Source organism: Sutcliffiella rhizosphaerae, assembly GCF_917563925.1.
GTDB classification, from domain to species: domain Bacteria; phylum Bacillota; class Bacilli; order Bacillales; family Bacillaceae_I; genus Sutcliffiella_A; species Sutcliffiella_A rhizosphaerae.
The window spans coordinates 230,686-288,356 of sequence record NZ_CAKJTJ010000001.1 but is presented as its reverse complement, the minus strand read 5'-3'; the positions used below and the strand labels follow the sequence as shown (position 1 = coordinate 288,356).

Genomic DNA, 57,671 nt, shown 5'->3' with positions numbered 1-57,671 from the left:
AAATATTACTGCTAGCTTATCATGCTAATTTTTCAAGAAGGAGACTCTCCGCATCGTTTTTATATCATTAAACATGGAAGGAAAAGTATTCAGTGTAAGTGAAATATTCGGATATAGGCAATAAAAAAAGACCGGGCGGGTTTGCCCGGCTTTTCTTATATCCATTCCAAGTGAAAACAAATTGCAATGACAATACATATGGCTAAAATCAAAACATCAAACGTTGTTGGTAGAAAAATGGTGCGAATTCCTTGAAATACACAGATGGGAATTATAAACTGCGCACATACACCCCGAACTTGTCTAAGCCAAGGTGGCAAGGAATAGGGATTGTATTTCCGCATAGTTTGTACCTCCTTTAACGTACAAGTTTTGAAGCGTATATAACCAAGATATGAGCCTATTTAGAAATTAGTGCCCAAAATTGCACAAATAATAAATTTTATGCATAAGTTAATAAAAAGTTGGAGATGCTTATTGACTATTAGTACTTCTATTATGTAACATAGAAAGATAATAATATGATTTAAATACATGGACAGGGAAGAGTACAATGCCAGGCCCCTTAAGAGAGAGAAACCATATGCTGAAAGGTTTCTTAGGAAAGCTGGATTGGAAGGTCGCCCTTGAGTAGTTTCAATGAAAATGTTTAGTAGTTGAAACCGGTGAAAAGCCGTTATCCGATTAGAGTGTACAGGGGAAGTCTCATTATTTCCCTGTGAAAAAAGGTGGTACCGCGAAACTTAACTCCTTTCGTCCTTTTATTGGATGAAGGGAGTTTTTTGTTGGCTTGTTTCGGTTTATTCTCAACAACAAACCGAAACAATGCCATTTCTTAAAAGAACAGGAGGAAAGTATTATGGAAACGAATGAAGTAAATCTCCCTACAAAATATGACCCGCAAACGATAGAGAAAAACCGTTATCAATATTGGCAGGATGGTCGTTTTTTTGAAGCGACAAATGATCAGGAGAAATCACCTTACACGATTGTAATTCCACCACCAAATGTAACGGGTAAATTACACCTTGGTCATGCATGGGATACCACGTTACAAGATATCATCACACGTATGAAGCGTATGCAGGGATTTGATGTTTTATGGCTACCAGGAATGGATCATGCCGGAATTGCTACACAGGCTAAAGTAGACGAGAAGCTACGTAACCAAGGAATTTCACGTTATGATCTAGGTCGCGAAAAGTTTATGGAAGAAGCTTGGAAATGGAAAGATGAATATGCCAAGCATATCCGAACGCAGTGGTCTAAACTTGGTCTTGGCTTGGATTATAGCCGCGAACGATTCACATTAGATGAAGGACTTTCCAAGGCAGTTCGTGAAGTATTTGTAAAACTATATAAAAAAGGACTTATTTATCGCGGAGAGTATATTATTAACTGGGATCCAGCTACGAAAACAGCTCTTTCAGATATTGAGGTTATTTACCAGGATGTACAAGGGGCGTTCTATCATATGAGATATCCATTATCTGATGGATCTGGACATATTGAAATTGCCACAACACGTCCAGAAACGATGCTTGGTGATACCGCAGTCGCAGTTCATCCTGAAGATGAGCGCTATAAGCATTTAATTGGAAAAATGGTGACATTACCAATTACTGGCCGTGAGATTCCAATTGTGGCTGATGACTATGTGGATATGGAATTCGGTTCTGGTGCAGTTAAAATAACATCAGCACATGACCCGAATGATTTCGAAATTGGGAACCGACATAACTTGGGGCGAATACTCGTTATGAATGAAGATGGTAGCATGAACGAAAAGGCTGGTAAATACGAAGGGCTAGATCGTTTTGAATGCCGGAAACAACTTGTAAAAGATTTGCAGGAAGAAGGTGTTCTTTTCAAGATAGAAGACCACCTACATTCTGTTGGACACAGTGAGCGCAGTGGTGCAGTAGTTGAGCCTTACCTTTCTACACAATGGTTTGTAAAAATGCAACCACTTGCTGACAAAGCGATTGAGCTGCAATCAAACGAAGATAAAGTTAATTTCGTTCCAAACCGTTTTGAGAATACTTATTTGCGCTGGATGGAAAATATTCGAGATTGGTGTATTTCCCGTCAACTTTGGTGGGGACATCGTATTCCAGCTTGGTATCATAAAGAAACTGGGGAAATTCATGTAGATCATGAACCACCTACAGATATCGAAAACTGGGAGCAAGATACAGATGTATTGGATACTTGGTTTAGTTCAGCGTTATGGCCGTTCTCAACAATGGGCTGGCCTGAGACCGAATCATTGGATTATCAACGTTATTACCCAACCGCTTGTTTAGTTACTGGTTATGATATCATTTTCTTCTGGGTATCTCGTATGATTTTCCAAGGTCTTGAATTCACTGGGGAACGCCCGTTCAATGACGTATTGATCCACGGACTAGTTCGTGATGAGCAAGGTCGAAAAATGAGTAAATCCCTTGGTAATGGTGTTGATCCAATGGAGGTTATCGAGAAGTACGGCGCAGATTCCTTGCGTTATTTCTTATCTACTGGAAGTTCACCTGGTCAAGACCTTCGTTTCAGTTATGAAAAAGTCGAATCTACTTGGAATTTCGCCAATAAGATCTGGAATGCCTCCCGTTTTGCTTTAATGAATATGGGTGATATGAAATTTCAAGAAATCGATTTAAGTGGCAAAAAGTCTGTGGCTGACAAGTGGATCTTAACTCGTTTAAACGAAACAATCGAGACAGTAACAAAACTTGCTGAGAAATACGAGTTTGGGGAAGTAGGGCGTGCGCTATACAACTTCATCTGGGATGATTTCTGTGACTGGTATATTGAAATGGCTAAGCTACCACTTTATGGTGAAGATGAAGCAGCTAAAAAGACAACTCGTTCCATTTTAGCTTATGTGCTTGATAACACGATGCGATTATTGCATCCATTCATGCCATTTATTACAGAAGAAATATGGCAGCAGCTTCCTCATGAAGGAGAGTCTATTACAGTTGCGAAATGGCCAGAGGTGAAGAGCGAGCTTACAGATAAAGATGCAGCTGCTGATATGCGTTTATTAGTGGACATCATTCGCAGTGTCCGTAATGTACGTGCAGAAGTGAACACGCCAATGAGCAAGCAAGTTAAACTGCTTGTAAAAACGAAAACTACTGACATTGCTGAAAAACTAGAAGTAAACCGTTCTTATCTTGAACGCTTCTGTAACCCGAGTGACCTGCTAATAGGTATAGATGTATCATTGGGAGACGGAGAAAAAGCAATGACAGCTGTTGTAACTGGGGCGGAGTTAATCCTGCCATTACAGGGTCTTATTAACATTGATGAAGAGATTGCACGTTTGAATAAAGAGCTTGCCAAGCTTAATAAAGAAGTTGATCGTGTACAGAAAAAGCTATCTAATCAAGGTTTCATCATAAAAGCTCCTGAAAATGTAATAGAAGAAGAAAAAGCAAAAGAAAAAGATTATGTGGAAAAACGCAACGCTGTGAAGGCTCGTATCGAAGAATTAAAAGGGTAATAAGTCATAGCTTTGCTAATAAAAAATGGTAGCTGAGATTAGTCACGATCTCTGCTACCATTTTTAATTGTGTTATCCAAGAAATTTTCGGTAATGATGCAATTCTCACAAACAACTTATCAAAAAACCACATTGAATGATGAAACCCTACCCATTCTAACTTACCCAATATCCATTAACGAATCCTTCCAAATTTCCTTTGCGCTTCCTATCATAGATTGAGTGCCGACAATAAAGATTGTGGTTGCTTTTTCTTGCATCACCAAATCTATCGCTTTAGATAGCAGTTTTGTTTCTTGGGCAGCTGCATGATATTTTCTTGCTACTTCCAAAGCATCTTTTGGAAAGTTTTTGTGGGAATGTTCAGGTGTAGTTACCACCAATATGTGAGAAAACTTGCTGCAAACTTGAATGACACCTTCGTAATCTTTATTTTCAGGAACCGCAATAATGGTTGCTACTTTTTTAGAATCCACTAGCGGCAACATTTCTTTTATATATTCTGCAGAAACTCGATTAATTGTACCATCTAAAATAATGTATGGATCTTTTGAGATAACTTCTAATCTACCTGGCCACTTTAAACTTTCTAGGGACTCTTGAATTACGTTAACAGGAATAGCAGATTTAACAATTGTTTCACATGCTTGGATCGCTAGAGCAGCATTTTCTGTTTGAAAAGATCCTAACAGTGGGAGGAAAAGATTTTCATAGTTACTTTTACTCATCAGACAATCAAAGTAGCTTCCTGACAAATCCGATCTTAGTAGACTTGGGATAAAGTCTGCTCCATAATAGGAGGCCTCAATACTAAGCTTACTTTTTATGTAGGTCATGACATCATTCGTTTGCTTCCCGATTATCACATGATCTGTCATGCTTTTTACGATCCCAGTCTTATGGGAGACAATATCATAAATAGTATTTCCAAGATACCCGACATGTTCTTCCATCACTTTTGAAATAATTGCCCATTTGTTTTCTAGAACATTCGTATCGTCATAAGTTCCACCTCGACCAATTTCAATGACATTAATATCTGTTTGCTCTTCTTTAAAATGAGCAAGTGCAATGGATAAAAGGATACCGGTTGGTCCAAGATAATGTTTTGGGTTTTCGATTCTACCTGTAATGTCGTCAATTGCTGGAGCATGGCTATTCATAAAGTATAAAAATTTTTCATCGGATATTGCTTTTCCATTAATCCTAATTCTCTCATTGTAATGAATGAGATGGGGGGAAGTGAACAAGCCAACTTTGTATCCTAAACGACGTAATATTGCAGCAATCATCCTAGATGTGGAACCTTTGCCTTTACTACCAGTTACCAGAATGGTCTTTTCTTTAGGTGGAAGTAAATTCAAAGTTTCCAGCAACTTTCTTGTTAAATGGGGAGCACGAGTAATCGCATCATTTTCTGCTATGTGATGCGGTTGCGCTCTAAGTAAAGAAGAGTAGAGATAAGGGATTGCCTCGTTCATCGTTTGGATTGTCATCTGATTCGCTCCCTTTCCAACTTGTCTAAAATAAACGATAAATAAAGCTGTACAATATTCACTTCACTTGTTTGGCACAATGTCCTACAGCCTACCACATCTTCTATTTCATTAAAAAGTAGATTATTTTCCTTATCAAACAAGAAATCGATGCCCGCAAGACCAAAATCAAAGAGCTTTGTGATTTGTGATACTAGCGCCTTTTCTCTCTCATTTAGGAAGTATGCGTCTGCACTTCCACCAAGTGAATAATTTGCTTTAAAGCTTTTATCGTTTTTTCTTAATACTGCTCCTACAATTTTATCACCCAGCACATAGACTCTAAGGTCTTTTCCAGGGGTACCAGCAAGAGGCTGAAGGATAAGCTCGTGCTCGTTTAAAGCATCTAGTACTTCTACTAATTCTTCTTGTTCATTCACCATAAAGACTTGTTCTCCGCCTCTTCCTGTGCGAGATTTTAAGATAAAAGGAAAGGGGATTGGTAGCGTATTGGTTTGTAAGTCTTTCGAATGGACAAAATGCGTCTCAAGCATTGGAATACCGTGTGGTGCAAGATATTGGTGCGTTGCTGCTTTATCGTTACAGATAGAAGAAACATGAAAGGGATTGAAGCAAGCAATGTTCATTTTTTCTAGCTGCATATTAAATAATGGATAAATATTTCGCATTATTACAAAGTCTGGAGTATTGCTCTTTATTCCATTGACAGATAAAAAGAGTCCTTTTGGCCCTGCACCAAAAGAAATATTGGATTGCAAAATGAAATCCAATGTTATATTTAGATTTTCTGCTTCTTGAAGAAACCAATCGATGAATGCAGCATTCTTGCTAGCATGTTCCTCTTCGTAAACCAGCCAGCCCCGCTTTTTCATTTCAAATGCTCCTTGTACTTTTGTAAGATGTGCGGAACAATATAGCTGGCTACATTGATCCCTGTGCAATCAAAAATATTTTTGATATGTGCATTGGAGTTAATTTCACAAACAAGTGGTGACCCATCTTCTGAAAACAGGAGATCCACTCCTGCGAAATCAGCACCGACCAGTTGGCTACTTTTTATCGCAAGTTCTATTTCTTCTTCAGAAGGATCGTACGTCAACATCTCTCCTCCATTGCTCACGTTTGCCCTGAAATCTGTTGAAGAAATACGCATCATAGACGCAACTACTTCATTTCCGACTACATTCAACCGAATGTCTTTTCCTTTGCTAGACGCTATAAATTCCTGAAGAAGAAAAGGCCGGTTACCAAGCTCATTTATTTTTTGTAGAAGATCTCCCATACTGTGTATCAAATATACTTGCATTCCAAAAGACCCGTAAGCTTCTTTTAAGACAAGCGGGAAACCTAGAGCTTTTGCTGCTTGGTGAAAAGGTGTATAATCCTGATGTTGATGAAACACAAATGGGGCCAAAATCGTTTTAGGCATTGGAATCCCATGAGCAGCCAACACTTGGAAGGTAAGTGATTTATTGTCACAAGTTTCAATGCAATTTGCATTATTGTAGACAGGAATCCCCATTGATTCGAATTGTTTAGCAAGAAGCACATCTTTATCAAGGAAAATAACAAAATGGGGAAGCTCTGGTTCTGAGTATCCTACTAACGTCGGTCCTGTGTCGGAGCAAGTAGGAAGTAGATGATTATTTTTCACTAACTTGGTGGTAATTGAGTATGACTTGGCGACTGTATCAATCCAGCTTGCCAACTCGATGAATTTTTCTTCCGATAAATTTCCATTATATATAATCCAGGCTTGATAATCTGCCATCTTTTCCTCCATAATAAATATCAAAATTTGTCTATATGTATCGCTATGAATGTTACTATTCACTATATTAACCTAAAAGGCACAAATCGAATATACCTGAGTAAAGGAGAAAACATGTTTAAATCGTGGAAAGAAGTGCAAGCTGTTACGGATGTACCTATAAAAAATGAAATCAACTTAGGGCTGGACCGATTGGAGATGTTTTTAGCCAATTTAGGTAACCCACAAGATAAATTAAAGGCAATTCATATTGGTGGAACAAATGGAAAAGGATCCACCTTACGTTTATTAGAGAGTGTGTTGCGAGAAGAGGAAATGAACGTGGGAGTTTTCCATTCTCCTGCCTATCAATATATCAATGACCAGATTTCAGTGAATGGTGTAATGATCTCTGATGAAGAGATGATGGAAATGATAAAAGTATTTTATGCTCATGGCTTGGAAGAGGCTGAATTAACAGAATTTGAATTGCACACAGCAATGGCATTTTATTATTTTGCTGAAATAAAAAAGGTAGACTTTGCGCTTGTGGAGGTAGGACTAGGTGGGCGTGAAGACTCAACCAATATCCTCCTTCCGATACTTTCTATTATTACGAATATCGGCTATGATCATCTAGGTTTTTTAGGAGATACTTTGGAGAAAATCGCATACCATAAAGCTGGCATCATTAAAGTATCTATTCCTGTCATTTCTGGTGTGATTCAGGACGAAGCAAAAAAAGTAATTGAGCAGGAAGCACAAGAAAAATATGCAAAATGCATGTTTATAAATGATGATTTTACTTATTACTTAGATGATGTGCAACAGGAGGAATTCTCCTTTCGTTCACAGGATATAGATATTCCTCACATACGTATCCCATTTCAAGGCAGTCATCAAGTTGCTAATGCAAGTCTTGCAATAATGGCTTATCTTACACTCGCAGAAATGGGATATGTAAAAAGAAAAGACAAAAATTTATTAAGTGCTTTTAGGAAAGCTAGGCATCCAGGAAGATTAGAAATAGTTAATGAAAATCCATTAATTGTTCTGGATGGAGCACATAATGCAGAAGCTGTAGATGCGTTAGTAACTTTTATTAAACGTAAGTTCAGTGAAAAAAACGTGTACATAGTATTTAGTGCGCTAGTGGATAAACCAGTCGAATCGATGATTCATCAGTTGGAGGAGGTTGCAACAGAAATGATTTTCACTTCTTTCGATTTTAACAGGGCAGCAAAAGCAGAAGATCTTTTTCAAGTATGTAGCCATCCCAAGAAGGTAGTTGAAGAAGACTGGGAAATCGCCATAAAACAATTATTACCAAGGCTAAATGAGGATTCTGTGCTTCTCATCACAGGTTCTCTGTACTTTATTTCCGAAATTAGGACTTATCTCTTATAGGAATGCATATTAAAATTAGGGATAATTATCCTATTTTTCTTGTGACAAATGTTAGAAAATTTGATAATATTTAATTATTGTGAATGCACGTGATAATAAATGACGGCTGTTATCGAAAATTTTGTTTTTTTGCACCACTTTTAAAAATTGTTACCATCTTATTTTCCTTCATTTAGTATCAAGAAAAGGACAAGTCTTCAAGTGAAAAAGTTGAAGGTCCAGAAGCGGACTTTTTAAAAGAGCTTTATAGAATAAGGAAGGGAGAGGTTAATTTGGTCGTACAAGCAGTGAGTCGCCAAAAGGAATTGGTGATTTGGGCATGCTTTTTTACACTAGTTCCCATATTTTTGTGTCTGGGTTATCGGCTTTCTCCTGTTACATTAAATGAATTGCCTCTCTGGCATATATTTGGCTTTGCTGTTTTGGCTATCATTCTGGCATTTATCCCAATAGTGGTAGGGGATGTACATCTATTTTTAACGCAAGGTGTGTCTTTGGCAGTACTATTATCTTTTGGTCTTTTCATCGAAATGATCATTACCCTCATTTCTGTAATTGCACTTTTAATCTTCATACGTGTTAATAAGGAAACTAGGTTGAGAATTCCCATTAATATGTTAATGTTTTCAGGGATTTCTCTCATTGCAGGTTTTGTGTTTTTATCACTCGGTGGAGAGATTGGAAATATTAAGCTATGGAATATTGGGGTCATTACTCCGATCCTTGCGCATGAGCTGGTGTATTTTACATTAAACCAAGTTAGTCTATATTTTATTCAAGTATCCATTTACAAAAGGAAAAGTAAATTCATCACATCTGATACGAAATGGGATGGTGTAACAAGCCTTGTCGTATTACCTGTGGGTCTTATCTTATACACCCTGTATGAACAGGTGGGGCCAATAGCGCTTCTTTATGTAGGACTGCCTTTTATTATCCTAACTTTAATTCTTAAACTATATCACTCTAGTCAAAAGGTAAATGGTCACCTTCAACAGGCAGCAGATGTCGGTCATCAGCTAACCGAACGACTTTATACAAAAGGAGTATTAGATATTTTTATTGAAAAGGTATCAACTCTATTTAAAGTGGATTATGCTGCCATCATTGATGTTAATGCCGAAAATACCATGAAAATTCTGCGAGTAATTGATAAAAATCAAATAATAAAGGTCAATACCCTGCTAAAGCTTGAACAGGAGGAATTGCTTGCATACGTATTGAATCGTGGAAAGAGTGTATGTTATCGCAATAAAAAAGAATGGTTATATGTGGAGAAAACCCATTTACCCTCAACGATCCAAAGCCTAATGTGTGTCCCTGTTATCCGAAACCATAAAATTGAGGGTCTAGTATTATTAGCAAGCTCATCAAAACGTACCTATGATAAATCGCAATTAATGATTTTGGATATTCTTTGTTCTTATTTTGGAGTTGCAATGGAAAAAGCCCGCCACTATCAAGAAACAAAAAACAAAAGTGAGCGCTGTGCCTTGACGAAACTTTATAATTACCGCTTCTTTGAAGGTCTTCTTGAAGAGGAATACAATAAGCTTAATAGTGGTCATTCTACTTCGCTTTCCTTGATAATGCTGGATTTGGATCATTTTAAAAAGATCAATGATCTCTATGGACATCAAAGTGGAAATGAGATCCTCACCCAAGTGGCGGAGAGGTTGACAACCCTTGTAGGAAATAAAGGGACAGTAGCAAGATATGGTGGGGAAGAGTTTGTTATTTTACTACCAAATATAGAACGGAATCAATGCTTCGAGCTTGCAGAAAGAATTCGCGTACATATTGCTACAAGGTCCTTCCCTCTTAAACAACATATCCGGGATACACCAGGAGCGCAACTTGTAAAAGTAACCGCAAGTATCGGATTTGCCACTGCGCCAGATGACGCAGAAGATACGTTAGATCTTATTCGACACGCTGACCGTGCTATGTATGTTGGGGCAAAACAAGCTGGGCGTAACAAAGTGGCAGAATACCGAAAGACTTCCTAATTAGAAAATGGAAAGGCGATAGGAACCGGACACTGCTATTCCATTTTAAGTTATCTATAAAGACAGTTTTTTAAGATGAAAAGGCTCCCGTCAGAGTGACGGGAGCTTTCAGTGGTTGATGTAAGTGGAATAATTTCCAATAATTTGTTAGCTTCTTGCAATCTACTATTTCCAATTAACTAGGTTTATTATACAATAAATATAGTTTCTTACATTCTACAAAATCAGAGAAACAGAGAGAAAGTGGTGAGAAATTGGGGAATTATGTATTTGCCGGACTGGCATTTCTTTTACTATTATTACTATGTTTTTTAGTACCGATAAAATTTTCGAAAGTGGGGAAATGGTTCATACCCGCAATCTCCTTTTTAGTAAGCATCCTTGGGATCTATATTAACCAAATACATACTTGGTGGCACAGTTTATTGGCAATGGCACTTCTCCTGCTGCTTACCGCAATTCTACTACAAAGACTTCCTTTGTTTAAATCTTCAACAGAAACCAATCATCAAAACCATGATTTAAATCATCAATTATTTGAAACAAATAAAGAAGAGAATCCATATTGAAAAGTTCATCGGGGACTTTTTAACAAATTTAGATAGTTCTGAAATTGTATTTGTTTGATTTGGGGCTAAATGGAAAGCATGCGTTTAAGAACACGATAAGGCTACTTTATGGAGGGTTAGTAATGCAAAGTCTAAAACTTTTGGCTGCTCTGCTGGTATGTACAGTATTTATATTTGGACTTTCTAAGGTGGGGGTACTTGTTACCAATCAATGGCTACCACATACTAACTCCTTTTCGGAATCCACATTGATTGCCAATGAAGAAGTGAGTAACACCTCCAAACAAGCTGCTTTGGAGAAAATAGAAGATGCTAAAAATCAATGGCTAATAAATGGAACCATTTATTTGGAATGGGCTGGCCAACTCCAACCATTACCTAAAGAAGCATTTGCCTATAACATATTAGAATCTGTGGAGTATGCAGAGGATGGATCTCAGAATCCTTTGAAAGTGGAACTTGCCCATGGAACATTGTTGGAACAGATTGAGGAGATTACTCAAAATAGCGATGTTTTTGCAAGTATGGATACAGATAAACTCAAAAGTGATTTGGAAACGGTAGCTTCTTTGTTAAAAGAAGGGGACCACACTTTTTCTTTTAGTGATTATTTAGTAGAAGGAAATACAATTGCAGAAACAGATATTCAAAAACGGATTAATTTGTTAGGTGGGACTGCAGGAGCCGAGTTAAACGTACTTAACGGGAAGGAAATCCAGCTAAACCCTCAACATACATTCTCTTTGGATATGTGGCTTGCGGATGAGGAAATTACCCTCGCAGATGAATCAGCTAGTATATTGGCATCCCTTTTTTATGAAGTTATAGCTCCAACTAATTTTACAATAGTGGAAAGACATATTTCGAAAGAACTACCATCATGGGCTACAGAAGGCTATGAGGCAAGATTTCAAAAAGACAAAATGGACTTTGTTTTTACGAACCCTAACAATGGTAGATTTACGATTCAACTTTCGGTCGATTCTACCTCTATGACAGCAAACCTAAATGGTGGAGAATTGCCGTATACGTATGAAGTTAAGCAAGTGGAGAAAAAAGCGTTATTACCGAAAAAGGTTATCCAATATTCCGCGACATTAGCAACCAATCAAACTCGAGTGAAAGAAACCGGTAGGAATGGCAGCTATATACAATTGGTGAGAACAGCACTTGACTCTTCTGGTAAAGCTGTAGAAACCAGTGTCTATAGTGAGGACTATTACGCTCCAATACAACGTGTAGAACTCCATAGTCTGACTAAACCAGTTGTTGCAACAGATACAAATAATGACGGTACAAACACAGGTGCCAACAATAATCCTAATACAAACCCTGGCACTAATACAGGAACAAATAATGGAACTAACAATAATAACACAGGCACAAATAACAATAATACTGGTAACAATAACAATACAAATACAGGGACGAATACAGGAAATAACTCTGGTAACACAAATAATAATTCTAACTCTGGAAATTCCACAGGTAACCCAAATACCAATACAGGAAACAATAATACGTCCAATCCTGGTACTTCAAATGGTGATGACAAAAAAGAAGATAATGATTCAGGAAAAGGTTCCGGTGCTGAGGGAAAATAAGTGTTAAAAAAGGATGATCACAACATGGTACAAATTAGAAAAAGACTTGGTGACCTGCTTGTAGATGCCGGGATCATCACAGAAAGTCAGCTTCAAAGTGCCTTAAAGGAAAAGACAAGGGAACAAAAAATTGGAGATGTGCTTTTGCAGCGAGGATATATTACAGAGCAGCAGCTTATTGAAGTACTGGAGTTCCAGCTCGGTATTCCACATGTAAGTCTTTACCGATATCCATTAGATGAAAAGCTTATTCATTTAATTTCAAAGGATTTTGCGAAACGGAACCTTATCATTCCTCTGAAAAAAGAACAGGACAAGCTATTTGTTGCGATGGCTGATCCAATGGACTTCTTTGCAATGGATGACCTGCGCTTATCTACTGGATTTGAAATAGAGCCGATTATCGCGACAAAAGATGACATCCTTCGTGCTATCAACAAGTACTATGAAACAACAGATTCGATGGATGAGCTGTTGAATGGATTTGAATCAAGACTGGAGCAAAACGTACAAGAGGAAAGCATTACAGAAGATGATTCTCCTATTGTTAAGATAGTCAATCAACTATTGCAAAATGCTGTTCAACAGCGAGCAAGTGACATCCATATTGATCCACAAGAAACGAAAGTAGTTGTTAGATTTCGGATTGATGGTGTACTAAGAATGGAACGTACGCTGCCTAAACATACCCAAAACGTCCTAATAGCAAGAATAAAAATATTAGGGAAAATGGATATCACCGAGCATCGCATTCCACAAGATGGCCGAATCAAAACAAATATAGATTTTCACCCTGTGGATGTACGTGTATCTACTTTGCCAACCGTATTTGGTGAAAAGATCGTCTTGCGTATTCTTGATATGAGCAGTGCGCTAAATGATATAAACCAGCTCGGTTTTAATGAGAAAAATTATAATCGTATGATGGATCTTATCCACCGACCTACTGGAATTATTCTCATAACAGGTCCGACAGGTTCAGGGAAATCATCCACATTATATGCTACTTTGAACCACCTAAACAGTGAAGAAGTAAATATTATTACAGTGGAAGATCCTGTGGAATATCAGCTGGAAGGAATCAATCAAATCCAGGTGAATACTAATGTCGGAATGAGCTTTGCAAAAGGGCTTCGTGCCATTCTCCGTCAGGATCCAAACATTATTATGGTAGGGGAAATCAGGGATAGAGAAACAGCAGAAGTGGCTATTCGTGCATCCTTAACCGGCCACTTAGTGTTAAGTACGCTCCATACGAACGATTCTATCAGTACGATTACGAGATTAATAGATATGAAGGTGGAACCTTTCCTTGTTGCCTCCTCCATTAATGGAATTATTGCTCAGCGACTTGTCCGAAAAGTATGCAGAGACTGTAGCGTGATGGAAGAACCGACTGTAAGAGAGGTAGAGATATTTGCCAAACGAGGTTTAACGGTGGAAAAGGTACCGAGAGGAAAAGGCTGTGGAACATGCAATATGACGGGCTATAAGGGTCGCCTTGCCATTCATGAGCTTCTTGTTATCAATGACCAAATGAAAAAGCACATTATGAACAATGAATCAGCTTCATCAATCCGTGATATGGCGAATGAGATGGATACTGTGTTTTTAATTGATGATGGCTTAGAAAAAGTAAGAAAAGGCTTGACGACAACAGAGGAAATCTTACGTGTCGCATTATTGGAGTAGGTGAGTAATTTGATTGAAAAAATGAATGATTGGCTATATGCTGCTTATGAATGCAAAGCTTCCGATATTCACCTTTCCGTTGGTGTAGCCCCTGTTTTTCGGATTAATGGAGAACTGAAGCGATACGGACAAGAATCATTAGCACCAGAAGATATGGAATCACTTGCTAAGCAAATGATTCCAGACTTCATGTGGGAGCGCTTTGAGGAAAAAGGGGAATTGGATTTTTCCTATAGTGTACCAGGAATTTCGCGCTTTCGTGTAAATGCCTATCGCCAAAGATCCTCTGTTGCGATTGCTATCCGTATAATTCCGACTAGAATTCCTTCATTGGAGGAATTGCAGCTGCCACAAGTGCTACAAACACTTGTGGATAAACCGCAAGGGCTCATTCTTGTAACAGGTCCGACTGGGAGTGGGAAATCGACAACGCTTGCATCCATGATTGATTTTATTAATAGAAAACAGAAAAAGCATATCATTACACTAGAAGATCCAATTGAATACTTGCACAAACATCATCACTGTATCATCGACCAGCGTGAAGTCGGTTTTGATACGAAGAGTTTTGCGACAGGTCTTAGAGCTTCATTAAGACAGGACCCTGATATTATTCTAGTTGGAGAGCTTCGAGATCTCGAGACCATTCAGACCGCTATAACTGCCGCTGAAACTGGCCACCTTGTCCTTGGAACACTACATACTACAAGCGCTCCGTCTACTATAGACCGGATTATTGACGTTTTCCCAGGACCACAACAAGCGCAAATCCGGGTTCAGCTTGCATCTGTGCTAGTATCAATTATCTCTCAGCGACTATTTCCAACTATTGACCGCCAAAGCAGGAAAGTCGCTACTGAAATTCTCGTCAATACGCCCGCAGTTGCGAATCTGATTAGAAACGAAAAGATTCATCAGATTCAAAATGTGATGCAAACAAGCCGTGCACAAGGTATGCATACGTTAGAAATGAGTATTAAACAACTTATCCAGCAGGGAGAAATTAGTAAGCTTTCTGCCGAGAGTTATATACAGGAGGCGTTGCAAAATGCCTAAATTTACCTACACCGGTAGAAGCACAGCAGGAAAACAATCTGGAAGCATCATTAGCAGCTCTCGCAGGGAAGCAATTGTGAAATTGAAGGAAAAAGGTATCCGTGTCATGAAGCTAGAAGTGGTACCAGAATCCATTTTCACAAAAGAAATTACAATTGGGAACCCCGTCAAGCTTCGTGATTTTGTCATTTTCCTTCGTCAATTTTCCACTCTCATTCGGGCAGGAATATCTGTGGTAGACGCAGCAAATGTCCTTGCACAACAAACGTCTAGTAAAGCATTGAAGCGTGTGCTTTTTGATATGGAGGAAGAAATGAAACAAGGAAACCCTCTCTCAGAAGCTGCCGCTAAGCATCCCAAGGTGTTTTCCACAATGTTTATCAACATGATTAAGGCAGGAGAAGCAAGTGGAGCACTAGATGATACATTAGACAGGCTTGCTACTCAATTTGAGAAACAACATGAAACAAAGCAAAAGATTGTATCTGCGTTAACATATCCAGCTGTTCTCGGAGTTATTGCCATCGGAGTGGTGATCTTCCTTTTAGTAGGTGTCGTTCCTACTTTTGTCGCGATGTTCAGTGACTTCGGTGCTGAGCTTCCACTAATTACCCGTTTTGTCCTCGGCGCAAGCGAGTGGATGCAGGGATATTGGTGGTTGCTCATATTGATTGGCCTTGGATTTGCTGTGGCGTTGATGGGAATGAAAACGCAAAAACAAACGAAATACTACATTGATTATGCTCTTTTACGAATGCCTATTTTCGGAACTCTATTACAGAAGGCAGTTATTGCAAAAATGACGAGAACGCTAAGTTCCTTGTTTTCCAGTTCTGTTCCCATATTGCAAGCAATCAGCATTGTAGAGAAAATTGTCGATAACGAAGTAATATCCCAAGTAATCTCAAAAAGTAAAATAGAACTAGAAAAAGGGGAATCCTTAACAGGACCAATGTCAGAACATTGGGCATTTCCACCTCTTGTCACACAAATGATTTCAATCGGCGAGAGCACAGGCTCCTTAGACACCATGCTAGAAAAAATTGCGGAATTCTACGAAAAAGAAGTAGACTATGCAACAGACCGATTAAAAAGTTTAATAGAGCCGTTAATGATTGTGGTGCTTGCAATAATAGTCGGGACTATAGTCGCATCTATTCTAGTTCCAATGTTCGATATTTTTAACCATATTCAGATGTAGAATGCTGTAAAATCATATTGTATTTTAAAACATAGTATAATAGAATTATAAATAGATTTAATTACTACTTATTTCCATTAAGGGAGGAAATTTACGTGTTACAAAAATGCAAAAACATGCTTCGGAACGAAAAAGGGCTAACACTGATTGAATTACTGGCTGTTGTAGTTATATTGGGAATTATTGCGGCGATTGCTATACCGAGTATTGGTGGGTTGATTGAAAATAGTAAGAAAGATGCGCAAGTTGCAAATGCTCAACAAATGATTAGTGCTGGTAAATTAGTCTTAGTAAATAGCCCTGATTTAGCTACTGATGGGAAAATTACTTTGAAAGAATTGATAGATAATAACTACATTGATGAGTTTTCTAATCCTCAAAAGGGAGAATATAATGAAGAAGGATCTTACTTAGTTATTTCAGAGGATAAAATATCTGGAGTAATACTACTTGCTTCTGTAGGGACAACAAACTATGGTATTTATGGTTCAGACACAACATCCCCAGTTGCAATTTCAGAATTAAATAGAAGTTCTGTAAAGTAAATGTATTACTTGATTTTTTTCTTAGCCCTCCTCCTAGGCTCCTTCTACAATGTAGTAGGTCTTAGGATACCCAAGGGTGAGTCTATTGTCGCACCGAGGTCGCACTGTATAAGTTGCAAAACTACATTGACGGGGCTAGATTTAGTCCCCGTCCTTTCATATGTATTTTTAAAAGGGAGATGTCGGCACTGTCAAAAGTCCGTGTCTCCTATTTATCCATTATTCGAGCTTTTAACAGCTGGGCTTTTCGTCCTTGCACCTTTTTTGATGGGATGGACTTATGAACTAGTAGTTGCATGGACATTGATTTCGATGCTTATTATCATTGTCATTTCTGATCTCCATTACATGCTCATACCAAATAAAATACTTTTATTCTTTTTTGCTCTATTTATTGTGGAACGAATATTCATTCCCTATCTATCAATAACTGGTCATTTACTAGGATTGGTCGTGGGCTTCCTGATTCCATTCCTGATTGCTGTTATCTCAAAGGGAGGTATGGGCGGAGGAGATGTGAAACTTTTTGCTGTTCTTGGCTTTGTGTTAGGCTGGGAGTTGGTTATCTTCACTTTCTTCCTATCGTCACTAATAGGAATGATTGCTGCAGTTATAGGGATGCTTTTTGGTAAAGTGAAGAAAGGAGTTCCATTTCCTTTTGGTCCTTCTATTGCACTTGCTGCCATTATTGTTTATTTTAAAGGGGAAGCGCTTTTACATTGGTATTTTTCCTTACTATACTAGAAATCTATCTTACATAAGGAGTTTCTTGGATGGAATTTTCATTTTTACAACCGAAGCAAAACAACTTCATAAATTTGATTATTAGAGACCATGTTATTAGAATGATAGAGTTAAAAAGTGTAAATCCTCTTGTCATTAAGCGCACAAATGAACGATTTTTGCCACCTAACATTATGCGAGATGGGAAAATTGTCGATGAAGATGTATTTCGTCTAATCTTTGAGGAATGTGTAGAAGACTGGGGATTAAAGCGTAAGCATGTTCGCTTTGTTGTGCCTGATCAGTACGTGGTGACGAGAAAGCTTACTATTCCTTCTAATGTTATGGATGATGAAATCATTGGTTACTTATACTTAGAACTTGGCTCAACCATTCACTTACCTTTTGAAGATCCAGTGTTTGATGTGCATGTCCTTCACCGTTCTGAAAAAACGGAACTTGTGTTGTTTGCTTCTCCAGAAGAGCATGTCACAATGCTCTCTTCCATCCTAGAAGATTTCAAGATGAAACCTGCTGCGGCTGATGTGTCCTCCCTATGCTTATATCGATTGTATTATGAGTTTGGTCAACGTAATGAGCAAGACCACTTGTTAATCATTCATTTTGATGTGAGCTGTATTACGTTAAGTATTTTTATGAATCATGTCCCAGTATTTATCCGAACCGTTGCGCTACCGCAAGATTTGAAAATCTGGGAGGTTTCCTTAGCTAATACTCAGTTAGAATGGGCAGGGGATATCGTTCAGTTCAATGTTTTTTTAGAAGATTTTACTACAGAAGTGGAACGGATTATGAACTTTTTCCGTTTTTCACTGAATCAAGGCAACGAAGAAGTAAATAGGGTGCTTATACATGGTGATCATCCGAACCTTCCGTTAATTTTATCTAAGTTAAAAGAGAAACTAGCGGTAAAGGTTGATAGCTTTGAGCAGGAAGTGTATACACAAGAACAAGAGGTTGTGGATCCCAACTATTATTATCCGCTCGGCCTGGCGCTAAAAGAGGTGCAATGATGTTAGTAAATATTGATCTATTACCTAAAAAAAGAGCTCGTAATATTACCGCTCCTCTTGTGTACGGCATTTGCGGTTTCTTTGTTTTGACTGTGTCAGTTGCCCTCTTTTATTTTTATCATCTAGTTAATAATGACGTTAAAACTGCTGAGCAAGAACTGGCAACAGTACAGGAATTACGATTTGCACAAGAAGCGGCATTGAACAATCCAGAAGGCGGATCTTCTTCTAAACGACTCCAAGATACAGTACTTTGGGCAGAGGAGTATCCACTTGAAATGGTTCCAATTATGCAGGACTTAATCCGCTTGCTTCCAGACCGAGGGTTCATTCAAAGATTCTCCTATGATGAAACAGGAATCTTAAACCTTTCAGTACAGTTTGATGAATCCAAAGATGCAGCGTACTTTTTGTACCATCTCAATGAATCACCACTATATCATTCTATTGAACTATCTTCCATAGCTACTGTTTCTATGGAGACTGAGACGACTACAGGCATCTTGCCACGTTATGTAGGACAGTACAATCTTGGTTTTGACAGGAGCAAATTCCAATCAAGTGAGGAAGCGGAAGAATCCGTAGAAGATGTTGGAGGTGAGGACGAATGAGGCTAGAACTTGAACGAAAACACTATCTCATCCTAGCTTCCTGTGTGCTTATCATGGTTTTAGGAATCACTACTTTTTATTTTTTATTTTATCAACCACAGGAGCTTAGAGTAGGGCAGCTCCAGCAGGAAATAGTAATAGAACAACGATTGATTCAAGCGTTGGAAGAGCAAAGTCAGCTTCAGGCATCTACTGGTGGGAATACGGTGGAACTTCAGCGGAAAATTCCAGTTACTCCTTTTGTTGAACAATTAATTTTGGAGTTGGATAAGGCAGAAGTGCTTTCTGATAGTAGAATTATTAACATGACTTTTGGGGATGAGACATTTACTCCTGCAACTTCCACTCTTGATGACTATGAAAATGGAAACTCAGATGAAACGGAAGAAAATGTGGAAGAAGTGACATATTTACCAGAAGGGTTAAAGAAAATTACAGTTAACCTTTCTGTGGAATCAGAAACATATGAGGATTTGACCAGTTTTCTTTCTTCCCTTGAAAATCTGACGCGTGTTACGCAAATAGAATCGGTCACTTTTACTGGTCAACCGGAAATTACCTCTACTGAACAAGAACTTGATACTTTGACATACTCTGTAACGATGTCGGCTTTTTATTATCCTGAGCTTGAAGATTTACTTGAGGACCTTCCGCCATTATCGGTTCCAGCACCTAGTAACAGAACCAATCCATTTATCGACACGAATTAATTATTTCCGTGGAAATGCTCGAAACATTGACAGCTCTAAGGAATGTGTCGGAAAAGAATTAGGACAAGACGACAAAAGTCTTGTTCTTTTTTTTATGGGCTATGGTAGGATAAAGCAAATCTTATCAGGACATTATTTGTCACATGTAAGCGGAGGTGGGAAAAATGAATCATCACCAAATGAAGATTAAGATAAACGGCCAGGAAAAAGCATATGGTCAAGGTAAAAAGAAAAGAAAGCAACAGTCAAAAAAGGAAAAGGTGCCCCCAATTCCTGACAAAGTGAAAGAAGATGCTGATTTCCCAGAAGGGGATCTACCTATTATTATTGTGGACGAGTCTGCTGCTGCAGCTGAAAAAAAAGAAGCGGAAGAATTTGAATGGGTCTTACCTAAAGAACCGAACCCATCTAAAAAACAACAATCCTCCTATATTGAAGACTTAAGAAAAACAAAGGGTTCTAAATCTAGCCCATCCCCATTCGGGAAAAAGAAACAAATGGTGACCCCCTCATTCGCGAAACAACTATTGTTATCTATTGGTATGGCAATAGGAATTGGAACTTGTCTTGGTTTTATCATATTAGCAATTATGAATATTTCTGATTCGCCGACAAATCCTAATGTCCCTGCTGTTGCTCCAGTTGATTCGGAAAATGGACCAGATGCTGATTCTTCGCAAGCTTCTGGCAATGAAAGTATTACACTGAAAGCCCAAACACTCTCTGTATTACAAGCAGGTGTATTTTCAAAAAGTGATAGTGTAAATGAGGAGATTGACCGTCTAAAAGCTGCCGGATTTCCAGCAGTTGCTATTGGATCTGACCCAACCCATATTTTCATGGCAGTTGGTAAATCAGTTGAAGGGATGAAGGAAATTGGTTCGGAAGTAAATGGAAAGGGAATTGAACCATCTCCATTTGCAAAAGAAATAGCAGTTCCTGAAAAAACGCTCAACTCTTTGACTACTCCGGATTTAACATTATTGGAAGAAGGGCAACAATTCTATCTCCAGTTGACTGAAGCAACCTCTCTTCTGCTGCAAGGTAGTACTCTTGATGGTGCCACAAAGGAAACCATTCAATCAAGCTTTGAAAAAGTGGCAGCAATAAAGGATCAGGAGTTAACTGAAATAACGACAGAATGGAAAGCATCTCTTTTAGCGGCATTTGAAAGTTATCAATCCTATCAAAAATCAAGCAATGAACAAGATTTATGGAGTGCTCAGCAAAAGCTACTTGATGCACTGAAAATTTATTACTAAGGTGTTTTCGTAACGCTTTGTTCCATTTTCTTTTTTATGAGTAACACTTAGTGTACTGTCGTGAATTAACAAATCCTATTAGATATTCTTTAGTAGCTCAAAAATTTATTTTTGGGCTGTTTTTTTATGTAAAATACAATCATGCAATTTTACAGGAAGATGTTTGTTGCTGTATCTATTTTTATGATAGGATAAAAATGTATCTCTTGAGTAAGGATTATTAGTAGAAAGGTGATAAACGATGAAACCTCTTATTTTAGCCTCAGGATCCCCCAGAAGAAAGGAACTTCTCCAACAAGTTCATCTCCCTTTTCAAGTGAAGGTGAGTAACATCGAGGAAACATTTGATCCATCTCTCTCACCAGAGGAAATTGCTACTAGTCTAGCTTTTCAAAAAGCAAACAATGTTTTCCAAGAAAATAAGGAAGCAGTTGTCATTGGCTCGGATACTATTGTTGTCTTAGGGGAAACTGTTCTAGGTAAACCTAAAGACGAAGATGAAGCAAGAGCAACTCTTCAGAAGCTGAGTGGACACACGCATTTTGTAATTAGTGGAGTGTCTATCGTAAGTGCAGAGAAGCAACTTAACTTTTTCGAAAAAACAGCTGTTACTTTTTGGGAGCTTACAGAGGAAGACATTGACTTTTACATCAAGACTGGTGAACCGATGGATAAAGCGGGTTCCTATGGTATTCAAGAAGTCGGAGCTCTGTTTGTAAAAGAAATCAAGGGTGATTATTTTTCCATTGTGGGATTGCCCCTTTCACGAACAGTTCGAGAATTAAAGAATTTCCAATAAGACGGAAGGAGCCTGCCTCTCAGAAATAAAGGAGGAAAAGGCATTTGGAAACACCTACTTCAACTACTTTAATGATAAAGGATTATCCCGAAGACCAAAGGCCGCGAGAACGTATGATCCAAGACGGACCAAAGAGCCTATCCAATCATGAGCTACTGGCGATTTTACTCCGAACAGGATCCAAGGAAGAGTCTGTATTACAGCTTGCTAATAAGTTACTTACTAATTTTGAAGGACTACGACTTCTGAAGGATGCATCTATTGAAGAAATCACAAATTTAAAAGGCATCGGGAATGTTAAGGCGATCCAAATTATGGCTGCTGTGGAGCTTGGTAGAAGAATACACCGGGTTCAATACGAAGATCGCTATGTCATAAGGTCGCCAGAGGACGCTGCAAACTATGTGATGGAAGATATGCGTTTTCTCTCCCAAGAGCATTTTGTTTGTCTTTATTTGAATACGAAAAATCAAGTATTGCATCAACAAACCATCTTCATTGGAAGCTTAAATGCTAGCATCGTGCACCCTCGCGAGGTGTTCAAGGAAGCTTTCAGGAGGTCAGCTGCTTCTTTCATCTGTTTGCACAACCATCCTAGTGGAGTGCGCCTGTAAGGTGCGTAATTTTAGTGATTACTTTGTAATCTAGAACTCCTTACAATGTTCTATGGTCAGCATCTTACCTTGAGAGGAAACTCATAGAGGGAACAGAGCATGATGTGAAAAGGAGAAAAGACGACAAAACTATCTAATGTCGAGTCAGTTCTTCAGACCAAGTGGTGTATGGTAAAAGCTATACTGCTTGAATCCTAGACGAATGAGCGGTGGGTGCGCCGTTGTCTACGGTAGTTAACAGGCAATGAGGACAAAATGGAAGACGTATCTCCTGAGCGTCTGTTGGAAATCGCCGCTTTCCTGTCCATAGTAAGGTTTGTCCTTCAATCCTCGACTAGAGGAAACCGTCAAAAGGGATACCTAACCACCACGTAACTAAAATTATGTCATAATGCAGGGATTACCTAAGTGCGAGTGCCGATTGGCTATTAGACATAGGTCTATGAAAATTGCATACGGTAACGGAGTCTCCATAGTACCCAACGTTTGCTTGTAATGAGTTTAGCAGGGGGAAGGGAGACAGGTTGATGTTAACGTCATTGAGAAAGGAGTCATGAATATGGCTACAAATCCATTTCATCAGTTGGACGTTATAAGGAATGTTTCTCAAAGTGGTAAAACAATAACGGATTGTTACCGTCTCATGTATAAAAGAGAATTATGGATTAAGGCATATGCAAAGGTATATCCGAATGCTGGGAATCTAACAAAAGGAACGTCCGAAGAAACAATCGATGGTTTTAGTTTACAAAAGATTGATGAAATCATTGAACAACTTAAGAAAGGGACGTTTCGCTTTGCACCTGTAAGAAGAGTTTATATTCCGAAAACGAATGGTAAAAAGAGACCTTTAGGGGTTCCTAACTTCAAAGATAAGTTAGTACAGGAAGTAATGAGAATGATTTTGGAAAACGTTTATGTACCAACATTCTCAGATAATTCCCATGGATTTAGAGAGGGAAGAAGTTGTCATACAGCATTGTCCCAAATTAAGAACACATGGAAAGGGTTAACATGGTGTATTAAAGGAGACATTAAAGGCTTCTTCGACCATATTGACCATTCTGTATTATTAAATCTTATCTCTAAGAGAATCAATGACCATCGTTTCCTTTTGCTTATTCACAATGCACTAACAAGTGGTGTAATAGAGAATTGGACTTATTATAAAACTTACAGCGGTACACCACAGGGCGGTATTATTTCACCTTTACTAGCCAATGTCTACCTTCATGAGTTTGACCTATTCATGGAAAAACAAATGGAAAATTTTGATAAAGGTAAAATAAGGGAAAGAAATAAAGAATACACTCGTATACGCTCAGAAATCAGGACACTCTCCCGAAGAGCTAAAAGACTTGATGAGAAAAATGGACATCAATTGTGGGAAGGCAGAGAGGGATTTATAAAAACAATCGAAGAACTTAAGCGTAAACAAGTTCTAATACCCTCAGTCGACCCAATGGATAATAACTATCAAAGAATGAAATATGTCCGTTATTCAGATGATTTTGTAATAGGGATAGCTGGTTCCAAAGATAGTGCAATCAATGTAAAGGATAGGATAAAGGATTTCCTTAAACAAGAACTACACCTTGAATTAAGTGAAGAAAAAACACTTATCACCCATCTGGAAAATCCCATTCCCTTTCTTGGATATGAATTTTGTAAGTGGGCTGAAGTAAAGGTCACTAGGGTCGCGTATAAAAATCAAAAACATCCATTAAAAAAGAGAACTCTTTCAGGAGCAATTAAATTGGAAATTCCCGAAAAAAGAATAAAAGAATTTGCCTTAACAAATGGTTATGGAAATCTCGACAACTTCAAAAATATACATCGAGCCAAACTTATTAACAATTCGGAAATTGAAATTCTGTTAACCTATAATGCTGAACTAAGAGGAATTGCAAACTACTACAAGCTAGCAAATAATTACCATCATCTTGATAAGTTGTTTTATTTAGCAGAAAGTAGTTTTATAAAAACCATTGCCAATACACGCAGAAGTACCTCTAAGAAGGTTACTTCGAGCATGAGGGTACACAAACAGGGAGTCTTATGCATTGTTAGGAAAGATAAACAGGGCAATGAAAAAATTCATCAGTTTGTGAAACTCAAAGATCTTCCTAAACATAAAGGTGCATTAAAGCCGATTCTCCTGAAATAGATACATTTGTAAATACGTTGAAATATTCAGGTAGAACAGAATTTGAAAGGCGACTATTGGGGAACAAGTGTGAAGCGTGTGGTGCAACAGAAGGTCAGATGGAGGTCCATCATGTACGAAAGTTGAAGGACTTGAAAAAGAAATCAAACTTAAAATATTTGGACAAAATTATGATTGAACGGAATCGAAAGACAATTGTCCTTTGTTTTAAGTGCCATCATGACCACCATGAGAAACAAATTCCGATTAATCAACTGGCGAGCCGTATACGCTGAAAGGTGTACGTACGGTTCTGAGGGGGGGACTGTGAGACCTGCTTTGGAGACAAAGTAAGGCGCATGCTCCCTACCCTACGACCCCGCACCAAGCAAGGAGGATATTGACGTAACGAAGCGACTTAGCGAGTGCGGAAAGCTGATTGGTATCGAGCTATTGGATCATCTAATTATTGGTGATCAGAAATTTATCAGTTTGAAAGAAAAAGGCTATATGTAATACTATGCTTTTTTCATATCCTACGATATAATATTACTCATGAGTTTGGAAGGACAACCTTCTTTTCACATCAACTTCTACACAATATTTAATTCCACATGTTTATGAAAATTATTAGGGCAGGCTTCGTCCGTTATATTTATTTTTCATTTACCACTATTATGCTATAGTTTCAGAAAGGGAGATACACTTATATGTTTGGAACGAGAGATCTTGGTATTGACTTAGGAACAGCCAATACATTAGTTTTTATTAAAGGAAAAGGAATTGTAGTGCGTGAACCGTCTGTTGTGGCACTTCAAACCGACTCAAGACAAATTGTGGCAGTTGGGAATGACGCCAAGAATATGATTGGACGTACACCTGGTAATGTCGTTGCGCTCCGTCCAATGAAAGATGGGGTTATTGCAGACTATGAAACGACAGCAACGATGATGAAATATTATATTAAGCAAGCGTTAAAAAATAAAAATGCTTTTTCCCGTAAACCTTACGTAATGGTTTGTGTGCCTTCTGGTATAACTGCAGTAGAAGAAAGAGCGGTTATTGATGCGACTCGTCAAGCTGGAGCTCGTGATGCCTATCCAATTGAAGAGCCTTTTGCAGCAGCGATTGGTGCAAATCTTCCAGTTTGGGAACCAACAGGCAGCATGGTTGTTGATATCGGCGGTGGAACGACAGAGGTAGCAATTATTTCACTTGGAGGAATTGTTACTAGTCAATCTATAAGAGTAGCAGGAGATGAAATGGATGATGCAATCATTGCTTATATCCGCAAAAACTACAATCTAATGATTGGCGAAAGAACAGCTGAATCACTTAAATTGGAAGTAGGCTCTGCAGGCGACTCCGAAGGGATTGAGCCAATGGATATTCGTGGCCGTGACCTTCTAACAGGACTTCCGAAAACAGTTGAAATCACAGCAAAAGAAGTTGCAGAAGCATTAAATGATACAGTAACGGCAATAGTTGATTCTGTCAAGGCAACTTTGGAGCGAACTCCACCTGAACTTGCTTCAGATATTATGGATCGTGGAATTGTTTTAACTGGTGGCGGTGCACTGTTACGTAATCTTGATAAAGTAATTAGTGATGAAACGAGAATGCCAGTTATTATAGCAGAAAATCCACTTGATTGTGTTGCAATTGGTACTGGAAAAGCATTGGATTATATTGATGAATTTAAAAAGAAATCAAGAGATTATCGCTAAGAAGGTGTTAAGTCATGCCACAATTTTTTCTCAATAAAAGATTGATTATTTTGTTGGTGAGCTTAATTTTTCTAGTGGCATTGATTGGTTTTTCTTTGAAAGAACGGGACGATTTGACATGGCCAGAACAGTTCGTTAAAGACTCAACTGGCTTTGTCCAATCTATCTTTTATAGGCCTGCACATTTTGTAGCGGGCTTCTTTGATAATGTAGGATATTTAAAAGATACGTATGAGGAAAACAAACTGCTACGTGCTAGACTGGAAGAATATGCTCTCTTAGAAACGAAAGTGCAAAAACTAGAAAACGAAAATGAACAGTTTAGAGAAGTTATTGGTGAGATGGAGTCACTTAGAGACTATGAGCCAATGCCTGCAACTGTCATTGCAAGAAACCCAGATCAGTGGGTAGAACAAATAACCATTAATAAAGGTAAGCAAAATGGTGTTGAAAAAGACATGGCAGTTGTCACGTCTGGTGGGTTGATTGGAAAAATCAAACATGCCAATGCCTTTACATCAACTGTACAACTACTAAGTTCACTTGATCCTAAAAATCGTATTTCTGCTTACATACAAGGCGAAGAAGAGATTTTTGGTTTAATAGAAGGCTATGATGAAGAAAAAGCAGCTCTTCTATTAAAAAGAATTCCGCATCAAGCAAATGTACAAGAAGGGGAAGTAGTATTATCCTCAGGTCTTGGTGGAGTTTTCCCAGAAGGATTAATGATTGGCGAAATAACTGAAGTAGTTGCAGATGAATACGGATTGACACAAATGGCTTATGTAAAACCAGCAGCAGATTTTTATAACATCAGTCAAGTAATGATTATCGAAAGAACGCTGATGACGGGAAATGAACCTGAACCAGAAGAAGAAACATCAGAAGAGGGTGACTCTGAGTGAGGAAGTATGTCCTACCAGCCCTGATTCTATGTCTATTTATTTTAGAAAGCATTAGTGTCGACTTCTTTGGGCTTCTCACCATAAATCAAGATTGGGTGATTGTTCCGAGATATATGCTTATTGTCATCACATTGTGTGCTATCTACACTAGTCCCTATGTTGGTCTAATATGTGCAATGCTTTTCGGATTTCTCTATGATATAGTCTATACGGAGATACTGGGAGTGTATTTGTTTGCTTTCGGAATTTCCGTATATATTGTGTCTGGAATATTACGATTTGTTAATACGAACTATATTATTTCTTTTATTATGATACTACTATCTATCACAATAACCGAACATATTGTATTTGGTATTCATTCGTTAATTGGATCCACTATAATGACACATTCAGATTTTGTTTCCGTAAGATTACTTCCAACACTTGGTTTTAATGCTATTATTGCAATTGTGCTATTATTTCCAATCAAACTGTTTATGGAGCGATTGGCAATTGATCAAAAAGATGAACTTTAAGAAGGGCTTTTTCCAAATAAAGCTTATTACTAGCTTCTTGTAATGAATGGAAAAGCTACAAAATTTGCGAAAACAGTCTTCAGAAAAGCCCAACATTTATAGCTGGGCTTTTCATATACATACTCATTCTACTAATCTTTTTTTATTATTAGGAAAAAGGAAATAGAAGGGCGATGTCGAATTATATACTTGTTGAGGTGAAGGTCGTGAATAGACAAAAACAACAGTATGTAACCATTAAAGGCACGAAAGAGGGCCTAATCCTGCATCTCGATGATACTTGCTCATTTCAAGAGCTTTTAGCTGAAATAGAAGCAAAACTAACGTCGAACAAAAATCCGGACGAGTCTCCGCTCTTGGGAGTTCGTTTAAGAGTAGGGAATCGTTATTTATCGAATAAACAACAAGAAAAATTACGAAATGTCATAAGAAGTAAGAAGAATTTTATCGTGGAAGAAATCGAAAGTAATGTCGTGACGAAAGAACAGGCAATTCAATGGAAAAAGGAAACGGAAATTGTACCGGTTGCCAAAATGATTCGCTCAGGTCAAGTACTGGAGGTAGAAGGTGATCTTCTCCTTATAGGGGATGTTAACCCCGGAGGTACTGTTAAGGCTGGAGGTAATATTTTCATCCTTGGCGCCCTTAGGGGAAGTGCTTATGCGGGGCTTCAAGGAAAAAGGGAGTCCGTCATAGCCGCAAGTTTGATGAAACCGACCTTACTTTCCATTCATGACATCATTAATCGCGCTCCAGACCTAAGTGAACAGCTCGAAGGAAGCAGCGAGATGGAATGTGCCTATATTGACCACCAAGAACAAATTGTCATAGACCGCTTACAATTGCTTTCACAACTTAGACCGATGTTAACTCGGCTTGAAAGGAGAATGTAATAAGTGGGAGAGGCTATCGTAATTACATCTGGTAAAGGTGGAGTCGGCAAGACGACAACTTCTGCAAATATCGGCACGGCTCTTGCTTTACAAGGAAAAAGAGTATGTTTAGTGGATACAGATATTGGACTTAGAAATTTGGATGTTGTCATGGGACTCGAAAACCGGATCATCTATGACCTAGTCGACGTTGTAGAAGGACGTTGCAAAACTCATCAAGCTTTAATCAACGATAAGCGCTTTGAATGCTTGAAGCTCCTGCCGGCTGCCCAAACAAGTGACAAATCGGCCGTAAAGCCGGATCAAATGAAAAAATTGATTATGGAATTAAAACAGGACTATGACTATATAATTATCGACTGTCCTGCTGGAATAGAGCAAGGCTTCCAAAATGCAATTGCTGGTGCAGATATGGCTATCGTTGTAACCACACCGGAAATTTCCTCTGTACGCGATGCAGACCGCATAATCGGTTTGTTAGAAAAAGAGGAGAAAATCCAACCTCCAAGACTGATAGTGAACAGAATCCGCAACCATATGGTGAAAAATGGAGAAATGCTCGATGTGGATGAAATAGTCTCTATCCTTGCCATTGATATAATTGGAATAGTAGCGGATGATGACAGCGTGATTCGTGCATCCAATAGCGGTGAGCCTATCGTAATGGACCCAAATAGCAAAGCCTCCATTTCATACAGAAATATTGCCCGTCGCATCTTAGGTGAATCAGTTCCACTGCAATCTTTAGAAGAAGAGAGCAAGGGAGTTATGTTTAAAATTAAGAAATTTTTTGGGGTACGATAAGAAAATGAAAAGACCGCCATCATAATTGGCAGTCTTTTTTATTTTGGCTCTTTTCTAAAAGATTTTTACGTGTATGTTCATTGAAAACTTGTCCTTTTGACTGAAACTAAATGCAGGAAAAGAGCACTACAGTAACGTAACGATTATTACGAGTATCTAATAATGTTCGTAAAAGCAACAATGTTTGCGAAAACAGCCTTTATTTTTGTACAAAAATAGTATGGGGAGAGAATTTTTGTTTTTCAATTTGGAAATAAAGTGGTCATTCACTTGATATAAAATTTACATTGGGAATGGACATTTCTTGATCAAATATTTTTTGCTCTCTTTGATTGAACGTTGTTGTTAACCTGTAAGCAATTGTCTTGGAGGTATTATTTAAACCTATTTCAGTTATTGCGATTGTATAGCCTGATGTATTCAAAAAATCTGAGTCAAATGTTTCTTTTTGCAATTCATCTTCAAGATAGGTTAGGACATATTGTTTTATATAATCCGGATCTTTGCTGACATCTTCCGAAGAAGGCGTCCAATTTTTAATAATGTCGATGACCGTTTTTTCAAAAAAAACGGTACCCATCTCTGCAAGTTTTTCATGCTGAAGTATTTCTTCCGTTTTTTTATATTGCTGATTACTTGTTAGAATGGCGTTCATTAAAGGGGGAATAAACAATCCAATTAGAACAATCGTCAACAAAACGTAAAGAAGGACATAGCCCCCTTGAGTGCTCCTGTATTGTTTCATATCAATTTCCTTCCTTATATCCATAAAGTTCCGTTAATAAAGAGGATGTTGAATGAGTAGGGTCAGAATAAATCTCCACATGGAGCGAGATTAGATCCAAGCTTTGGTGTGCAGAAAGCTCAGTTACTTTAGGGTAATAAGATTTCCCATTTATTATGTGTTCTTCTGTTGGGTAAGAGCCGGTTGATTTGTATTCATTCAATACTTTCTCAGCTAAATTCATTGAAGTGATTCTATTATCAGCATGAGAGGAGTATGTAGTCATTTGGGAAAAGAATCCTAGCATGCCTGTAAAAATAATTCCTAGTATGACAATGGAAACTAAAATTTCTATTAAAGTTAAACCTTTTTGATTACAGTTGTTATGTATTGTCCTCACCGTTTTCCCCTCTTTTATTAAATCTATAACATTTCATTAATCCTACTTTCTTCCTGCTTTCTATTATACTAAAACTTGTAAAAGTTCATATATGTTTTCCAAAATTAATAGATTATAAAAGCAAAGCTTGTTGTCGTCATATCCCTCCCGGACAAGTCATAAAATGGTACAAACCTATTTGTGGGAAGGGTGTTAGTATGAATGATCGGTTAGCGGAAATAAGAAAGAGGGCAGCCAAACGGAAGCGGCAAAGGCAGCAGAGGCTTCCGGCTAGGGATAGAGTATCTAGTGATATACTTCGTGATGAAGACCGATACGGTGGTTCGAGCTTTTCTTCCTTTGAAGGGGGTCCGGAGGGTAATCGGGATCATCCGTTGTTTAATGGCCGGAATTTTCTTTTTAAGATTTTAGCATCAGCTATCCTTTTGTTGGTTGTGGCAATAATGTTTCAAAAACCTGCTGGTGGTACATGGGAAAAGCCCCGTCAGTTTGTTCTAAATACAATGGAAGAAAGCTTTCAGTTTACGGCGTTTTCCAATTGGTATGAAGGCAAATTTGGAAAATCACTTGCACTGTTGCCATTGCCACCCAACAATAAGAAGCCTTTAGCAGATGAAGAATTGGTCATTCCTGCTTCTGGTAAAGTGTTTGAGAGTTTTGAAGCAAATGGGCAGGGGGTTATGGTAGAAACAGTTGCGTATTCCAAAGTAGAAGCGATGAAAAGCGGAAGGGTTACTTTTGTCGGTAAAAAACCTGATATTGGTAAAACGGTGATTGTGCAGCATGCAGATGCAACTTATAGCTGGTACGGTCAATTAGAAAATGTAGATGTAAAACTATACGATTTTATTGAAACAGGTGATGTAATTGGACAAACTACGATTTTAGAGGATGGGTCTAAAGGGATGTTTTATTTTGCGATTCAAAAAGATAATGAATTTATCGATCCAATGCAGGTGATCTCTTTTGAATAATAAATGGATTATGCTCTATCAAAAAATTCATATACACCCCTTCATGTGGCTTCTTGTTGGACTGGCTTTAATGACGGGGAATTTCTGGGAATTGTTGATTCTTTTCTTTATTGTATTTGTGCATGAACTTGGTCATGGTCTTGCTGCTACCTATTATAATTGGCGAATCAAGCAAGTGTTACTTCTTCCTTTTGGAGGGGTTGCGGAGACGGATGAACATGGGAATCGACCACTGAAGGAAGAGTTGATAGTTACACTGGCAGGACCTTTGCAGCATATATGGCTAGGCGCTGGAGGGTATCTTTTGTTTCAACTTGGTTTTCTTTCAGGAGACATGTGGGAATTATTTTCTATTTTCAATTTGATGATATTCCTTGTAAACCTTCTTCCAATCTGGCCACTCGATGGTGGGAAATTGATGGGATTGCTATTCAGTAGATTTTTAGCCTTTTCTGATGCTCATGAACGTACATTGAAGGCTTCGTTTTTGTTTTTGATTTTATTTGTGACGATCTATCTTTTCATTGATCCAATGCATATCAATATTTGGATCATTACCGTATTTTTATTATTTACCTTAAAAAAGGAATGGTCACAGCGCCATTTTGTTGTTATGCGTTTTTTAATGGAGCGTTATTATGGTAAGAGTAACTCTATTTCTCATATTACACCCATCATAGTGGATGAAAAGGAAAAGATTCATCATGTCTTACAAAAATTCAAGCGGGATTGCAAGCATAACATTATTGTGATGAAGGGAAGCAACAAACAGCCTCCTTTAGATGAAAATGAGCTTCTTCATGCATACTTCAAGGAGAAGTTGACGTCCATTGATATAGGAGATATGCTTTATTCATACTAAACTTCGAGTGGAAAGCTGAGGCTATCTGAATTGATTGAGCTAATTATGGAAATGAAAGCAACTGAAAAACGGGTTGCTGTGAAAGAGGATGGTAAATTAGTCGAGCTGTTAATTGACCGGCCAGACACTCATCCTATAGATGGAAATATTTATATAGGTCGCGTTGTGAATGTATTGCCTGGCATGCAAGCTGCTTTTGTCGATATTGGACAGCAGAAACACGGCTACCTTCACCGCGACCATTTATGTTCTTTTCAAACATCTTTGCTTTCCAAATCAGAAAAGGAATTAAAATCAATTTCTCATTTTGTTCACCAAGGAGAGGCCATCCTTGTGCAAGTCGTAAAAGAAGGAGAAGGCACAAAAGGTCCAAAGCTTACCGGGTTACTTGAATTTCCTGGAACACATGTCGTTTATCAGCCATATGGGAAATATAAAGCAATTTCTAAAAAGATGTCGGATGTAAAAAGAAAAGAATGGCGGAAGCACCTACAGGAATGGCTGACAGAGGAGGAGGGTGCTATTCTTCGGACTGCAAGTGAACATATTCCTCCTGAGTTGGTGGAAGCAGAACTGATGGATTTACAACAGCAATTTTTAACTGCACATGATAAGGTTGATTCCGTAAAAGTTCCTTCTTTACTTCACGAAGAAGAACGCTTTGTTTCAAAGCTGATTCGTGATATTTCACCAGCTGAAGTAAACCATGTGGAGGTAGACGATGCTTCAACTTTTCAGTTTTTGAAAAAGAAAGGTTACCCTGTTCGTTTTTATACAGGGAAAGAAGGAATTTTCAAAAGAAGAGGAATGGAGCAGGAGCTTGAAAAAGCACTCAAAAAAATAGTCTGGTTAAAAAGTGGTGGCTATATCCTTATTGAGCATACGGAAGCAATGACTGTAATTGATGTGAATACCGGAAAGTTCATTGGGAAGACAGGATTGCAAGAAACGGTACTAAAGACAAACCTGGAAGCTGCTGTTGAAATAGCAAGGCAACTTCGTTTACGTCAAATCGGTGGCATTATTATTATCGATTTTATTGATATGAAAAACGGTAAGGAGCGAACCCAAGTTCAAAACGTTTTACAAGCAGCTGTTGAAAAAGACCGATCTTTTGTCAGAGTGGTTGGATTTACGGAGCTAAACCTTATGCAGCTAACAAGAAAAAAAGTTCGGGAGCCTTTAACGAGCTTATTATTGCAAGCAGGAGAAGGAAAAGAAGTCGTATATTCCATTGAAACCATATCTTATCAGCTTGAACGGGAATTGCTTGAGTTTAAAGGTAGTGAAGTAGAGGCAGTGATCGTAGAAACAAAGGCAGAAGTAGTGGACAAGCTATTGAACATGCTTAATGTGAAAGAGCGGATAGGTCTTGAGATTTATTTTATCAAAAAACAAAAAGTATCTAGCTATGAAATACGATTTGCGGGTTCCAATAAAGATGCTAATATTCGGTTAGAATCGCTTTAAACTTTATTGACATCAAGGTTTGTATTATGCTAAGATGTTCTTTGTTAGTTTGTAGCACCCGTGCTACAACCGCACAGTCTAGGTCCTATGAAAAATATGGACGATTTTCGTACATATACCTAACACTGGCGAGTCTGAGTCTATTATAGGAGGTGCAAGAGTATGTACGCAATTATTGAAACAGGTGGTAAGCAAATCAAGGTTGAAGCAGGTCAAACGATCTACATCGAAAAACTTGATGCAGCTGAAGGTGATGTAGTAACTTTCGATCAGGTTCTTTTCGTTGGTGGCGACAATGTTAAAGTTGGTAGCCCACTAGTTGAAGGTGCTTCTGTAACGGCTAAAGTTGAAAAACAAGGCCGTGCGAAGAAAATTACTGTATTCAAATACAAAGCGAAGAAAAACTACCGCAAAAAACAAGGTCATCGTCAACCTTACACGAAGCTTGTTGTTGATGCAATCAACGCATAATTTAAGGATGATTGAATGATTAAAGTTACGATTAAACGAGACGATCAACAGCTGATTCAATCGTTTACCATAACTGGACATGCTAACTTTGCCAAGAAGGGTTCTGACATTGTATGCGCAGGTGCTTCAGCAGTATCTTTCGGTGCTGTGAACGCAGTAATGACACTTTGTAAGATTACACCTGAAATTGAGCAAGGAGCAGATGGGTTTCTCCGCTGTTCCATTCCATCTAATATAGATGAAGCGACACAAGAGAAAATCCAGCTGTTGTTGGAAGGTATGGTTGTGTCTTTAGAGACGATAGAACGTGATTATGGAAATTATATAACCATTTCTAACTAGGAGGTGGAATACATGTTAAGATTAGATCTTCAGTTCTTTGCTTCCAAAAAGGGAGTAGGTAGTACTAAAAACGGACGTGACTCTATCGCGAAACGTCTTGGCGCTAAGCGTGCAGACGGCCAAATGGTTACTGGTGGTTCTATTTTATACCGTCAACGCGGTACTAAAATTTACCCAGGTGCAAACGTTGGACGTGGTGGTGACGATACTTTGTTCGCGAAGGTTGACGGAATCGTTCGTTTCGAGCGTTTAGGTCGTGACCGCAAACAAGTTAGCGTATATCCTGTTGCACAAGAAGCGTAAGCTTCATGCAGATGCCCTAGCCTAAGTTATAGGTTAGGGTTTTTTTGTTGCCAATAGTTGCTTTCTTTTGGAAACTTTACTAGATCGTTATGAAAGTCAAGAATCCGACTATTTTCAGGTTAATAGCAACCATCATGTAGAAATGAGCCTTTCCAATATTAATACACACAATAACGACCTTTCCATCTTTTCCCCACGTTTATGTACAAATATGCTATAATCGACATATTGAATGGGTACCGGAATAAGCCAAAGCTAGGAGAACGGTAAAGATGAGAAAAAGAAAAACGTTGGATGTTCTGCGTCATTCCAGACATGATTGGCTTAATAGGCTGCAATTGATTAAGGCAAATTTGTCACTGGGGCGCTTAGAGAGAGTAAGCAACTTGATAGACGAAATAGTTTTGGAATCAAACCATGAATCAAATCTTACCAATTTACATGCACCGTTATTTGCTGAGTATCTAATCACCTATCATTGGGAGCCAAGACTATTCTCGTTTGAATATGAAGTGATTGGTAATCCTGTTGACATGTCTAAGTTGGACGACATACTGTACCGTTGGATTTCCTCCTTATTCACTGGATTGGAAAAAGTGGTGAATAGAACAGGGGATAATCATTTATTCTTAAGTTTGCATATAGAAAAGACGGAAGTTCGTTTCTTTTTTGATATAAATGGGATACTAGAAGACACAGGCTTTTTAAAACATTGGTTGAAAAATCAACCAAATGAGTTTTATGTTAATGAAAAAGAAATTAGCATAGAAGAAAGCAATTTTACAGTGTCGTTGAAATTGTAAATAAGTAATATAGGACACTAGTCTTTCGTATGGATGATGGACTACATAAAATATGAATAAAAGACAAATTCCAGTCTTTTTATGATATCGGAGTGAATAAGCAATGTTTGTAGATCAGGTCAAAATATATGTAAAAGGTGGAGACGGCGGAAACGGAATGGTAGCGTTCCGGCGTGAAAAATATGTTCCGGACGGAGGACCAGCAGGTGGCGATGGAGGAAAGGGAGCAGGCGTTGTCCTTCAGGTTGAGGAAGGTTTGCGTACTTTAATGGACTTCCGTTATAAACGTCACTTTAAAGCAAACCGTGGTGAACATGGGATGTCGAAAAACCAGCACGGTAGAAATTCGGAAAACATGATCGTTAAAGTGCCGCCTGGGACAGTCGTAATAGACGACGACACAAAGGAGACACTTGCTGACTTAACAGAGCATGGCCAGCAATATGTGGTAGCAAAGGGAGGTCGTGGTGGCCGTGGAAATACTCGTTTTGCAACACCTCGAAACCCAGCACCAGAAATTGCTGAAAACGGTGAACCTGGACAAGAGCGTTATGTTATTCTTGAATTAAAGGTACTAGCTGATGTTGGCCTTGTTGGGTTCCCAAGTGTAGGGAAATCTACTCTCCTATCAGTGGTGTCAGCTGCAAAACCGAAAATTGCGGAATATCACTTTACCACAATCGTTCCCAACCTAGGAGTTGTAGAAACAGAAGATGGCCGCAGTTTCGTCATGGCTGACCTTCCCGGATTGATAGAAGGTGCCCATGAAGGAGTAGGACTTGGTCACCAATTCCTGCGTCATATAGAGCGGACAAGAGTTATTATGCATGTTGTTGATATGGGAGGCTTAGAAGGCCGTGACCCTTATGAGGACTATGTGACCATCAATCAAGAATTAAAGGAATATAACCTGCGACTGACAGAGCGTGCCCAAATTATTGTAGCCAATAAAATGGATATGCCTGATGCAGAAGAAAATCTTGAAATGTTTAAGGAACAGGTTGGGGAAAACGTAAAGATATTCCCGATATCTGCATTAACTCGTGAAGGACTTCGCGACCTGCTTTATGCAGTTGCCGACGAGCTTGAGAATGCTCCTGAGTATCCTTTGTATGAAGAAGAAGCGATCGAACAGCGTGTCGTGTATAAACATGAAAAAGAAGAAGCTGACTTTATGATTACAAGAGATCCAGATGGTGCATTTGTACTTTCTGGTGAAAATCTTGAGAAGCTGTTTGTCATGACAAACTTCAACCATGAAGAATCCATTAGACGTTTTGCTCGCCAGTTACGCGGAATGGGTGTGGATGAAGCATTGCGAGCTAGAGGTGCAAAAGATGGCGACATTGTTCGTTTGCAGAAATATGAATTTGAATTTGTAGAATAGTTGTACGAGAGGGGATAATTCATTTTATCCTCTCTTCTTTACATATAGATGTCAAGGAGAGATGTCCGATGTTAGAGGAGAAGTTCTTTTTAGTACGGGAAGATGTGCTACCAGAAGCGATGAAAAAATCATTAGAGGTCAAAGAAATGATAGCTCGCGGGAAAGTGACCTCCATTGCGGAAGCGGTACAAAAAGTGGATCTTAGCAGAAGTGCCTTTTATAAATACCGTGACACCGTATTTCCTTTTCATACGATGGTAAAAGAAAGGATTATGACGTTGTTTTTTCATTTGGAGGATCAGACTGGTGCGCTTTCACAATTGCTTGCTACTGTAGCTACTGCAGGCTGCAATGTATTAACCATTCACCAAACCATTCCACTTCAAGGTAAAGCGAATGTTACATTATCTTTAGATATGTCAGGACTTCAAGGTGATATTCATACTTTACTTTCGAAGCTAAAGAGACTAGAATTTGTAGATAAAGTAGAGATTTTGGGGACCGGGGCTTAGGCTCTTCAAGTTCACAAGGAGTTTAGTTTAGTTAAGGGAGTAGAGAATATGAAACCATCACAGATTGGATTTTTAGGACCGAAAGCAACGTTTACCGATTTGGCAGTAACAAAATTCTTTCCTGATAGTGAAAAAAAGGCATTTGCCACCATTCCTGAATGTATGGACGCTGTCCTAAATGGGAGTGTGGAGGCGGCAGTTGTTCCACTGGAAAATGCCATTGAAGGTTCTGTGAATGTGACATTGGATTATTTAATACATGACTGTCCATTACCAATTGTTGGGGAACTTACAATCCCTATCCGTCAACATTTATTGGTCCACACGGATCATTTAAAAAACGGCGGAGAATTAGAGGTCATTTATTCTCATTCACATGCAATTGCTCAATGCCACAAATATTTACATACACATTATCCAGAAGCGGTCTATGAACCGACCTCCTCTACAGCAGCTGCTGCAAAGCTGATATCGGATCACCGCCTTTCCAAAAAAGCTGCATGTATTGCTAATTCACTTGCTGCAAAAGAGTACAAGCTAGCAGTTCTTCAAGAAGATATTCATGATTATGATAACAACCATACAAAATTTATTGTCCTTCATCGTGATCAGAATAAAATGATTCAGAGCGAAGTATATGAAAGTTCAGGGGAAAAAACAACACTGATGGTAACACTCCCAACGGACCATTCAGGAGCGCTTCACCAAGTATTATCAGTGTTTGCTTGGAGAAAATTAAACCTTTCCAAAATAGAGTCAAGGCCAATGAAAACAGGGCTTGGAAATTACTTCTTTATTATCGATGTGAATGAGGAGATGAATCATCCATTGATTCCCCCTGCCATTGAGGAGCTAGAATCATTGGGGAGCTCGGTAAAAATATTAGGCAAGTATCACAGTTACTCTATTAAATAGCTAGTTCGACGTCTACTTTTTATAAAGCTAACGTCGTGACAAGACTTTTAATTGGTGCAAAAGCCATTAGCTATTACGCAAATTAACTGATTCTTTTGTTATTATACTTTTTGAGAACTGAGATTCGAGTATTTAACTTTAGTCCCGCATATTGAGTGCCCTGGTTTCTCATTTTGCAATTTTCCGGGGACTCATTTATGTTTAGTGCCCGAATTTCTCATTATGCTATTTTTGGGTCACTCAATATCCGTTTGAGTGCCCGAATTTCTCATTATGCTATTTTCGGGTCATTCAATATCCATTTGAGTGCCCGTTTTTTGCATTATGCTATTTTCGGGTCATTCAATATCTGTTTGAGTGCCCGAATTTCTCATTATGTTATTTTTGGGTCACTCAATATCCATTTGAGTGCCCGGTTTTTCCATTATGCTATTTTCGGGTCACTCAATATCCATTTGAGTACTCGCTTTTTCCATTTTTCTTATTCTACCAACATACCTGCTTCCATCAAAGCTGCACATGCAGCATCAAGCTTTTCTTCGGAATCAGCTTCTAATGTGTGAAGATGTGTTCCATCCGTAAGTTGAGAAAGATAGGAGGCATTCGTTTGCTTTATTTTTCGAATAAATGCATCTACTTCTGCTCGAGTGCTTACCATGACGGAAGCATTTAAGTCCCCATACACCGGGTGTTCAATTCTTACATCCTTAACGGTTACACCATAATCAACCAAAATATATAATTCTTCTTTCGTGCGATACGGTTCATGATACGAAACAATAATTCGCTCTTTTTTTATTGGCTGGCCATAAGGTTTCATGTAGACATACCCTTGACTAGTCGCCATGATTGGTTCATTTTTAGCTTTCAATAGAGAGATATCTTGAACAATGACTTGTCTACTGACATTCGTTCTTGATGCTAATTCACCACCTGTTAGCGGTTTATTTTCTGTTTGTAGCCAGTTTAGCAACAGATTTCTTCGTTCTTCCCCTAAGACTTTTTTTTCTTGTGTCATCCATTGCCGCTCCTTTTAAAAAATGAAAGTGAAAGCAACGCTAAGGTTGGTGGAATACCAACCTTCTAGCAAACATCATTTGCTAGTGCTCACCACTTCCGCTTTTCTAATAATTTTCTATTATTTCCTTCAATGCGATAACTAGGCGATCAATATCGCTAGTAGTAGAATCTTTACCAAATGAAATACGGATAAATTCTCTCGCTTCATCAGCTGACTTTCCTGTAGCAATCATAGTTCTAGAAGGAGATTGAGTTCCGACCTGACAAGCACTCCCAGTAGAAATGGCAATCTGTTTACGGTTACATTCTAGCATCACATGCTGTCCTTCTATTCCTGGTAAGCGAAGACCTAAAATGTGTGGTAGTCCTTCAACATTTTCACCTTCTATCAATATCGGTAGCCATAATCGTTCGATTTGTTGTTGAAAGTATATTCTAAGCATTTCGTACTTTTCAATCAATATGGGCATGTTTTGTTCCATTTGTTGTGCTGCCATTATGAATGAAGCGATACCAGGTACATTGATTGTACCTGGACGCATTCCGTTCTCATGTGTAGCACCATCCATCACAGGTTTCCAGGCTGTTTCTGGCGAAATATACAGGGCGCCAACACCTTTAGGTCCATATATTTTATGGGATGAAATAGAAATGCTTGTTAATTGATATTTCTCTATATCTATAGGTAGTTTACCAAAAGATTGGACACAGTCGCTATGAAAGAGGATATTTTTTTCCTTTAATAGCTTTCCCACTGCCTCTAACGGTTGTAGAATTCCTGTTTCAAAGTTGGCATGGTGAATAGAAACAAGACATGTATCCGTTCTGATTATTTCTTCTAACATAGATAGGGAGATGACACCGTTTTGATCAACAGGAAGAAAACTAATTTCATAACCTTCTGTTGATAAAGATTGAAACAAGTGGTGAATGGATGAATGTTCTGTTTCTGTCGTAATTATATGTTTGCCTTTTTGTTCGTTTCCTTTTAGGAGTGATCGAATAGCTAGAATGTTGGACTCACTGCCTCCACTTGTAAAATAGATGCCTTCATTCTTCCCAGAAATCATCCTTGCAAGCTCTTTGCGGCAAGATTCTAAAAGGTTGCCTGCATTACCACCAATATCATGTAAACTACTACTATTCCCATAATAATCTATTGCAACATGACTAAAGACCTTCAGTGCCTCTTTACTCATAGGTGTCGTTGCTGCGTAATCCAAATATATCATCGTCATTTCTCCTTCCTGGAGTCGCCAATTTGCTTCCCAGTAAAAAACTCTTGTCATAAGTATAAAAATATGTAAATATAGGTGTCAAGACACTTATATACACAGGAGGTTTTTTGTATCAATGCAAAAGCCTGATGTTATTGTAGTAGGAAGTGGGTTATCCGCTTTACTAACTGCGAATTATTTAAGCGATAAATTAAATGTGATTATCTTCACAAAGTCTAGTAAATACGATAATAATTCTTTTCTAGCTCAAGGTGGAGTTGCTTGTGCAATCGAACATACGGATTCTTGGGAACAACATTATCAAGATACGTTGTTTGCAGGCTGCTACCATAATGATGAAAATGCAGTGAAAGTTCTTACCCAAATGGGGCCTGAACTTTTACGTGAAATAGTTCACAAAGGCATGAAATTTGATAAAGATAAACAAGGAAACTATTCATTAGGGATGGAAGGTGCACATTCCAAAAGGCGAATTCTGCATGCTGGTGGCGATCAGACAGGAAAAAAATTAATGGAATGGCTTCAATCAACCTTATCTAACAAAGTACAGCTTGTTGAACATGAAACCGTTATCAAATTAGAAGTACAAGATGGTGTTTGTAGTGGTGTACAAACAATAAACAATAATGGAATGAGAAAAAGCTATTTTTCAAGTTCTGTTGTGTTGGCTACAGGTGGAGCAGGTGCGTTATATCCATTTACATCAAACAATATAAGTATTACAGGGATGGCATTGTCACTGGCATATCAGGCGGGGGCGGCATTAACCGATTTAGAATTCATGCAATTTCATCCAACCATGCTTTCTTATGAAGGAAGAGCAGTTGGCCTGATATCAGAGGCAGTCAGAGGAGAAGGTGCTTATCTAGAAACTGGGAGCGGGAAGCGTTTTATGGAAGAATACCACCCTTTAAAGGATTTAGCACCAAGAGATGTTGTATCCCGTGCAATTTTTTATGAAATGGAAAAGGGAGAGTCCATTTACCTGAATATTGAGCACGTCTCTGATTTTGTTGAGCGTTTTCCTGCGATAACAGCGCTTTGTAAAAAGCACAATATCTGCTTGGAAAAGAAAAGAATCCCAGTAGTGCCTGGCGCCCATTTTTATATGGGTGGGATATTTACCAATATTAATGGAGAGACAACTCTCCCAGGTCTTTTTGCAGTTGGGGAAGCTGCTTGCAATGGAGTCCACGGTGCTAATCGTTTAGCATCCAATTCTTTGTTGGAAACAATGGTCTTTTCCAAAACACTTGCTGACCATTTAAAAAAAATAGATCTTCCTGCCTCAGCACTCAGGTATAGAAGAGAAGAATTACCATCTGATTTCCTACAAAGGAAATGTGAATCTCTACCTATAAAATCAGATATTCAACAGATGATGATGCAATATGCAGGAATTGTTCGAAATGAAGAAGGACTTTTTACTTTAAAAAACTACTTAGAAATCTTTGAACCATATTGGAAAGGATTGAATCAGCTAACAGCTATCCTTTCATTGGAAGAAATAGAAACCATCCACATGCTTCAGCTTAGTTTCTTAATAACTGAAGCGGCAATAAAAAGAACGGAAAGTAGAGGTACCCATTATCGGACAGACCATCCAGTGGCGAAGGAAGCTTGGAAACAAGTTCGAATAATGCATAATGTACCAGACAAAAAGGGGGAAATGGAAACAAATGAACAATATTCTATTACAAGAAATGCTGCATCAATTTTTTAATGAAGATATCGGAGAAAGAGACCTTACATCGGAGGCTCTTTTTACAGAAGAGGAAAGGGGCTCAGGTACTTTTCTTGCTAAAGAAGCAGGTGTGTTTGTTGGAAGCAAAATTATAAAAATGGCATTCGAAACACTTGACCTAGAAACAGAAGTTACGCTTCTTAAAAAAGATGGAGATAGGTTGGAACGAGGAGATGTAATAGGAACTGTGAACGGTAAAATGAGAACGCTTCTTGGAGCAGAACGGGTAACATTAAATCTAGTTCAGCGCTTAAGCGGGATTGCTTCCTTGACTTCAGAAGCAGTGGCAACATTAAACAGTGAAGTAACAAAAATATGTGATACAAGAAAAACCACTCCGGGGCTTCGTATGTTGGAGAAATATGCAGTTACTTGCGGTGGTGGCTATAATCATCGCTTTGGTCTTTATGATGGGATCATGATAAAAGATAACCATATTGAATTTACGGGTTCTATAACAGAAGCAATTAAGCGAGTACGTGCAAGCATAGGTCATATGGTAAAAGTGGAAGTGGAAACAGAATCCTTGAAACAAGTACAGGAAGCAGTGGAAGCTGGCGCAGATGTTATTATGTTTGATAACCGTAATCCGGAAGAAATAAAAACCTTTATTCAACATGTGCCAAATCATATTGTAACAGAAGCATCTGGGGGTATAACACTTTCCAACTTAGCAGGCTACGGGGATACTGGAGTAAATTACATCTCACTTGGGTTTTTGACTCACTCAGTAAAGGCACTTGATATAAGTTTTAACGTAGGAACAAAAGGAGTGTAGAGATATGAACTTATTGGAAATCGTTAACAAAGGAAATGGCATGTTACCATCTAAATATCGGGATATGACTGAAGAAGAAATGAAGAAAAGAGTGACCGAAATAAAAGCAAAGTTTGGGGAAGAACTTTTTATTCCTGGTCATCACTATCAAAAAGATGAAGTGGTGGAATTTGCTGACTCGACTGGGGATTCACTTCAACTTGCACAGGCTGCAGCCTACACAACAGCTACTTATATTGTTTTTTGTGGCGTCCATTTTATGGCGGAGACCGCAGATATATTAACAAAGAAAGATCAAGTCGTCATTCTCCCTGATATGCGCGCAGGCTGTTCCATGGCAGATATGGCAGACATATATCAGACGGAACGGGCATGGGTAAAGCTGTTGAATCTTTTTGGAGATACAATGCTTCCATTAACATATGTTAACTCCACAGCAGCCATTAAAGCGTTTTGCGGCGAGCGCGGTGGAGCAACAGTTACCTCTTCAAACGCACATAAAATGGTGGAATGGGCATTTACTAAAAAGGAGCGTGTGTTGTTTTTGCCAGATCAACATTTAGGTAGAAATACAGCTTACGATCTCGGTGTTCCGCTTGAAGAGATGGGGGTTTGGAATCCTATAACTGATACGCTGGAGTATGAGGGAGAGCTTGATAATGTAAAGGTCATTCTTTGGAAGGGTCATTGCTCTGTTCATGAAAAGTTTACTATTGAAAATATTGAGCATTTACGCTCAACCAAACCCGATATGAATATCATCGTTCACCCGGAATGTACTTGGGAGGTGGTCCAAATGAGTGATGATAGTGGAAGTACTAAAAAAATAATTGAAACCATTGAAAATGCTCCATCTGGAAGCAAATGGGCAATTGGAACCGAGATGAATTTGGTTAATCGTATTATCCAGCAGCATCCTGATAAAGAAATCATTTCATTAAATCCTAATATGTGCCCTTGTTTAACGATGAATCGCATTGATCTTCCGCATCTCTTATGGGCATTGGAGTCAATAGAAAATGGTGACATTATTAATCAAATATCTGTAGAGGACTATATTGCCAAGCAAGCCATTGCGGCATTGGATAAGATGCTAGCGAACGCTTGAGCTTGTACAGGGAGACACAGTGTGTAGTGTGATTAGGCTGCACACTGTGTTTTTTTGAGAGTAAAATGAAGTATACAAAGAGTTGTTTTCGCAAACTTTTCAAGAATATCATAATTCCTTTTATTAATCCGCCATACAAAATGTAAGTGAAATTCCATACGCAGACTTTTACAGGTAAAGAGCAAAAATCCCCCAAAAAGAGAGCCTTCAAAAAATAGGCGCCGAAAAAAAATACCTCTTTTCCCCTGAAGTGTCCATGTATTTATTCATAAAGTTCCTCCTAGGTGCATAAGTTGATGTGAAGAATAGTGGCAAAATGCCCAACTAACACATAAACTGTAGAGACTTTGCTAAGGAGGGAAAATCCTTGAAAATCCATATTGTCCAAAAAGGGGATACATTATGGAAGATTGCTCAGAAATATAATGTGAATTTTGAAGAATTAAAGAAATCAAATTCACAGCTTAGCAATCCTGACATGATTATGCCTGGAATGAAGATAAAAGTGCCAATGGCAGGAGTAGCAGTGAAAAAAGAGAGTCCAGTAATGGGTGTAACGAAAGAAGCACCAAAGCAAGTGATGGGAGTTCAGGCGCCAAAAGCGCAACATCCTTATAAGGAGATGCCAAAAAAGCCCGCTGTTAAAGAACAACCGGTAAAGGAAGCTCCTAAAACTCCTTATGTACCTAAAATGCCGCAGCTAAAACCTTATTTTCCAGAAGTTGATGTAAATAATTACTTTACAGTAAATGTGCCTAAAAAACAGCCGACTAACGTTAAAATGCCAAAGGCGCCAACAGCTAAAATGCCTAATGTAAAGGTGCCAAATACCAAAATGCCAAATACTAAAATGCCAAATACTAAAATGCCTAATGTGAATATGCCTGCAAATATTCCAAAACCAATAGAAGCGCCAGAGCAGGTCATGGGAGTTGAACAGCCAGCTCCACAAATGCCAATGGAACACTGTTATCCAATATCTCCTGTGATGCCAGGAAGTGGTTTCTGTCCACCACCATGTCCACCACATCATCACCACCATGGTTGGGGTCATGGTTATGGCTGGGGAGGTCCAGGTTTTGGAGGCCCGGGCTTTGGAGCTCCAGGATACGGAGGGCCAGGCTTTGGGGGACCAGGTTTTGGAGGCCCGGGTTTTGGGGCTCCGGGTTTTGGGGCTCCGGGATATGGAGCACCAGGATATGGAGCACCAGGAATGGGTATGCCTATGGGATCTGGTGAGGAATCCCCAGAAAATTATGGTTATTTACAGCAAATGCAACAGCTTCAACAGATGGGACAAATGCCACAAATGAGTCAAGATGAGATGGATTCGGCTGTGCTTGGTGCTCATGACCAAATGGGTCAATATGGCATGCCAGGAATGGGTCAGATGCCACAAGGAATGCCAGTGGGTCAAATGGGTGGCTATCCTGGTTACCCAATGGGACCAGTGTCTCCAGGTGCAGGATTTGAACCAACGCATGGTCCTCAACAAGTGGCTGGTGTAAGTGGTGGAAGCGATTGTGGTTGTGGAGGATCGAAAGGCTATCGAGAAGATGCGAACATTGGATATGCCCCCTATGGTTATCCAGTAGCTCCTCCAGGATACTACTATCCACCAGGCTATGGATATGGTTATGGAAACTATAACGAACAAAGAAGTGAAGGATCAGATTTTGATGGTCCCGATTATGATGATGAAAGTTAAAGGTTACCACTTTAGAGGCGATTTCACCCGGAATCGTCTTTTTTATGTGGCAAGTGAATTCGACGAAATATTTAAAAAAATGCTCCAATCATAAAAATTTGGTTTGATTCTGTTGTAATTAGTGAAATTGTATACTACAGACATCTTTTCCGTGAAGGTTTACATAAAGTAATTTTCAATAGTAAAAAGTTGTTTAAAGGACAATGTAATTTGAAACATTTCTTAAGTAGTTATGGAACGTCCAATAGTTACTTTCTACAAGTAATTGAAGCAAACAATTTTTGACGAATGAATACAATCTGATACAATAATCTATATTGTCAAATTGGAGGGAAGAAAACGTAATGGAAGAAAAAATTGCCAAGCTAGTACAATGGATACAGGAAAAAGTAAAGGATGCAGGAGTAAATGGAGCAATTGTTGGTGTTAGTGGAGGAATCGATTCCGCAGTAGTGGCACACCTTATTAAACGCGCTTTTCCAGATAATTCTTTAGGGCTTATACTTCCGTGTAAAAGTGACCCGAAAGATCAAGAGTATGCAATGGAAGCTATCGAAAGCTGTGGTATTTCCCACATGACAGTCGATCTATCTGATACACATACGGTGTTATTTTCAGAAATGGAAAAACAATTAAAACAAAAAGGCGAATGGCATGAGAAAACAGCTCGCCTAGGTGACGCAAATACACGCGCACGTTTACGTATGACTACTTTGTATGCAGTTGCTAACAACTACGGTTATTTGGTAGTAGGAACAGATAATGCTGCAGAATGGCATACAGGCTATTTCACAAAGTATGGTGATGGAGGAGTAGATTTAGTACCACTTGTTCATTTAACCAAAGGAGAAGTACGTGAAATGGCAAAAGTTCTTGGAGTACCAGATAGCATTATTAACAAACCACCAAGTGCTGGCCTATGGGAAGGGCAAACAGATGAAAATGAAATGGGAACAACTTACAATATGATTGACAGCTATTTAAAAGGGGAAGAAATCCCGGAAAAAGATAAGCAAATTATTGATAGAATGCATAAAAACACAGATCATAAACGTCAGTTAGCTTATGCTCCTCCAAAATTTTAACATAATAAAACACCCTCTATCTTGTCACCCTAGTATTGAGTACCTTTTTAGTACTCAACAAGACTTGATAGGGGGTTTTTACATTGAGGAAGTCATTTTTCACTGTAGCTTCTGCAGCACTGATGATCGGGGCACTATCCGGTTGTGGACAAAAAGAAAGTGCTACAGACAATAGATATTATGACCAAGCAAGTCCTATTGGCTATTACACAAGTGAACACAATCCTTATGTAAACAACGACCAAAACCGCGGAGCTGGAGAACAACGGAGAGGAAATGCTCGTCTGTTTGAAGACAATGATGGTCCAATCAACGAAATTCTTGACCGCTCTGTTGTCTATAATGAAAATAGAATCAGAAAAAATAATGAAGGCATACGAAACATCAGAAACAGAGGAGGTCATGGTGGTTATTTAGGGATTGGATATAATACCCCACATTTCAGCCGCACTGATAGGAACTATCATGGGCATTTAAATAACTTAGAAAATGTAGGGAATCCTTCCTATTATAATCGCTACGAAGGACGACTTTCTGAGCAGCTAAGCAATCGTGCAGAACAAGTAGATGGTGTGAAAAATGCTGGGGTTTTAATTAGTAAAGGGGAAGTACTTGTTGCGGTTGTGCCAGAACGTGGCGCAAACGATCGTGAGGTAAGCCGTGCTGTAGAGCGTGCACTTGAACCACTTGTTAAAAACAAGGAGTTAAGGGTGGGAGTAAACGAAAGTGCATTTAATGCTATTCGCAATGTAGACAATGATCTTCGAAATAGTGAGTGGCGATTGAATGATTTAGAATCAAACATGAGGGGAATATATCGAACAATGACTCAATAAACAAGAAAGCAGCCTCATATTAAATGGGGCTGCTTTTTCGAAGTTACATAAAATTTCCTTTGTTTTATGGTTAATTTTTCTGAATGTGGTCAAACTAGAAGTGAAAATACTAAAAAATATACTAGTAGATGACTTAAGGGGGAAATTTCCGATGAAACCCATCATGCCAAATAAGTTGTTGCTAATACTTACAGGTGCTTTTACGTTGTTCATTTTTTTTCATATATTTAATGCCCATGAAGGGGTTGCAGATAAACAGGACTTTGTTGATGAAGAAGCAATTGAAGATGCCTTCGAAGTTAGTGGGCCATTGACCCTGAAAGTTGTTTTAGAAAGAATTTATTTAGATGGTGAGGTAAGTGAAGAGGTACTGGAAAAAACGGTTTGGGCGATGGAGGATTTTTGGTCACAGTATGAAGAATGGCAAGTAATTGACTTAGATGAAGAGCAAGTAGTATTCCAACAATATATAGATGACATATCGCCACTATTGAAATCAAATGGATATTTCGGTATCTCTAATGATGGGATTCTTACTATATATGAGGGGAAACCAACAGAAGAATCTAAAATAATTCAATCTTTTTTTCAAATTGATATAGGCAAGCTAGAAAGCCATCAACATGAAAAGCTGAAAGATGGAATAAAAGTGGTTTCCAAAGATGAATATGTGCAAGTGCTTGAAACATTTAAGCCATATACGACAAAAAAGCAGTAAAAGGCTGTAAGTACCTTTGCCACGCATTCAGTAGATACCTTTGAATTTCTACATAGCTTTTTACACTAATTTTAGTCAGTGTAAAAATTTTAATTTATAGTTCACATATTCAAGCTGGCGAAGCGCCGGCTTTTTTGTTTTGGCATCTTAACATTATTCATAAAATATGCTATCTTTTTCTTTTGAGCCGTTTTGTTCTTTATTCATGGTAAAATGGAGAGTGGGAACAAAATGTAAAGGGGAGTATTGTAACATTGATTGATTTTTTAAGAGGTTTTGTGAATTATGTGTCACCAGAATATATCGTAATAGAGGTAATGGGAGTTGGCTATCAAGTAAATACTCCAAATCCTTTTATATACCGTGTAGATCACGATACAGAAGTGACCATATATACATATCAGCATGTAAGAGAAGATATTCTAGCCTTATATGGCTTTAAAACAAGAGAAGATAAACACCTTTTTATGAAGCTGTTGAATGTAACCGGCATTGGACCAAAAGGGGCACTTGCCATACTTGCTTCAGGACAGCCTCAACAAGTTGTCTATGCCATTGAAAATGAGGACGAAAAATTTCTCATCAAGTTTCCTGGGGTTGGTAAAAAAACAGCCCGACAAATAATTTTAGATTTGAAAGGGAAGCTGAATGATTTAGTTCCAAGTGCTTTTCCAGATCTTTTTCAACAGGATGTCGACGTTTCTTTTTCCAATAATGAAAATATGGCATTGGACGAAGCAATGGAAGCCCTTAAAGTACTCGGCTATGGAGACCGTGAAATAAAGAAAGTTATACCTGCTCTTAAAAAGGAAGAACTCTCAACAGATCAATATGTAAAAAAAGCATTGCAGTTGCTTTTAAAATAAGGTTCTTTTTTCCATAATAATGTTTAGTACAAATAACTTCAAAGTTTCGAAAACAGCCTTAAATAAGAAGGGGGGATTACAAAGTGGATGACCGAATGGTGTCACAGGATGCAATGCATGAAGATCATTCATTAGAATATAGCTTGCGTCCCCAAAACCTACAGCAATATATTGGCCAAGATAAAGTGAAAGAGAATCTGGAAGTTTTCATTCAGGCTGCCAAACTGCGTCAAGAGACGTTGGATCATGTTCTATTGTATGGACCCCCAGGACTTGGTAAAACGACATTAGCTGCAATTATTGCGAATGAAATGGGTGTTCAGCTACGCACAACTGCTGGACCTGCAATTGAACGGCCAGGAGATCTTGCTGCCATTTTATCTGCTCTCGAACCTGGAGATGTTTTATTTATAGACGAAATTCACCGTTTGCACCGCTCTATAGAAGAAGTATTATACCCTGCCATGGAAGATTATTGTCTGGATATCATTATCGGTAAAGGACCAACTTCTAAATCAGTGCGCTTGGATCTTCCTCCTTTTACATTAGTTGGTGCAACTACAAGGGTTGGATTGTTAACAGCTCCATTAAGAGATCGTTTTGGAGTTCTCAGCCGTCTGGAGTATTACAAGGAAGAGCAGCTAACCGAAATTTGCCTTCGCACGGCACAGATCCTTGATATCGGAATAGAAGAGGATGCTGCGATAGAGATAAGTCGAAGAGCAAGAGGGACACCACGGATAGCGAACAGATTATTACGGCGTGTTAGGGATTTTGCACAAGTTTTAGGAAAAACTACCATCAGTGTATCTCTTGCCAAGGAAGCGCTTGACCGATTACAAGTCGACAAACTTGGACTTGATCATATCGATCAGAAATTGTTGATGGGGATCATTGAAAAGTTTCGTGGTGGTCCAGTTGGGCTTGACACGATAGCAGCGACCATTGGAGAAGAATCGCACACCATAGAAGATGTGTATGAGCCATATCTTTTACAAATCGGATTTATTCAACGGACTCCTAGGGGGCGGATTGTGACGGATTTGGTATACCGTCATTTCAATTTGGAGGTGCCATCAGAGTAATGGAACTGCCTAAAATGTTAATGGTGTTTGGAGCGGTTTTACTTGTTACAGGATTGTTATGGCAATTGATAGGGAAAATTCCTGGTGACATTGTTGTGAAAAAAGGGAATTTCACCTTCTTCTTTCCCGTTGTAACATCCATTGTCATAAGTATTGTTTTAAGTTTAGTGTTTTATTTTATTGGTAAATTCAGATAGGCTAAAAGCAAAGCTCTTTTCAATAGTTTGTTGATAGTAACCCGTAAAAAGTCGGCTTTTGGACATTTTACCTTTATGTTGCTAGAAAACTTGTCCTATTACTAAAGAAATTTGCAGGAAAAGAGCGCGATATTAGAGTTTATATTGAGTATCTAATAAAGCACGTAAAAGGAAGAATTTAAGATATTAGCTAAAGGCAAAGAAAAGGTGACATGATGAAAATAGATTTATTTGACTTCCATTTACCGGAAGAACTGATTGCCCAAACTCCACTAGAACAGCGAGAAGCTTCCAGGCTAATGGTTCTAAATAAGGAAACAGGCGAATTGAAACATGAAGCCTCGTTTCGATCCATCTTGGACTATGTAAAAGAGGGTGATTGCCTTGTTTTAAATGATACAAGAGTACTCCCGGCAAGGCTTTTTGGTATAAAAAGTGATACAGGTGCCAAAATTGAAGTTCTCTTGTTAAAACAACTAGAGGGTGATACGTGGGAAACATTGATTAAGCCAGCAAAAAGGGTGAAAGAAGGAACGACGATTTCATTTGGAGATGGTCGGTTAACCGCACAATGCGTTGGCGAAAGTGAACATGGTGGGAGGAAGCTTAACTTCCAATACGAAGGAATTTTCTATGAAGTGCTTGATAGCTTAGGAGAAATGCCATTGCCTCCTTACATCAAGGAACAATTAGATGACCGTGAAAGATACCAAACCGTTTTCGCTAGAGAAACAGGGAGTGCGGCAGCACCTACTGCTGGTCTTCATTTTACAGAAGCACTTTTAAAAGAATTGCAAAACAAAGGCGTACACACTGCTTTTATCACTCTGCATGTAGGACTTGGTACCTTCCGGCCAGTAAGTGTGGATACGGTAGAGGAACATGATATGCATGCGGAGTTTTATCAGGTTTCAGATGGCACCGCACGACTTCTCAATGATGTCAGGGAACAAGGCGGAAAAATAATTACAGTAGGAACGACCTCTACCAGAACGTTAGAAACTATTGCTCGAGATTTTGGAAAGTTCCGCGAGGCAAGCGGTTGGACTAATATTTTCATCTACCCAGGCTATGAATTCAAAGCTATTGATGGAATAATAACAAATTTTCATTTGCCAAAATCAACGTTGATTATGCTTGTGAGTGCACTAGCCGGTCGTAATCATGTGATGCATGCATACGAAGAAGCAGTAAGAGAAAGATACCGTTTCTTTAGTTTTGGCGATGCAATGCTTATCCTATAAGTTAGAATAAGGAGATAATAATGACAGCAATCAGATATGAATTAATCAAAACTTGTAAGCAAACTGGTGCAAGACTTGGAATGGTCCACACTCCGCATGGCAGCTTTGAAACGCCTGTATTTATGCCAGTTGGAACTCTTGCTACTGTTAAAACGATGTCACCGGAAGATGTTAAATCAATGGGGGCAGGAATCATACTTAGCAATACGTATCATCTTTGGTTACGTCCTGGTAATGATATCGTAAAAGAAGCTGGCGGACTTCACAAATTTATGAATTGGGACCGAGCCATCCTAACCGATTCTGGTGGATTCCAAGTATTTAGTTTAAGTGATTTACGCAAAATTGAAGAGGAAGGCGTACATTTCCGAAATCACTTAAATGGAGATAAACTTTTCCTTTCACCAGAAAAAGCAATGCAAATACAAAATGATCTTGGCTCCGATATTATGATGGCATTTGACGAGTGCCCGCCATATCCAGCAACGCATGATTATATGAAAAAATCAGTGGAACGTACTTCGCGTTGGGCAGAACGTTGTTTAGAAGCACACCAGCGACCACAAGACCAGGGGTTGTTTGGGATTGTACAAGGTGGAGAATTTGAAGACCTTCGTAAATTGAGTGCCCAAGACCTTGTATCCATGGATTTCCCAGGTTACGCTGTTGGTGGCTTGTCTGTTGGAGAGCCGAAAGATGTAATGAACCGGACGCTTGAATTTACAACTCCGTGGTTACCTGATAATAAGCCACGATATTTAATGGGAGTTGGATCTCCAGATTCACTAATTGATGGTGCTATCCGTGGAATAGATATGTTTGATTGTGTACTTCCGTCTAGAATTGCCCGTAATGGGACATTAATGACTAGTGAAGGGCGGCTTGTTGTGAAAAATGCTAAATTTGCACGCGACTTTGGACCGCTTGATCCAGGATGTGACTGCTACACATGCACAAATTATTCAAGAGCTTACATTCGTCACCTAATCAAATGTGACGAAACTTTAGGAATTAGACTTACAACTTACCATAACCTTTATTTTCTGGTAAAATTAATGGAGCAAGTCAGACAAGCGATCAGAGAAGATCGACTAGGAGACTTCAAGGAAGAGTTTTTTGAGAAATATGGCTTCAATAAACCGAATGCGAAAAACTTTTAAAATCTCTTCACATACATGACATAGGAGAAAGGAGGGCTACTACATGGAAGGAATGGCTGGTGCTATATTACCTTTACTACTTATGTTTGCTATTTTCTATTTCTTGTTAATTCGCCCACAACAAAAGCGTCAAAAACAAGTACGTGAAATGCAAACTAGCCTGCAAAAGGGAGACAAAGTTGTAACAATCGGTGGATTACACGGTATCGTGGATGCACTTGATGAGGACAAAGTTGTCATCAAAGCAGGTGACGGGTCTCGTCTTACATACGACCGTCAAGCGGTAAGAGAAGTAATTGCAGATTAATGTCAAAAAAGCATGCTCTCACGGGAGCATGCTTTTATTATGTTTTCGAAGAATATCCAGAACTAATGTTAACCCCAATAATCCCCCCAAGTGCTGCTACACCGATAAAACCTGAGTGAAACATCATTTGTTGCAGTGTGAAAAGCGAATCATTTCCTAAATATTGAAACAAAAAAATGACCAAAGTATATGCTCCACCCGTGACCGCACCGAGAAGCCAGCCCTTTTCTTTTCCTTTCCCCCCTGAAATAAATCCACCAATAAAAAGTGTCAAAAAAGAAAGTATTAGGATAAGCCAAGCAACACTTGTTTCTTGGAGAGAAGTAAAACGAAGTATTAGAGAAAAAATAAAGCTAACGGCAATAGCTATCATAAATATCGTAATCAGTCCATACATAACGGCAATTCCAAGTTTTTTCGATTCCATTCCATCCATCCCCTTTCTTAGTACATGCCAAGTAATACAAGCATATTCAAAAGAACATTGGAAAATGCTTCAATTCATGAAATATCTAATAAAGAATAACACTAATGGTGATTAAGGCATCTGGAGAAACAGGTATTGTAGACGGTTAAAGCCTAGGAAATGTTAAAGGAAAAAGGGAGGTTGATGTGTAATGGAAGAATATGTAATGATGATTGCCAGAACCATCTTTCTCTATATTACGATTGTTTTTATTTTTCGCGTAATGGGCAAGCGGGAAATAGGAGAGCTAAGTGTGTTGGATCTGGTTGTTTTTATTATGATTGCAGAAATGGCAGTAATGGCTATTGAAAACCCAAAAGATCCATTGGTACATACTTTATTACCAATGTTTTTATTAATGGGAATACAAATATTACTTGCATATGTTTCTTTAAAAAGCCAGCGAATAAGAGATTTTGTAGATGGAAAACCAACGGTAATCATTAGTAATGGAAAAATTGACGAACAAGCTATGAAGAAACAGCGTTATAATTTTGATGACCTTTTAATTCAATTGCGCGATAAAGATATTAAGAACTTGGCCAATGTAGAATTCGCGATTCTCGAACCATCTGGAAAACTTTCTGTATTTGAAAAAAATAATTCAGAAAACACTACACAAGGAGAGAAAGAGTCCCTTAATCTTCCTCTCATTAAAGACGGAATTATTCAAGATGATCATTTGCAGCTGATTGGAAAAACAAACCTGTGGTTGCGTCAGCAGTTAAGATCACTAGGTTATCATGATTTCAAAAAAATTTCCTACTGTAGCTATGATCAAGGAGCTTTTTTTATAGATATAAAAGATTAGAATTTCTAAGTGTGCCTTTTAAGATTAGGTAGACACATTAAAGCGGGAAAAATAAATCAATGAATGAATGAAGTCTCCAGAATCATGAAACAGTATTAAATAAATAGGGTCTAAAACAGGAGAATAAAGTTATTCATCACTAGTATGAAAACACTCCAACTGAGATGTCATCATCGGTATAAAGCTCCTAACGGTCTTCCAAATTGCCTCACCCGATTCTTCTTCATGAAAAGTTACTTTTTCAACCATTTCCTTAAGAGAGGAAGCCTTGAAAGCTCTTCTCTCTTAACAAGCCCGAACATGACCATTAACAAAACGTAGAGGATACTAGTGATGACAATCATTAAAATGCTTCTGGGACCGACGCTAAGCTCTTGCCAAAGATTATCCAGCATCCATTTTCCGACCAACACGCATATAACCATATTAACAAAGCTTTTTATATAATCTCTCACATAGAGCGAATAGGATAAAACTTTCATAATGGTTGCCATATGCAAAAGAGTTACGAGCATCATCCCAATTACGATACCGAGGGCTGCTCCCATTATTCCGAAGGCTGGTTTACTTGCAAGGATAAAAATAACGGCAGTTTTTACGGCAGCACCGATAAAGCTATTGATCATGGCTGCTTTCGCAAGGTCTAATGCCTGTAATGTTGCTTGGAGTGGTCCTTGAAAATAATAGAATAAAAAGAATGGGGCCATCAATTTAATATAAATGGCTGCTTTGCTGCTACCATACATTAATAACATGATTGGTTCTGCATAGACGAAGAGGAGCACGACCGCAATCCCCCCTGTAGCGAAGGATAAACGTAATGCTTGTTGAAGACGGTGTTCAATCATTGCGTTATTTTTTTTCGCCGCAGCCTCACTTATAGCAGGAACAAGAGCGGTGGATAAGGAATAAGTAATAAAGGATGGTAGCATCATGAGTGGAAGGGCAAAGCCAACGAGTTCTCCGTATTGTTTAGTTGCAAGGGAAGTGGCAACACCAGCTAACGCCAAGCTTTGTGCGACGACAATTGGTTCAAAAAACCATGCGATGGAGCCAATCATCCTGCTCCCAGTAGTTGGGATGGCAATGCGCATTAAATCGCGAAACGTTTCCTTGCCTTCTCCTACATAGCTGAAAAATTTCGCACGCAGTCGGAATTTCTTTTTATTTTTGAAGACGAAAAGCATGTATAGTAATGACATTAGTTCCCCTACCACAGCGGAAAACATGGCACCAGCAGCGGCATATTCTATTCCATAAGGTAATAATGCTTTTGTACAAACAGCAACAAGTGAAATTCTAACCACTTGTTCAATCACTTGCGATATTGCAGAAGGCTTCATATTTTGTCTGCCTTGGAAATAACCACGAAGGACAGAGGAAATTGCAATGATAGGAACAACAGGTGCAATTGCCATTAACGGATAGTAGGTCCTGGGATCCGTAAACAAATGCTCAGAAAGGTATGGTGCAAGGAGGACCATGGCAGGAGTAAATACAATGCTTAGAGCCCCAGTTATAGCTAGGGACACAACAAGAATCTTCTTAATTTTACGGGTATTTCCTTGTGCTTCAGCCTCTGCTACTAGTTTTGAGATAGCGACAGGCAATCCTAATTGGGTAATGGTAATGGTAAGGACTAGGGTAGGAACAGCCATCATATAAAGGCCAACCCCTTCTTCCCCAATAAACCTTGCTACAACAATTCTGTTCACAAATCCAAGTACCCTAGTAATAAGTCCTGCAACAATTAATATCAATGTTCCTTTTAAAAAAGTCTGCTTTGTCATGCCATAACCTGCCTTCTCAATTTCTGACATATCCTTTACAATTATCTATATGCAAAGATATGGGCCAAGCATGACAAGCAATGGGAAAAGAATGGGGGATCAATAAATATGACAGGGGTTAAAGCTACAAATCAACATGCTTATGACCTTTATCGGTATGAGCTTAATCCAGTTTTACAAAGCAAGCTGGAGGAATTTCAGTTACTTGGATATAACACTGTGTCCGAAAATGATTTATGGGAATGCCTAACAAAAAAGAAGTGGAAGCGCCCCGAAACCAAAATGCTTTATGAGTTGGTAAATGATGTGTACAGTTTATCATTAAACGAATATATGACCTTTATAACGATTGAAGCATATAAAGCTCCGAATTTTTTTGTACAAAAAGATGATTAAATTTTCAGCAAAAATTGACACGGATTCTCGGATGAATCATAATGGTACATGATGGATAATCACTGCTTTTTATATCATTTACATACCTATACATATTGAAAGAGAAGCTTGTAACCTAGCAAGATGAATAGAAGGTTAGGTTAAAATATTTCTTCATCGATTGTAAGAGCAGAAGGAGGATTTTTAACAAATGGTCAAAAGAGGACGGATAGTAGCATTCTTTTTACTTTTAATTCTTATAGCAAGCACATTAGGGGTGTTTACGAATCCAATTACAAAAGATATTAAACTTGGCCTTGATCTTCAAGGTGGATTTGAAGTCCTTTATGAAGTAAAACCAATCAATGAAAATAGTGAATTAAACAGAG

57 protein-coding genes, 3 pseudogenes and 2 other annotated features (1 of these 62 running past the window's edge) are annotated in these 57,671 nt (G+C 38.6%); of the genes and pseudogenes, 49 read left to right on the top strand and 11 right to left on the bottom strand.

The window, feature by feature from the left end:
• Positions 1-155: 155 nt before the first annotated feature.
• Complete coding sequence (locus tag LRP81_RS01460) at positions 156-344, bottom strand: hypothetical protein (protein WP_082892102.1); 189 nt, start codon at positions 342-344, stop codon at positions 156-158.
• Positions 345-526: 182 nt separating this feature from the next.
• Positions 527-764 (top strand) — a binding site (T-box leader).
• Between the two features lie 95 nt (positions 765-859).
• Between LRP81_RS01460 and LRP81_RS01455 the strand changes: the two genes are divergently transcribed.
• Positions 860-3,508 carry a valine--tRNA ligase gene (locus tag LRP81_RS01455; RefSeq protein WP_230499447.1) on the top strand — a complete coding sequence of 883 codons (2,649 nt, stop codon included), beginning with the start codon at positions 860-862 and terminating at the stop codon, positions 3,506-3,508.
• Positions 3,509-3,512: 4 nt separating this feature from the next.
• Here LRP81_RS01455 and LRP81_RS01450 read toward each other — a convergent pair whose 3' ends face one another.
• Genes LRP81_RS01450 through LRP81_RS01435 form a run of 4 tightly spaced genes read right to left on the bottom strand, consistent with a single transcriptional unit; the run spans position 3,513 to position 6,775 of the window.
• Positions 3,513-3,677, bottom strand: coding sequence for a hypothetical protein (locus LRP81_RS01450; protein WP_230499446.1), 165 nt, complete (start codon positions 3,675-3,677; stop codon positions 3,513-3,515).
• Complete coding sequence (locus LRP81_RS01445; RefSeq protein ID WP_230499445.1) at positions 3,670-5,004, bottom strand: bifunctional folylpolyglutamate synthase/dihydrofolate synthase; 1,335 nt, start codon at positions 5,002-5,004, stop codon at positions 3,670-3,672. The genes LRP81_RS01450 and LRP81_RS01445 overlap by 8 nt, the downstream gene beginning before the upstream one ends.
• Positions 5,001-5,876 (bottom strand): ATP-grasp domain-containing protein, encoded by an 876-nt coding sequence (locus tag LRP81_RS01440; RefSeq protein WP_230499444.1) that lies wholly within the window; start codon positions 5,874-5,876, stop codon positions 5,001-5,003. Before LRP81_RS01440 ends, LRP81_RS01445 begins: the two co-directional genes overlap by 4 nt.
• Entirely contained in the window at positions 5,873-6,775 is a 903-nt protein-coding gene (locus tag LRP81_RS01435) for an ATP-grasp domain-containing protein (protein ID WP_230499443.1), read from the bottom strand. The genes LRP81_RS01440 and LRP81_RS01435 overlap by 4 nt, the downstream gene beginning before the upstream one ends.
• A gap of 114 nt (positions 6,776-6,889) precedes the next feature.
• Between LRP81_RS01435 and LRP81_RS01430 the strand changes: the two genes are divergently transcribed.
• The 22 genes and pseudogenes from LRP81_RS01430 to minD all read left to right on the top strand — a co-directional run bounded on the left by LRP81_RS01430 (position 6,890) and on the right by minD (position 29,583).
• A complete protein-coding gene (locus LRP81_RS01430) occupies positions 6,890-8,161 on the top strand; it encodes a bifunctional folylpolyglutamate synthase/dihydrofolate synthase (RefSeq protein ID WP_230499442.1) in 1,272 nt (423 codons plus the stop codon).
• 287 nt (positions 8,162-8,448) lie between these two features.
• On the top strand, positions 8,449-10,170 hold the full coding sequence (locus tag LRP81_RS01425; protein WP_230499441.1) for a sensor domain-containing diguanylate cyclase: 1,722 nt from the start codon (positions 8,449-8,451) through the stop codon (positions 10,168-10,170).
• Positions 10,171-10,424: 254 nt separating this feature from the next.
• Positions 10,425-10,739: a hypothetical protein gene (locus tag LRP81_RS01420; RefSeq protein WP_230499440.1), complete on the top strand. Its 315-nt coding sequence runs from the start codon at positions 10,425-10,427 to the stop codon at positions 10,737-10,739.
• A gap of 122 nt (positions 10,740-10,861) precedes the next feature.
• Positions 10,862-12,343 carry a VanW family protein gene (locus LRP81_RS01415; protein ID WP_230499439.1) on the top strand — a complete coding sequence of 494 codons (1,482 nt, stop codon included), beginning with the start codon at positions 10,862-10,864 and terminating at the stop codon, positions 12,341-12,343.
• 24 nt (positions 12,344-12,367) lie between these two features.
• A complete protein-coding gene (locus LRP81_RS01410) occupies positions 12,368-14,035 on the top strand; it encodes a GspE/PulE family protein (RefSeq protein WP_230499438.1) in 1,668 nt (555 codons plus the stop codon).
• Positions 14,036-14,044: 9 nt separating this feature from the next.
• Entirely contained in the window at positions 14,045-15,091 is a 1,047-nt protein-coding gene (locus tag LRP81_RS01405) for a type IV pilus twitching motility protein PilT (protein WP_230499437.1), read from the top strand.
• Complete coding sequence (locus LRP81_RS01400) at positions 15,084-16,292, top strand: type II secretion system F family protein (protein ID WP_230499436.1); 1,209 nt, start codon at positions 15,084-15,086, stop codon at positions 16,290-16,292. Before LRP81_RS01405 ends, LRP81_RS01400 begins: the two co-directional genes overlap by 8 nt.
• 95 nt (positions 16,293-16,387) lie before the next feature.
• Entirely contained in the window at positions 16,388-16,837 is a 450-nt protein-coding gene (locus LRP81_RS01395) for a type II secretion system protein (protein WP_399206784.1), read from the top strand.
• Entirely contained in the window at positions 16,838-17,581 is a 744-nt protein-coding gene (locus tag LRP81_RS01390; protein WP_230499435.1) for a prepilin peptidase, read from the top strand.
• 29 nt (positions 17,582-17,610) lie between these two features.
• A complete protein-coding gene (pilM, locus tag LRP81_RS01385; protein WP_230499434.1) occupies positions 17,611-18,594 on the top strand; it encodes a type IV pilus biogenesis protein PilM in 984 nt (327 codons plus the stop codon).
• On the top strand, positions 18,594-19,205 hold the full coding sequence (locus LRP81_RS01380; RefSeq protein WP_230499433.1) for a hypothetical protein: 612 nt from the start codon (positions 18,594-18,596) through the stop codon (positions 19,203-19,205). The genes pilM and LRP81_RS01380 overlap by 1 nt, the downstream gene beginning before the upstream one ends.
• Positions 19,202-19,915, top strand: a complete 714-nt coding sequence (locus LRP81_RS01375; protein WP_230499432.1) for a pilus assembly protein PilO — start codon at positions 19,202-19,204, stop codon at positions 19,913-19,915. Before LRP81_RS01380 ends, LRP81_RS01375 begins: the two co-directional genes overlap by 4 nt.
• Before the next feature lie 164 nt (positions 19,916-20,079).
• Positions 20,080-21,177 (top strand): hypothetical protein, encoded by a 1,098-nt coding sequence (locus LRP81_RS01370; RefSeq protein ID WP_230499431.1) that lies wholly within the window; start codon positions 20,080-20,082, stop codon positions 21,175-21,177.
• Between the two features lie 241 nt (positions 21,178-21,418).
• A complete protein-coding gene (locus LRP81_RS01365; protein WP_230499430.1) occupies positions 21,419-21,976 on the top strand; it encodes a Maf family protein in 558 nt (185 codons plus the stop codon).
• 71 nt (positions 21,977-22,047) lie between these two features.
• Positions 22,048-22,578: pseudogene (gene radC, locus LRP81_RS01360) on the top strand (RadC family protein); the annotation flags it as partial.
• Positions 22,579-23,149: 571 nt separating this feature from the next.
• Positions 23,150-25,032 (top strand): annotated as a pseudogene (locus LRP81_RS01355) (reverse transcriptase domain-containing protein).
• A gap of 79 nt (positions 25,033-25,111) precedes the next feature.
• Positions 25,112-25,252, top strand: a pseudogene (locus LRP81_RS01350) (JAB domain-containing protein); the annotation flags it as partial.
• Between the two features lie 194 nt (positions 25,253-25,446).
• Complete coding sequence (locus tag LRP81_RS01345; protein ID WP_230499428.1) at positions 25,447-26,463, top strand: rod shape-determining protein; 1,017 nt, start codon at positions 25,447-25,449, stop codon at positions 26,461-26,463.
• Between the two features lie 14 nt (positions 26,464-26,477).
• Positions 26,478-27,368 carry a rod shape-determining protein MreC gene (mreC, locus tag LRP81_RS01340; RefSeq protein WP_230499427.1) on the top strand — a complete coding sequence of 297 codons (891 nt, stop codon included), beginning with the start codon at positions 26,478-26,480 and terminating at the stop codon, positions 27,366-27,368.
• Complete coding sequence (mreD, locus tag LRP81_RS01335) at positions 27,365-27,886, top strand: rod shape-determining protein MreD (protein ID WP_230499426.1); 522 nt, start codon at positions 27,365-27,367, stop codon at positions 27,884-27,886. The genes mreC and mreD overlap by 4 nt, the downstream gene beginning before the upstream one ends.
• Positions 27,887-28,059: 173 nt before the next feature.
• Complete coding sequence (gene minC, locus LRP81_RS01330; protein ID WP_317987023.1) at positions 28,060-28,779, top strand: septum site-determining protein MinC; 720 nt, start codon at positions 28,060-28,062, stop codon at positions 28,777-28,779.
• Positions 28,780-28,782: 3 nt separating this feature from the next.
• On the top strand, positions 28,783-29,583 hold the full coding sequence (gene minD, locus LRP81_RS01325) for a septum site-determining protein MinD (protein ID WP_230499425.1): 801 nt from the start codon (positions 28,783-28,785) through the stop codon (positions 29,581-29,583).
• A gap of 262 nt (positions 29,584-29,845) precedes the next feature.
• On the opposite strand, the gene LRP81_RS01320 is transcribed toward minD, so the two are convergent.
• The gene (locus LRP81_RS01320; protein ID WP_230499424.1) at positions 29,846-30,328 is read right to left on the bottom strand and encodes a hypothetical protein; all 483 of its coding nucleotides are present in this window, start codon (positions 30,326-30,328) and stop codon (positions 29,846-29,848) included.
• A gap of 1 nt (position 30,329) precedes the next feature.
• Positions 30,330-30,707: a type IV pilus modification PilV family protein gene (locus LRP81_RS01315; RefSeq protein WP_230499423.1), complete on the bottom strand. Its 378-nt coding sequence runs from the start codon at positions 30,705-30,707 to the stop codon at positions 30,330-30,332.
• Between the two features lie 197 nt (positions 30,708-30,904).
• Between LRP81_RS01315 and LRP81_RS01310 the strand changes: the two genes are divergently transcribed.
• From LRP81_RS01310 to pheA, 10 genes are all read left to right on the top strand, one after another.
• A complete protein-coding gene (locus LRP81_RS01310) occupies positions 30,905-31,681 on the top strand; it encodes a M23 family metallopeptidase (protein WP_230499422.1) in 777 nt (258 codons plus the stop codon).
• A complete protein-coding gene (locus LRP81_RS01305) occupies positions 31,674-32,543 on the top strand; it encodes a M50 family metallopeptidase (protein ID WP_230499421.1) in 870 nt (289 codons plus the stop codon). Before LRP81_RS01310 ends, LRP81_RS01305 begins: the two co-directional genes overlap by 8 nt.
• Before the next feature lie 30 nt (positions 32,544-32,573).
• Complete coding sequence (locus LRP81_RS01300; protein WP_230499420.1) at positions 32,574-34,013, top strand: Rne/Rng family ribonuclease; 1,440 nt, start codon at positions 32,574-32,576, stop codon at positions 34,011-34,013.
• A 57-nt stretch (positions 34,014-34,070) separates the two neighbouring features.
• Positions 34,071-34,159 (top strand) — a sequence feature (ribosomal protein L21 leader region).
• A gap of 16 nt (positions 34,160-34,175) precedes the next feature.
• Positions 34,176-34,484, top strand: coding sequence for a 50S ribosomal protein L21 (gene rplU / locus LRP81_RS01295; RefSeq protein ID WP_230499419.1), 309 nt, complete (start codon positions 34,176-34,178; stop codon positions 34,482-34,484).
• 15 nt (positions 34,485-34,499) lie between these two features.
• Complete coding sequence (locus tag LRP81_RS01290) at positions 34,500-34,826, top strand: ribosomal-processing cysteine protease Prp (protein WP_230499418.1); 327 nt, start codon at positions 34,500-34,502, stop codon at positions 34,824-34,826.
• A gap of 12 nt (positions 34,827-34,838) precedes the next feature.
• Positions 34,839-35,129, top strand: coding sequence for a 50S ribosomal protein L27 (gene rpmA / locus LRP81_RS01285; protein WP_152445328.1), 291 nt, complete (start codon positions 34,839-34,841; stop codon positions 35,127-35,129).
• Between the two features lie 272 nt (positions 35,130-35,401).
• Positions 35,402-35,932 carry a Spo0B C-terminal domain-containing protein gene (locus LRP81_RS01280; RefSeq protein ID WP_230499417.1) on the top strand — a complete coding sequence of 177 codons (531 nt, stop codon included), beginning with the start codon at positions 35,402-35,404 and terminating at the stop codon, positions 35,930-35,932.
• A 103-nt stretch (positions 35,933-36,035) separates the two neighbouring features.
• Positions 36,036-37,319 (top strand): GTPase ObgE, encoded by a 1,284-nt coding sequence (obgE, locus tag LRP81_RS01275; RefSeq protein ID WP_230499416.1) that lies wholly within the window; start codon positions 36,036-36,038, stop codon positions 37,317-37,319.
• Between the two features lie 68 nt (positions 37,320-37,387).
• Complete coding sequence (locus LRP81_RS01270) at positions 37,388-37,831, top strand: ACT domain-containing protein (RefSeq protein ID WP_230499415.1); 444 nt, start codon at positions 37,388-37,390, stop codon at positions 37,829-37,831.
• 48 nt (positions 37,832-37,879) lie between these two features.
• Positions 37,880-38,746 carry a prephenate dehydratase gene (gene pheA, locus LRP81_RS01265; protein WP_230499414.1) on the top strand — a complete coding sequence of 289 codons (867 nt, stop codon included), beginning with the start codon at positions 37,880-37,882 and terminating at the stop codon, positions 38,744-38,746.
• A gap of 481 nt (positions 38,747-39,227) precedes the next feature.
• Here the strand turns inward: pheA and LRP81_RS01260 are convergent, their stop codons facing one another.
• Positions 39,228-39,764: a transcription repressor NadR gene (locus LRP81_RS01260; protein WP_230499413.1), complete on the bottom strand. Its 537-nt coding sequence runs from the start codon at positions 39,762-39,764 to the stop codon at positions 39,228-39,230.
• Positions 39,765-39,870: 106 nt separating this feature from the next.
• Positions 39,871-40,998 (bottom strand): IscS subfamily cysteine desulfurase, encoded by a 1,128-nt coding sequence (locus tag LRP81_RS01255; RefSeq protein WP_230499573.1) that lies wholly within the window; start codon positions 40,996-40,998, stop codon positions 39,871-39,873.
• A gap of 121 nt (positions 40,999-41,119) precedes the next feature.
• On the opposite strand from LRP81_RS01255, the gene nadB reads away from it, so the two are divergent.
• From nadB to yajC, 13 genes are all read left to right on the top strand, one after another.
• The gene (gene nadB, locus LRP81_RS01250) at positions 41,120-42,727 is read left to right on the top strand and encodes an L-aspartate oxidase (protein ID WP_230499412.1); all 1,608 of its coding nucleotides are present in this window, start codon (positions 41,120-41,122) and stop codon (positions 42,725-42,727) included.
• On the top strand, positions 42,684-43,526 hold the full coding sequence (gene nadC, locus LRP81_RS01245) for a carboxylating nicotinate-nucleotide diphosphorylase (protein WP_230499411.1): 843 nt from the start codon (positions 42,684-42,686) through the stop codon (positions 43,524-43,526). The genes nadB and nadC overlap by 44 nt, the downstream gene beginning before the upstream one ends.
• A 4-nt stretch (positions 43,527-43,530) precedes the next feature.
• The gene (gene nadA / locus LRP81_RS01240) at positions 43,531-44,634 is read left to right on the top strand and encodes a quinolinate synthase NadA (protein ID WP_230499410.1); all 1,104 of its coding nucleotides are present in this window, start codon (positions 43,531-43,533) and stop codon (positions 44,632-44,634) included.
• A 367-nt stretch (positions 44,635-45,001) separates the two neighbouring features.
• Positions 45,002-46,342, top strand: a complete 1,341-nt coding sequence (safA, locus tag LRP81_RS23320; protein WP_317987022.1) for a SafA/ExsA family spore coat assembly protein — start codon at positions 45,002-45,004, stop codon at positions 46,340-46,342.
• Positions 46,343-46,686: 344 nt separating this feature from the next.
• Complete coding sequence (gene nadE, locus LRP81_RS01230) at positions 46,687-47,427, top strand: NAD(+) synthase (RefSeq protein WP_230499409.1); 741 nt, start codon at positions 46,687-46,689, stop codon at positions 47,425-47,427.
• An 83-nt stretch (positions 47,428-47,510) separates the two neighbouring features.
• Complete coding sequence (locus LRP81_RS01225; RefSeq protein ID WP_230499408.1) at positions 47,511-48,263, top strand: YhcN/YlaJ family sporulation lipoprotein; 753 nt, start codon at positions 47,511-47,513, stop codon at positions 48,261-48,263.
• Between the two features lie 151 nt (positions 48,264-48,414).
• Complete coding sequence (locus LRP81_RS01220) at positions 48,415-48,981, top strand: intercompartmental signaling factor BofC (RefSeq protein WP_230499407.1); 567 nt, start codon at positions 48,415-48,417, stop codon at positions 48,979-48,981.
• Positions 48,982-49,235: 254 nt separating this feature from the next.
• Positions 49,236-49,847, top strand: coding sequence for a Holliday junction branch migration protein RuvA (ruvA, locus tag LRP81_RS01215; RefSeq protein ID WP_230499406.1), 612 nt, complete (start codon positions 49,236-49,238; stop codon positions 49,845-49,847).
• An 83-nt stretch (positions 49,848-49,930) separates the two neighbouring features.
• A complete protein-coding gene (ruvB, locus tag LRP81_RS01210; protein WP_230499405.1) occupies positions 49,931-50,932 on the top strand; it encodes a Holliday junction branch migration DNA helicase RuvB in 1,002 nt (333 codons plus the stop codon).
• A complete protein-coding gene (locus tag LRP81_RS01205; RefSeq protein WP_230499404.1) occupies positions 50,932-51,129 on the top strand; it encodes a DUF2905 domain-containing protein in 198 nt (65 codons plus the stop codon). The genes ruvB and LRP81_RS01205 overlap by 1 nt, the downstream gene beginning before the upstream one ends.
• Positions 51,130-51,344: 215 nt before the next feature.
• Positions 51,345-52,373: a tRNA preQ1(34) S-adenosylmethionine ribosyltransferase-isomerase QueA gene (queA, locus tag LRP81_RS01200; RefSeq protein WP_230499403.1), complete on the top strand. Its 1,029-nt coding sequence runs from the start codon at positions 51,345-51,347 to the stop codon at positions 52,371-52,373.
• A gap of 20 nt (positions 52,374-52,393) precedes the next feature.
• On the top strand, positions 52,394-53,533 hold the full coding sequence (gene tgt, locus LRP81_RS01195) for a tRNA guanosine(34) transglycosylase Tgt (RefSeq protein ID WP_230499402.1): 1,140 nt from the start codon (positions 52,394-52,396) through the stop codon (positions 53,531-53,533).
• Between the two features lie 43 nt (positions 53,534-53,576).
• Positions 53,577-53,840, top strand: coding sequence for a preprotein translocase subunit YajC (gene yajC / locus LRP81_RS01190; RefSeq protein WP_230499401.1), 264 nt, complete (start codon positions 53,577-53,579; stop codon positions 53,838-53,840).
• A 37-nt stretch (positions 53,841-53,877) separates the two neighbouring features.
• Here the strand turns inward: yajC and LRP81_RS01185 are convergent, their stop codons facing one another.
• On the bottom strand, positions 53,878-54,267 hold the full coding sequence (locus tag LRP81_RS01185) for a TIGR04086 family membrane protein (RefSeq protein WP_230499400.1): 390 nt from the start codon (positions 54,265-54,267) through the stop codon (positions 53,878-53,880).
• Positions 54,268-54,457: 190 nt separating this feature from the next.
• Between LRP81_RS01185 and LRP81_RS01180 the strand changes: the two genes are divergently transcribed.
• Positions 54,458-55,117 (top strand): DUF421 domain-containing protein, encoded by a 660-nt coding sequence (locus tag LRP81_RS01180; protein ID WP_230499399.1) that lies wholly within the window; start codon positions 54,458-54,460, stop codon positions 55,115-55,117.
• Between the two features lie 233 nt (positions 55,118-55,350).
• On the opposite strand, the gene spoVB is transcribed toward LRP81_RS01180, so the two are convergent.
• Positions 55,351-56,907 (bottom strand): stage V sporulation protein B, encoded by a 1,557-nt coding sequence (gene spoVB / locus LRP81_RS01175; protein ID WP_230499398.1) that lies wholly within the window; start codon positions 56,905-56,907, stop codon positions 55,351-55,353.
• Positions 56,908-57,015: 108 nt separating this feature from the next.
• Here spoVB and LRP81_RS01170 point away from each other — a divergent pair, with 108 nt between their 5' ends.
• Positions 57,016-57,303 (top strand): post-transcriptional regulator, encoded by a 288-nt coding sequence (locus LRP81_RS01170; protein WP_230499397.1) that lies wholly within the window; start codon positions 57,016-57,018, stop codon positions 57,301-57,303.
• 190 nt (positions 57,304-57,493) lie between these two features.
• Positions 57,494-57,671, top strand: partial view of a protein translocase subunit SecDF gene (gene secDF, locus LRP81_RS01165; RefSeq protein ID WP_230499396.1) — the beginning only. 2,072 nt of this gene lie beyond the right edge of the window; only the first 178 of its 2,250 coding nucleotides appear in the window; it begins with the start codon at positions 57,494-57,496; its stop codon lies beyond the right edge, outside the window.

What these genes read in the sequence shown, in the direction of transcription:
- LRP81_RS01185 (WP_230499400.1), bottom strand. Translation starts at nt 54,267, where the DNA reads ATGGAATCGAAAAAACTTGGAATTGCCGTTATGTATGGACTGATTACG.
- LRP81_RS01370 (WP_230499431.1), top strand. Translation starts at nt 20,080, where the DNA reads ATGAATCATCACCAAATGAAGATTAAGATAAACGGCCAGGAAAAAGCA.
- yajC (WP_230499401.1), top strand. Translation starts at nt 53,577, where the DNA reads ATGGAAGGAATGGCTGGTGCTATATTACCTTTACTACTTATGTTTGCT.
- LRP81_RS01205 (WP_230499404.1), top strand. Translation starts at nt 50,932, where the DNA reads ATGGAACTGCCTAAAATGTTAATGGTGTTTGGAGCGGTTTTACTTGTT.
- rplU (WP_230499419.1), top strand. Translation starts at nt 34,176, where the DNA reads ATGTACGCAATTATTGAAACAGGTGGTAAGCAAATCAAGGTTGAAGCA.
- LRP81_RS01415 (WP_230499439.1), top strand. Translation starts at nt 10,862, where the DNA reads ATGCAAAGTCTAAAACTTTTGGCTGCTCTGCTGGTATGTACAGTATTT.
- nadC (WP_230499411.1), top strand. Translation starts at nt 42,684, where the DNA reads ATGAACAATATTCTATTACAAGAAATGCTGCATCAATTTTTTAATGAA.
- rpmA (WP_152445328.1), top strand. Translation starts at nt 34,839, where the DNA reads ATGTTAAGATTAGATCTTCAGTTCTTTGCTTCCAAAAAGGGAGTAGGT.
- LRP81_RS01310 (WP_230499422.1), top strand. Translation starts at nt 30,905, where the DNA reads ATGAATGATCGGTTAGCGGAAATAAGAAAGAGGGCAGCCAAACGGAAG.
- LRP81_RS01255 (WP_230499573.1), bottom strand. Translation starts at nt 40,998, where the DNA reads ATGATATATTTGGATTACGCAGCAACGACACCTATGAGTAAAGAGGCA.
- obgE (WP_230499416.1), top strand. Translation starts at nt 36,036, where the DNA reads ATGTTTGTAGATCAGGTCAAAATATATGTAAAAGGTGGAGACGGCGGA.
- tgt (WP_230499402.1), top strand. Translation starts at nt 52,394, where the DNA reads ATGACAGCAATCAGATATGAATTAATCAAAACTTGTAAGCAAACTGGT.
- LRP81_RS01390 (WP_230499435.1), top strand. Translation starts at nt 16,838, where the DNA reads ATGTATTACTTGATTTTTTTCTTAGCCCTCCTCCTAGGCTCCTTCTAC.
- nadB (WP_230499412.1), top strand. Translation starts at nt 41,120, where the DNA reads ATGCAAAAGCCTGATGTTATTGTAGTAGGAAGTGGGTTATCCGCTTTA.
- LRP81_RS01380 (WP_230499433.1), top strand. Translation starts at nt 18,594, where the DNA reads ATGTTAGTAAATATTGATCTATTACCTAAAAAAAGAGCTCGTAATATT.
- LRP81_RS01440 (WP_230499444.1), bottom strand. Translation starts at nt 5,876, where the DNA reads ATGAAAAAGCGGGGCTGGCTGGTTTACGAAGAGGAACATGCTAGCAAG.
- LRP81_RS01460 (WP_082892102.1), bottom strand. Translation starts at nt 344, where the DNA reads ATGCGGAAATACAATCCCTATTCCTTGCCACCTTGGCTTAGACAAGTT.
- LRP81_RS01280 (WP_230499417.1), top strand. Translation starts at nt 35,402, where the DNA reads ATGAGAAAAAGAAAAACGTTGGATGTTCTGCGTCATTCCAGACATGAT.
- mreC (WP_230499427.1), top strand. Translation starts at nt 26,478, where the DNA reads ATGCCACAATTTTTTCTCAATAAAAGATTGATTATTTTGTTGGTGAGC.
- LRP81_RS01170 (WP_230499397.1), top strand. Translation starts at nt 57,016, where the DNA reads ATGACAGGGGTTAAAGCTACAAATCAACATGCTTATGACCTTTATCGG.
- pheA (WP_230499414.1), top strand. Translation starts at nt 37,880, where the DNA reads ATGAAACCATCACAGATTGGATTTTTAGGACCGAAAGCAACGTTTACC.
- LRP81_RS01435 (WP_230499443.1), bottom strand. Translation starts at nt 6,775, where the DNA reads ATGGCAGATTATCAAGCCTGGATTATATATAATGGAAATTTATCGGAA.
- pilM (WP_230499434.1), top strand. Translation starts at nt 17,611, where the DNA reads ATGGAATTTTCATTTTTACAACCGAAGCAAAACAACTTCATAAATTTG.
- LRP81_RS01220 (WP_230499407.1), top strand. Translation starts at nt 48,415, where the DNA reads ATGAAACCCATCATGCCAAATAAGTTGTTGCTAATACTTACAGGTGCT.
- LRP81_RS01270 (WP_230499415.1), top strand. Translation starts at nt 37,388, where the DNA reads ATGTTAGAGGAGAAGTTCTTTTTAGTACGGGAAGATGTGCTACCAGAA.
- LRP81_RS01375 (WP_230499432.1), top strand. Translation starts at nt 19,202, where the DNA reads ATGAGGCTAGAACTTGAACGAAAACACTATCTCATCCTAGCTTCCTGT.
- LRP81_RS01320 (WP_230499424.1), bottom strand. Translation starts at nt 30,328, where the DNA reads ATGAAACAATACAGGAGCACTCAAGGGGGCTATGTCCTTCTTTACGTT.
- minC (WP_317987023.1), top strand. Translation starts at nt 28,060, where the DNA reads ATGTCGAATTATATACTTGTTGAGGTGAAGGTCGTGAATAGACAAAAA.
- LRP81_RS01410 (WP_230499438.1), top strand. Translation starts at nt 12,368, where the DNA reads ATGGTACAAATTAGAAAAAGACTTGGTGACCTGCTTGTAGATGCCGGG.
- nadE (WP_230499409.1), top strand. Translation starts at nt 46,687, where the DNA reads ATGGAAGAAAAAATTGCCAAGCTAGTACAATGGATACAGGAAAAAGTA.
- spoVB (WP_230499398.1), bottom strand. Translation starts at nt 56,907, where the DNA reads ATGACAAAGCAGACTTTTTTAAAAGGAACATTGATATTAATTGTTGCA.
- queA (WP_230499403.1), top strand. Translation starts at nt 51,345, where the DNA reads ATGAAAATAGATTTATTTGACTTCCATTTACCGGAAGAACTGATTGCC.
- LRP81_RS01345 (WP_230499428.1), top strand. Translation starts at nt 25,447, where the DNA reads ATGTTTGGAACGAGAGATCTTGGTATTGACTTAGGAACAGCCAATACA.
- LRP81_RS01290 (WP_230499418.1), top strand. Translation starts at nt 34,500, where the DNA reads ATGATTAAAGTTACGATTAAACGAGACGATCAACAGCTGATTCAATCG.
- LRP81_RS01455 (WP_230499447.1), top strand. Translation starts at nt 860, where the DNA reads ATGGAAACGAATGAAGTAAATCTCCCTACAAAATATGACCCGCAAACG.
- LRP81_RS01400 (WP_230499436.1), top strand. Translation starts at nt 15,084, where the DNA reads ATGCCTAAATTTACCTACACCGGTAGAAGCACAGCAGGAAAACAATCT.
- LRP81_RS01430 (WP_230499442.1), top strand. Translation starts at nt 6,890, where the DNA reads ATGTTTAAATCGTGGAAAGAAGTGCAAGCTGTTACGGATGTACCTATA.
- LRP81_RS01260 (WP_230499413.1), bottom strand. Translation starts at nt 39,764, where the DNA reads ATGACACAAGAAAAAAAAGTCTTAGGGGAAGAACGAAGAAATCTGTTG.
- LRP81_RS01445 (WP_230499445.1), bottom strand. Translation starts at nt 5,004, where the DNA reads ATGACAATCCAAACGATGAACGAGGCAATCCCTTATCTCTACTCTTCT.
- LRP81_RS01365 (WP_230499430.1), top strand. Translation starts at nt 21,419, where the DNA reads ATGAAACCTCTTATTTTAGCCTCAGGATCCCCCAGAAGAAAGGAACTT.
- LRP81_RS01180 (WP_230499399.1), top strand. Translation starts at nt 54,458, where the DNA reads ATGGAAGAATATGTAATGATGATTGCCAGAACCATCTTTCTCTATATT.
- nadA (WP_230499410.1), top strand. Translation starts at nt 43,531, where the DNA reads ATGAACTTATTGGAAATCGTTAACAAAGGAAATGGCATGTTACCATCT.